Below are 56,032 nucleotides of genomic sequence, written 5' to 3'. Positions count from 1 at the left end.
GCTGGGTGATGCGGGGGCTCCTTCTGCTGCTGGTTCTTCTGGTCCTGCTGGCCGTTGCGCTGCTGGTCTGGGGAGGCGTGCTGGTTCCTCCCTTGCCTGACCTGAAAGGACATTGAACATGACGGAAGGATCAGTCGTCCTGCCCGAAGGGGAGCGTGTCGGGCTGTTTCATTACCGTGTGACGGCGGAGGGCTGGCTGCATCTGTTGCAGCAGAATGTCCGGCTGATGTCCCTGCTGGGTTTCTGGGCGGATGAGGAATGGGCCACGGCCCTGTTCCTGTTACAGGGTGAGCAGCCTTTGCTGCTCAGTACAGCGGTGGTGCAGGGGCGTTATCAGGCAGCCTCGCAGTATTTCCCGGCGGCCCAGTGGGGGGAGCGTATGGCCAGGGACCTCTGGGGTGTGGAGGCCTGGTCTGCGTTGGATGATAGTCCGGCTTTGGATGATGGCAGCTGGTCCCTTGCGGCGCCATTGTCTGCCCGTCCCCTGCCTGTCAGCGAGGGGACGGGGCAGCCTTTGCCACGGTGCAGGATTGCGCCCTTCCGTACGGCCATACCGGGCCTGCTGGGTGTGGATTATGTGCTGGCCGACGGTGTGATGCAGCAGGTGGAGGTGCAGATTGCGGCTGGCCATCGTGGTGTCCTGTCCCGTCTGGTCGGGTTGACACCGCAGGAGGCCATGCCGCTGGTGGCCCGGATTTCAGCAGGTGGGTTTGTGGCCCATCCTCTGGCGTTCGTCCGGGCGCTGGAGCAGGCAGAAAATCGCCAGATAGACCCACGGGAGCGGGACAGACGGCTCATTTTGCTGGAGGTGGAACGGCTGGGGCTGCATCTGTTTGATCTGGCGCAGACGGCCCATCAGGCTGGTGCTGGCCTGATGGCGGGCCTGTGCGACCATGCCCGGGAGCATCTTGCGGGCCTCTGTACGGCGCATGGTCTGTCCCGCCGTCTGACAGACAGCATCAGGCTGGAGGGAAGCAGTGGCGTTGATGCGATGATTCCGTTTGTTCAGGCCGTGGTGCAGGGGGTGGCCCCACGGCTGGAGCAGATCAGACAGCTGGCCCGTCTGTCGGATGGACGGTTGAAGACCATAGCCACCGTGCCGACAGAACTGGCGTGGGATTATGCGCTGGGTGGGGTGATTGGCCGGGCCAGTGGGCGGTATCTGGACATGCGCTACATGGATGAGGGTGTCCGCACGCGGGCGATGGGTGGGGCTGGGCGTCATGAAGGGGATGCCTGGGCACGCAGTCGGCAGCGTCTGGCAGAAAGTCAGGAAGCCCTGAAAATCATGGAGTGTATTGTCGCCGATTATGGTGCGGAGAGTGAGCGCCAGGCCATGCCCCGCACTGATGAAGGGCTGGGCGTGGCCGAGGGAGCCCGAGGAGATGTCTGGTACCATGTCGTGCTGAAGGAGGGACGGTTGGCCAGTGTTCAGATACGGGATCCGCTTGTGCCTCTTCTGGCCGTGCTGGGTTCCGTGCTGGAAGGGCATGAGCCGGAACAGCTGGGGCTTGCGCTGGTATCTCTGGGCCTGTCGCCCGCCGGAGTTGCCTTGTGAGATGGCCTGCCTGAAAAGCTCTGGCATCCGTCATGATGTTATATTATAACATATAAAATATGATTTAAGATTCATCATGCGTTGTGTGAGGGGCTGTGCGGTTTATCAGACAGGGCGTTGCCCTCATGCTGGGTGGAGGGCTGGTCTGCCCGGTCCTGACGGTGCTGCCCGCGCAGGCCCAACCGCCAGTGGCGGAGCCTGAGACGGCCGGGACGGTGAAAACCCCCTCAGCACCAGAACATTCTCGAAACAGGGGCAACGGACCAGCACATCAGGCAGCACAGGCCCGTTTCCAGTCTGTCGAGCAGTTGACGGTCACAGGGTCTTACCTTCAGGGTGGGCGGAAGACATCCCCCAATCCCGTGCAGACCATCACGGGGAAGGAGATACAGCGCAGTGCCGTGACGTCTCTGGGGGACTATCTGCAAAGGATGCCTTCCATCGGCTCATCCGGTTCGCCGAACAGCCTGACCAACGGGGGCAAGGGGGCATCCTGCACGGACCTTCGGAATCTGGGGCAGGGGCGGGTGCTTGTGCTGATTGACGGGCACAGGGCGACCCTCAATGCCGGGTCCGAATGTGTGGACCTCAACACCATTCCGTTGCAGCAGATCGAGAAGGTGGAAATTCTCAAGGATGGCGGGTCCGGCCTGTATGGGGCGGATGCCGTGGCGGGGGTCATCAACATCCATCTGCGGCACGACCTCACGGGCAGCAACATCACCATGCGGGGGAGCATTGCGCAGGCCGGGGATGCCCGGGGTGGCGAGGTCTCCGCCTATCACGGCATGAATTTTGATGAGGGGCGGGGCAACGTCACGCTGGCGGGCAGCTACAGCACGACCGGCCCCATCTATAACCGGGACCGCAGCTGGTCAGCCCTGCCACAGAATGACAATCCGGCCACGGGCAGCCCCAGTTACGGGTCGTCCATCATTCCTTCCGGCGTGCTCATCAATCCGCAGACGGGGCAGAAGATGGTGCCGGACGGGCAGGGCGGCTTCCGCCGCTTCACCAGGGACGATCTGTACAATTTTGCCCGCTATTCCACGATCATGAACCGCCATGATGACGGCACGGCCTCTCTTGATGCCCATGAGCGGTTTTCCCGGTTCGTGACGCTCTATGGCACCATGCGATACAGCCATACGCTCGTGGAACGGACCCAGTCGCCAGCGCCGGTGCAGGGGAGTGTCCCGCCATCCACACTGCCGTCTTCATGGCTGCTGCCGGCGGCCAGTCCGTACAATCCGTGGGGGCGGGATGCGTCCATCATCAAGCGGATGGAAGATGTCGGGCCACGGCGCAATCACATCAACACTGATACATGGACCTTCCTGCCCGGCCTGAAAGGACAGCTGGGAGCCGGGTGGGATTATGACCTCTCCTATACCTACGGGCGCAGCCATCTGTCCTCTCACACGCAGGACATGATCAATTACCGCAACCTGCTGGAAACGACAGGGACGAGACAGCTGGATGTGACGGATTCCCGCAGTCCCGTGGTCTATGACCCGGGCATATGCCAGGCGGCGCAGGGCTGCGTGTTGCAGAATCCTTTTGCGCCCTACAGCCAGCAGGCGAAGGATCATGTCCGGTTCACCCAGAAGGACCGGGCCACCTATCAGCTGCGGGACACGATGCTGCGCCTGCGGAACCCGCATCTCTTTGCCCTGCCGTGGATGTATGGCGGGCCGGTCGGGGTGGCGGCAGGCATGGAACATAGGGGGGAGCAGCTGAGCTATCACCCTGATGCCCTCGTGGCGCAGGGGGCGTCCACAGGGGCGGCGGGGGCCTATACGGGCGGTGGGTTCACCGTTTCGGAGGGTTATGGAGAAATCCAGCTTCCCCTGCTGCGGCGTGCGCCACTGGCCCGGGACCTGACGGTTGACCTTCAGGGCCGTGTCTCTTCATACAGTCATTACGGAACACCGCTGAACTGGAAGACCGGCCTGCACTGGGCACCGGTTCAGGATGTGGCCTTCCGGGGGACGCTGGGCACCTCGTTCCGGCAGCCGGGGCTGTATGATGTCTATGGCGGCCAGACATTGAGCTATGCTTCTGCATCCGATCCCTGCGCCCATGTGGGAAGCTATGGCAGCCGTGTGGGAGCGGTGCAGGCACGGTGCCAGAAGGAAGGAATCAACCCGGCCAGCTTCACCTCTTCATTGGTCGGGCAGCTGCCGACCCTCTCCGGTGGCAATCCTCGGCTGGGGCCGGAATATGGACGTACGGCAACGGTCGGCATGGACATCACGCCCCACTCTCTCAGGGCGTTGCGGCTCTCTGTCGATTACTGGCATTACAGCCTGCGGGACATGATCTCGACCCTCAGCACGCAGACGCTTCTGGATGGATGTTACACGGGCAGCGAGCCGGATTTCTGTGGTGCCATCCTGCCCCGTTCCAGCAGCGGGCAGATCACGGCCATCAAGGCCCTGCCGCAGAATGTCGGTGCCCTGAAGACGGATGGTCTGGATTTCAGCCTGCATTACAGCCTGCCCTTGGGCGACAGGGACCAGCTGAGCCTTCATGAAAACACCCAGTATCTTCTGAATTACAGGCAGAAGCTGACCCGCAACGGGAGCTGGCAGGACTATACAGGTCGTCTGCTCTATCTGAATGGCAGTGGCCGACCACGGGAGCAGCATTACATCAGCACGACATGGCGGCATGACCATGTCAGCCTCATCTGGATGACACGCCTCATCAGCGGGATGAGGATGAATGACGGGCACCGTGATCTTGACCCGGCCACATCCGGGCGAACCCACGTGGGAGGAACGATCCTGCATGACGTGACGGTGTCAGGGACGTGGCACCAGTTCCAGCTGATGGGAGGCATCAGCAACCTGTTCAACCGTCGGCCGCCCTTCGTGCCGGATGGGGCCTTCAATACCGCCTTTTCCCAATATTCAGGCTACATTGCCGGAAGAAGTTTCTTTCTCCAGATGGGGGCTGATTTCTAGCCGGGCAGATGACCGTCAGGGGAGCTGGTGCGCTGGTGATGTGGAGCGGCGTTGTTCCTCTGAAGTCCCCATCACTCTGGGCAGGAACGGGCTGGCTGCCGGGACAGGTGACGGTCCGTCCCCGGATGAAGGAAAAGGCCGGGGTGGTGCAGTCGTTCCGGCAGAGGAAAGCCCATGCCTGCTTCAGCAGGCAGAGCGGGTGCAGCCGGTGCAGCATGAAGACGGAGAAGGCGGCCTCTTCATGGTGGTTGTGGCGGAACAGCCGGAACGGACCGCCATAAAGCCGCCCTTTGGAGATGATGGTGAGGCGGGACTGGTAGCATCGGCCATCCACGTCTGTCTCGAATGCGGGGAAGGGATAGGTGGACAGCAGGCGCAGGGCAGTGACGGCATAGGCGGCCCGGCCGATCCGTTTCTTGAGGGCCGTGGAGAGCTGCTGCACCACCCAGCCATCAGGACCGACCCCGACCATCTGGAGGAACAGGGTTGGGCTGGCCTGTCCTTCTGTGGTGAGCCAGCCCGGCCAGAGCGTGCGGGTCTGCCCGCTGGCGATCAGGGTGGCGTTGCGGGCGTCATGGAAGGGGACGCCCAGCTCCAGTGCCAGCACATTGGCTGATCCGACGGGCCAGAGGGCCAGAGGGCAGGGCTGGCCCAGCATGGCGTGGGCAATTTCGGCGATCGTTCCATCCCCTCCACCGGCAATGATGAGGTCCGCTTCTGGCAGGTGGGTTTTCACGATCTCCGCAGCATGGCCCCGGTAGCGGGTTTCCATGACACGCACGTCCAGCCCGGCCTGTTCCAGATGCTTCACGAAGGCGGCCTGCCGCCGGGGAGAGTGATGCCCCGCTGTCGGGTTGATGATGAGCAGTGCTCTGCGGGGATGGGGGTGCAGTGAGGAGGGTGGTAGGTGCAGGTGCATGGCGGGGGAGGGTACTTCACTCTGGGCCGGGACACTATATAGTGCCCGGCATGAACCTTCTGTTACAGGTTCTGCTGTTTTGTTCCCATTGTGAGGATCACATCTGCCATGCAGTCAGCTCCCCTGACCATGATGCTTGCTTTTCTGGATGTACAGAAATGGCGCCCCCGCCCCGTGAGGCGGCAGGGGCGGCGCATCAGGCTGTTCACGCTGGAGGCGGGAAGCTGCGAAGGCTGTGCGATGGAACTGGTGTCTCTGGGAAGCAGCGCCTACCCGTTGGAAGGGAGCGGGTTTCAGAGGGTCCAGCATCCGGAGGATGCGGACTGGCTCCTTGTCACCGGCTCTGTGACACGCTCCTGCGCAGGCGATCTGGCCAGTGCGTGGGAGGCCATGCCCGCAGGACGCAGCCTCGTGGCTGTGGGAGACTGCGCCCATGATGGTGGATTGTGGAAGAACACATACGCCACGCTGGGTGGCCTCCATGCGCTCAGCCGGGTCTATGGGTCCATCCCTGGCTGCCCGCCGTCGCCCGCATCCATTCTTCAGGCGTTGGTGGAGCTGGCAGAGGGTGGTTCATCTCCCACGGGCTCCCACGCATCTTCTGCCTCACGCCGCAGCCGCCAGTAAGACCGGCGGGAGAGTGGGATCATGACGAGATAGAGGACACCAGCTGCGGCCAGAGCGCCCCATGGTTCTGTTACCAGAATGGCGGCATAGGCACCGACGCCGACCAGCATGGGCAGAATATAGCGTGATGGCACCTTGAAGTTCTTGAAGGACCAGATCGGCAGGGTGGAGACCAGCAGCAGGGCGGTGACGATCAGGCAGCCAGCGGCCAGCCATGGGGAGTGGGCGAAATGCTCGATGCCTGTCAGGTTGTTGCGCTTGGCTTCCAGCCCCAGAAAGACCGGGAACAGCGCAAGCCCTGCCCCTGCCGGTGCGGGCACGCCGGAGAAGAAATTGGCGGCATATTCCGGTGCCGTATCGTCGTCCAGTGCGGAGTTGAAGCGGGCCAGCCGCAGGGCCATGCAGACCGTGAAAAGAATGAACGGGATGAAGGCCAGCCGCTGCGTGGCAGGCAGAGCCCAGAGCATGAGGATGAAGGGCGGCACGACGCCGAAGCAGACAAAGTCCGACAGGCTGTCAAATTCAGCTCCGAAACGGGATGTCCCCTTCAGCAGGCGGGCGATGCGTCCGTCCAGCCCATCCATGCAGGCAGCGATGAGCAGGGCCCCGGCTGCATGGGTAAAATGGCCTGTCATGGAAAATTTGATGGCGCTCAGCCCCGCACAGAGGCCCAGCATCGTCAGGATGTTGGGGACAAGCCGGTTGAAGGAAAGCCCACGGACCCGGCGCCGCTTGCGCCGGTATCTATGCACCATGGCCGTGTCGGAAGATGGCTTCTGCATATGTCTGGCCCTCAGAGCTTCGCTATGACCGTCTCGCCTCCGATCATCGTCTGTCCCTCCAGGACATCGGGGGTGATACCCGGTGGCAGGTAGATGTCCGTGCGGGAGCCAAAGCGGATGAGGCCAAACAGCTCCCCGGCCTGCACCTGTTCGCCTTCTTTCACATCACAGAGAATACGGCGGGCGACCAGCCCGGCGATCTGCACGACGGCCACCTGGCGGCCATCCCGGAGAGTTACGCGCAGTTCGTTGCGTTCATTATGTTCGGAGGCCTTGTCCAGGCTGGCATTGAGGAATTTGCCTGCATGATAGGCAATTTTCGTGACTGTCCCACTGACGGGCATACGGTTTACATGCACATCCAGTACGGAGAGGAAGGTCGAAACACGCCAGACCGGCTCACTGCCCATCTCCAGGGCAGCCGGCGGCGGGACCATGGAAACACCTGTCACACGTCCATCCGCACTGGCGAGGACGAGCCCTTCACCCTGTGGAGACGTCCGCCGTGGGTTGCGGAAGAAATAGAGGCAGAAGCCTGTGAACGCAAAGCCTGCTGTCCCCAGGGCCCGTGTCAGCCGCCATGGCGTGGCCCGCCCGAACACACCAGCCAGAAGGCCGATGCCCAGAAAGGGTGTTGCCGCACGGTGCGGCGGAGCAAGGACGAGTTTGAGAGATTTGATCAGTGACATGGGATTACTCATACGTCACCTGCTGGATGGGTCAAGTATTTCGTGACGGGGATGGGGAGGGCGTGGTCAGGGCTGGGTGTGTGCTTGCAGGGAAAGGTGGCAGGGGCCATCTTGGAGGCATGGCTTCCGTTATCCCGCTGTTTCCTGCGGGATAACCCTGTCTGGAGAGAGGTTTCATGAGTGTGGAGATAAGGCCGGTTCCCGCCTTTCAGGATAATTACATCTGGTTCGTCCGTAAGGAGGGGCACCCCTGGGTGGTGATCGATCCCGGTGAAGCCGGGCCAGCAGAGGCGATGCTGGGGGAAGAGGCTCCGGCTGCCATCCTGCTGACCCATCATCATGGCGATCATGTCGGTGGGGCGGCAGAACTGGCACGGCGCCACGACGTGCCGGTTTATGGTCCAGCGGATGTGGCAGGTGTCGATCACCCGCTGAAGGACGGTGATGAGGTGAAGGTGGCCGGGCTGACATTCCGTGTCATGGCCACACCGGGTCACACGCTGGATCACCTCTGCTATGCGCTGGAGGGTGGAACCCCGGCCCTCTTCAGTGGGGATACGCTGTTCAGTGGTGGGAGTGGCCGCCTGTTCGAGGGGACTGCGGAACAGCTTTTTGCCAGCTTCCGCCAGTTTGATGATCTGCCGGACGGGACACTTCTCTGCCCCGGCCATGAATACACGCAGGGGAACCTGAAATTCATTGCCTCACTGGGCAGAAGCACCCCTGCGCTGGAGGCCCGCAGGGCAGAGGTGGCGCAGCTCCGGGCGGAAGGGCGGCCCTCGGTGCCTGTTCCGCTGGGCGTGGAGCGGCAGACCAACCCGTTCCTCATGGCCCGGACGCCGGAAGAACTGGCCCGCCTGCGGAAGCAGAAAGACCAGTTCTGAGTTGTCAGGCCGTGCGGATGTCCAGCCCGATATCCAGTGCTTTCACGCTGTGGGTCAGCCAGCCGAGGGAGAGGATGTCCACGCCACTTTCGGCAATGCTGCGGGCCGTGTCGGGCGTGATGCCGCCGGAGGCTTCGGCAATGGCCCGGCCTTCGATCATGTTCACGGCCTCACGCAGCATGGCGGGGGTCATGTTGTCCAGCAGGTAGGCATCCGGCCCGTCGGGGCAGTCCAGCGCCTCGGCGAGCTGGGCGAGGGAGTCCACTTCCAGCTCGATCTTCATGAGGTGTCCGGCCCGCTGGCGGGCAGCGGCCAGTGCGGCGGGGATGTTGCTGCCGAAAAGAGCCAGATGATTGTCCTTGAGCATGATGGCATCATCCAGCCTGTGGCGGTGATTGCTGCCACCACCAGCCCGGACGGCATATTTCTGTAGGGCACGCAGGCCGGGGAGCGTCTTGCGGGTGCAGCAGATGCTGACCCCCGTACCTTCCACGGCATCCACGATCTGGCCCGTGGTGGTGGCGATCCCGCTGAGATGGGACAGCAGGTTGAGGGCCACACGTTCCCCGCCCAGCACGGCGCTGGCCGGGCCTTCCACCTCGGCAAGAACGTCGCCACGGGTGATGCGGTCGCCCTCCTGCCTGAAGGGTGTGAAACGGGTCCGGCCATCCAGAAGCGTGAAGGCCAGACGGGCACCGGGCAGTCCGGCCAGCCGTCCATCCTGCCGGGCGACGAAGGAGGCCCGAAGTGTGGGCTGGCCCTGCATGAGAGCCTGCGTGGTGACGTCGCCACCTGTGCCGAAATCTTCCCGCAGGGCGTTGCTGATGACCGGTTCCCAGAGCAGGTCGGGCAGGAAAAGCGTCTCAAGGGCCATGATGATGGGTCTCCTGGTGCTGGATGGAAGGAGGTTACAGGGGCAGGTCGGTCAGCTGCATGTCGATGTGACGGGGCGGCTGAAGACCGGGCGTGTCTTCCCGCCAGTGTGCCCCTCTCTGTTCCGGGCGGTTCAGGGCGGCCCAGCCGATGAGGGAGGCGGTCAGGGCGCAGAGATTCTGGCGGGCCAGTGGCAGGGTACGTTCCAGAAAATTTTCCAGTCCTGTGCGGGTGCGGAGAATGCCGAGATGCTGCTGCATTTCAGCCCGGAAAGGCCAGTCCGTCGTGAAGGTGGGGCGTGCCGGTACCGTGGCGGGAGGGGGAGCTGTTCCATCGTTCCGGCTGGTGTTGACGTCCCGCCCTGCCCATTGCCCGCAGACCAGAGCCTCCAGCAGGGAGTTGCTGGCCAGCCTGTTGGCACCATGAAGGCCGGTACAGGCGACCTCTCCGCAGGCCCACAATCCCTTCAGGGTCGTGCGGCCTGTCTGGTCCACCTTCAGGCCGCCCATGTGGTAGTGCATGGCGGGCTGGACGGGGAGAAGCTGGGTGTCCGGATCAAGACCGGCTTTTCGGCAGGCCTGCGTGATGCCGGGGAAACGTGCGCTGAAGGGGGCACCCGGCAGGGAGCGTCCATCCAGAAAGACGGTGCGTCCTTCCCGCAGCTGGGCAGCGATGGCCCGGCTGACGACATCACGGGGGGCGAGTTCTTCCGTGAAGCGATGGCCGTCATCCAGACGCAGTACGGCTCCGGCTCCCCGCACGGCCTCACTGATGAGGGAGAGGCGGCCCGTCTGGCCCGGTGCGACGAGGGCCGTGGGATGAAACTGCGTGAATTCCATGTCCCGCAGGGTAGCTCCTGCCCATGCGGCCAGAGCCAGTGTCGTACCCCGGTTGGAGAGTGGGCTGGTCGTGTGCTGATACAGCCCGCCGCAGCCGCCGCTGGCCAGAATGCAGTGCCGTGTGGGGATGAACCCGGCGGATGTCCATGCACCCTGCACTGTCCCATCAGGGGCGTGGAACCCTTCCAGCGTGGCCTGTAGCCAGTGGATGGTGTCCTTTTTCCGGGCCTGCTGGAGAACATGCTGAAGGATGACCTGTCCGCTCCGGTCGCCACCGGCAAAGACAATCCGCTCATGGCTGTGGGCGGCCTCCAGATGGAGGGCAAGCTGACCTTTTCCATCATGGGCCAGGGGCACGTCAAGCCGCAGGAGCGTTTCCACGGCACCCGGCCCTGCCTCGGTGATGCGCTGCACGATGGCCGGATCACACAGACCGGCACCGGCCCTGAGCGTATCCTCGGCGTGGCTGGCCGGACTGTCACCGGGACCGACCGCCGCTGCCATGCCGCCCTGGGCCAGGGCGCTGGATGTTCCTTCCCCTGTGAAGGAGGGAGCAAGCAGCACGCAGGGGCCGTCCATCTCCAGAGCCGCCATGAGGCCAGCCAGCCCGGCCCCGATGATGACTGGCCAGCCTGCGTGGCGGGAAAGGGCATGTCCCTGCATGGGACGGTCCTTCACTTGATGGCCAGCATCCGCTCGACGGAGCGGCGGGCCGGTTCCTGAAGGTCAGCCGGGATGGTGACTTCGGTGCTCATGGTTTCCAGAGCCTGACGGATGTTCTTCAGGGTGATGCGCTTCATGTGCGGGCAGAGATTGCAGGGACGGATGAAGTCGGTCTGCGGGTGCATGGCGGCGAGGTTGTCGCTCATGGAACATTCGGTGATGAGCATGACCTTTTCAGGTTTATGCTGGGCGATGTAGTCCATCATGCTGGCCGTGGACCCGGCATGGTCGGCTTCTGCCACGACATCGGGTGAACATTCCGGATGCGCAATGATATGGAGCGGGCCATGCATCCGTCGGTACTGGCGGATTTCCTGCGGGGTGAACCGTTCATGGACTTCGCAGCGGGCTGACCATGTGTGCATCTTGATGCCGGTTTCCCGCTCGATGTTCCGGGCAAGGAATTCATCGGGGATCATGATGACTTCCGGTACGCCAAGGCTTTCCACGACACGGCGTGCATTGCCGGACGTGCAGCAGACGTCTGTCTCGGCCTTTACGGCAGCGGAACTGTTCACATAGGTAACGACCGGCACGCCGGGGTGGCGTTCCCGCAGGGTGCGGACATTTTCCGCCGTGATACCTTCGGCCAGGGAGCAGCCTGCCAGTTCGTCCGGGATAAGGACGGTCTTCGTGGGGTTCAGCAGCTTGACCGTTTCGGCCATGAAATGGACGCCCGCCATGATGATGACATCCTGTTCCAGATTCTGGGCCTCACGGGCCAGAGCCAGACTGTCCCCCCGGATGTCGGACACGCAGTGGAAGATTTCTGGTGTCTGGTAATTATGGGCGAGGATGACGGCATTATGCTTGCGCTTCAGCTCGAGAATGGCCTCGATGTCATCTGCAAAAAGCCGGTCCCAGTCCTGCCGGGCCATGAGGGAGGCCACGGGGCTGTACAGCGCAGCGCGGGACGGAGAAGGGGCAATGCCCTGCATCATGGAGAGGTCCTTACCAAGGTTATACTCACTATGAGCATAATATAGGCCCTGCTGGAGACCATGCCAAGGGGTTTCTGCTCCGGGTGTGTCAGGAGGAAAGATCGTACCGTTCTTTCGGGAGCGTATTCTGGATGGGAGTGACTGGGCAGAGGCTCTCCACAATCAGGGGAAGGTGGCGTCTTCTGGTTGGGGGGTACGGTTACCGGAGATACCCGGAATGGAGCCAGATATGTGGGCGGAAAGGTCAGCCCTTCTCCGGGAACCGGATGGGTAATGGTGGCGGGGGCATCATCGCAGGCTCAGCCTTTGTCTCTTTCTGGCTTTGGAATACGGTAGTGGCTTCGGCTCATTCATGGCAGCCTGTCTGCTTTCGGGCAGATGCAACGGGCGAACATATCGGATTATCGTAGCACGGCCATGCAGGCGGCGGCTTGGTTACCGGATCGATGTCGCAGAAGCTCGTCGGCCTTGCCAAGGGGATGGCGGCGAACTCTGCGGGTCTTCTTGGTGGAGGGCGTTTGCATGATGAGAGCAGTGAAAGCCAGTCTGCTATCAGCGACACCATCACGGTCAATGCGGGGTGTGTCACGGGGTCATACAGTCACGACGTTGCCCATGCCAATGGTGCCCTGACGAACAGGTTTGATGCGCAGAAGCTACAGAACCAGATACAGGCCGGACAGCTTGGCACGCAGCTCGTCGGTGAGATTGTTGGAACGGCCTTCCAGAAGATACAGGATGAGGAAGATAGAAGTCGTGCGAAGCAGGGTTTGCCGCCAGCAGATTCTTCTGGCCTGTTTTCTGGTAGAGAAGTCGTGCGTGATCTTCTGGAAGCTGGCGGGGCGGCCGGTGTTGCAGCTCTGACGGGAGGTAAGCCGGCTGCTGCTGGTCTGGGTACGCTTGCCGGGAAAGTGACGGCAGCGACGACCCGTCCATTGGCGGAGGCCGTGGCGACGGGGCTGACGGGCAGCAGCGACGGTACGCTGCATGACAGTATTGCCAACATGTTCAGCAGTGCTGCCGCAGCGGCTGGTGGGGCTGTTGGAGGACTGGTTGCGGGCAAGGGCAGTGCGTCAGTCAGTGCGCTTACTGGTGCAGCGGCGGCAGCGGCCATCGAGCAGTATAATGATAGTGCCCATCGTGGGAAGGAGGCAGAACAGAAGGAAGAGCAGCAGAAAGAAGAAACGAAGGCGGTCGTGGATGCAGTTCTTGATGGAGCATTAACCGCTGGTTCCATGATCCCAGGCCCACCTGGAACTGCCTTTGGTTATACATTGGCTGGCAGGTTGGAGCAGGAAGGACACCCATATCTTGCTGCTATCCAGGCGGGATCAGCAGGTTTGGATACCTTTGGTATCGATACATCTGTTGTTGTGTCTCCTGCGATTACCGGTTCGCTCTGGCTTGCGAAGAGTGCTGTGGTGGGGGCGATCCTCAAGTTTGGTGGAGATGCTTTCGAAAGGCTTGCTCAGGCCCAGTTTATGGCTGTGACTGGGGAGGAGTTTGGGGCTGCTTTGGCAGGACATGCAGCAGAGGGTGTCGCCAACAATGCTGTGAAAGAGGAAACGGCCGTCGGTCAGGTCATGAAGAGTGTCCGGCAGGATGAAAAGGTGGTCGCTGGAGGTACAGGGAACGGTAATTTAAAATCCGAATCTTCGGTTGTGCGTGATGATGGTTATTTAAATGAAAAACAGGTTCCTAGTAGTGAGTTTGGCAGTAAAAATGAGAATATTTCTTCCTATGAGAGAGGAATGATTCTCGTAGGAATATCACAAGCCTTACTTGGTGAGGTGGATAGTAGTCTGAGATTTGTATCGGTCAATTTTTCCAGAAATGATGTTGAGGTGATAATCGCCTTTGATAAGGAATCAAAGGATTCTATGAAAATGAATTTTAGAGGAGTGTGTATGAGAATAAAAGAGAGTCCTTATACGCAGGAGGCTGGAGATATCAGAGTATTCATAATTCGATCAGATGAACCTTTTAATATTACTGGAAGGTATGGTGTAAAGGTTTATGCTAGGAAAGAATTTTTTGAATAATAATTAATTATCTGTATTTATTAGTTATTCAATAAGACGTCCCGTGAGAAGAGCCACTTTAATACGGGCAGTCTGGAAGCCCACAGCCTTGGGAACAGTTTTGCATGGAAGAGCCAGAGCGTGGGCTTCTAGGTGGGTGTCGGGAGCGACACGCTTTCCGGGTCAATGACGAAGATAATGATCAGCTTCGGCACGGGCATGGCTTAGAACTCCATGAGCATGCTGGGCGGGAACCGTTCGCATGATGAGAGCAGTGAAAGCCAGTCCGCGCCCCCTGAGTGAATATGCCTTGGGGAAGTGTCGGTGGGTGTACCAGCACTTCACGAACTTATGGAAGAAGCAGGACAGGGAAATTGGGACAGTTTTGTGATGTCTTTCCCTAAAGATGGGCCTGTTTCAATGAAGTTCCATCATACGTGATAAAAATCGCTTAAAGAGTCGGCACATCAAGCGGTAAAAATGCCGCTCCCAGATAGCAGGAAGCCATAGCGGCTGGCCGGAAACGGTACAGCCGTGCGGGGCGTCCTACGGTTGGGCGGTCGTAGGTGCCGGTTTCTTCCACAAGCTGCTGATGCAGGACAAGGCGGCGGAAGTTGGGCTTGTGCATGAGGCGGCCAGATACCGTTTCCATCGCCTGTTGCAGCTGTAGAAGAGTGAAAGACGAAGGAAGCAGCTCAAAAACGGCTGGACTGTAGCGGGTGCGGGCACGTAGCCGGGACAGGGCCGTGGCCAGAAGGCGACGGTCATCCCGGTCCGTGTTTTTCTGTTTGGGCGGGCTGCGTGGCACCAGCCCGGATTCCCACAGCAGTTCGTAACGCTCCAGAACACGGGTATCGTCCCACGGCAGGCCATCCAGCCCAAAGGCTGGAGCGATGCGGCTCTGGCGTTCCTCATTGTCGTCGGCCCATTGCCTGATGGCCGTGATGAACTCGGCCAGCTGCTTGTTGCCGCTTTCGTCCCGGCGGTCTTCCCAGGGGAAACGCTGGTAAAGCGAACCGTGACAGCCCCGTGGATGGCTGTGGCTCAGGGCCAGATAGGTGATGTGAATATGGGGCGTCTGTTCCCGTATGGGAAAGGAGCTGAATGTATAGAGCTGCTCCATGTAACCGATGGGGCAGTGTGTCAGGGTTTCCGCCCAATGGCAGAGGCGTTTCTGCAGGGAATGATGGCTTTCCTCCAGGGGGGGAGTGTCCCGGTCATGGCGCAGCAGGGCGACGTGGGGTGCATCATCGCCCAATGTCATGAGAACGGTAATCAGGTCTGTCGGGCAAAGGCTCTGGAAGGTCATTGAGGATGAGGAGCAAGCTGGCGGAAATGGCTGTACAGGGTCTGCAAATGGTCGGATGAAAGCCCCGGGGGAACGCCGTGGTCAAGAGGGATGCTGACCGTCAGGGGATGGGAGGAGAGGGACAGCATCCGGGGGCTGGTCATCATGTCGTTCAGGAGCCCCTGCATGGCGATGGGTACGTTGCGCTGGATCCATGAACTCTGAAGCAGATCATGCAGGGGCTCCTGCCAGTTGGTCAGACTGACGGACAGAATGCCAGAAAAGGCCGGGACATAAAGTTTGCCACCAAGGGAGAGATGCGGCGGTGGCGTATTCTGTTTTCCCGGAGCCACCGGATGGATGGTGGCACTGAGCTCATGAAGCCTGAGCTGTAATGGGATGTCAGGCCAGGAGGATGTGGCATGATCGGTTTCTGGCGGCAATCTGAGGGGTGTCGTGCCGGTGCCGGGTAGCAGGGCAAAAGCAGCATGAACCTGTTCCACCCGAAAATTCTGTAGAAATGAGGAGGGATAGGTCAGCTCTCTGGCCGTGATGGCAGCGGAAAGCAGAGGCCTGTTCTGCAGGGCAGGGTCAGGTTGCGACAGGGACTGCGGTGCAAAACGGATGGTCCCGGCAGGGTGATTCAGCATGAGGCTGTGTGGCAGGCGGGAGGAGGCCAGTTCCAGTTCAGCAATGCGGAAATGTGCCCAGTACAGGGGCAGCGTGCCGTGGTCATGGCATCTGGCATCTGGTGGACAGGGAAGACTTTCCTTGCTGATGCGCAGTTTTGCCTTGCGCAGGCGCAGGGTCAGGCTTTCGCCGTTGCGGACCATGCGGAGGATGGTGCTGTCCGGCAGCTGTAGCGGAAGTTCGGTCCGTGTGGTCAGGGAATGTGCCCAGTCCAGCCAGTTCCCACCCAGGCGGAGCATGGGGGTGGCCCCGACAATATCGGCCCCGTTGAGATGGGTGTGAAAGGACACGCCGTAAAGCCGACGCCAGGCCCCGAAAGGCCATCCTCTGGCAGAGGTTTTCTGTATGGTCAGGGTTGGGGTGGGACCGTCTGAAGGCAGGGACTGGACGGCCAGATGGGCCAGCTGGTTGGAAAGCAGGGCCTGCGTCCGAAGGTACAACCCCCAGCTGCCTGCCAGAAGAGCGAGGAACAGACAGGAGGTGATCAGGATGAAATGGCGGCGGAACAGGCTCAAAATTTGTCCTCCGCTGTGGAAGAAGGACAGAATGACGGGCCTGTTACTTTGTCCCCAGAAGGTTCTTCACCTTTTGTGGAGTAATCACACCAGAATGTTGATACGGGGAAAAAAGGGAGGCCCTCTGCAGGCCTCATGAAATGTGTTGTATTACAGATGGTTAGGCAGATACCCACAGGGCAGCACTTTCATGGTCTATACCTGCGTCCATTCCGTGCGGGACAGGAATTACTGGTTATCCTTCTTCACATCCACAGAGTTTTCCACAGCTTCATGGGGCAGGTCATGTTCCTGGCAGAGTGCCTCCCAGGCGCCGCTGATGGCCGGTATGAGGTCACGCCCCTTCAGGCTGGCGGCGAGAGGCTTCCCGATGGCAACCCGGAGCGTGCCGGGGTATTTCCGCCACGGGGAATGTGGCCAGAACAGGCCGGAATTCGTCACTACGGGAAGGATGGGGCAGGTGGCCTGTCGGGCCAGAGCGATGACGCCATTCTGTAGCGGAACAGCCTGACCGGGTTTCGTGCGTGTGCCCTGCGGGAAGATGATGATCTGTCGCCCGGCTCCCTGTGCCTTTGCCACGGCATCCATCATGCCCCGCAGGGCCTGAGATCCGCCGGAACGATCGACAGGAATCATGCCGCTGAGAATGAGCATGGGACCGACCAACGGAATGGATGTCAGTTCCTTCTTGATGACATAGGCCGGCAGCGGCACGGTATTCATCCAGACAAAACCATCAAAGAAAGACTGATGCTGTGAGGCAATGAGCGCAGGGCCATCAGGCAGGTTCTCCTGCCCGCTGATGACGATGCGGATGCCGCAGAGGCGTTCCAGCCCCCAGAGCACGGCCCTGGACCAGAGCTTGGCATAGCCCAAGGCGGCATCCCGCCGGTTGAGCAGGCGGATGGGAAAGGCGAAGACCCCCATGACGAGGGTCAGAATTAGGAGATACAGGTTGAACAGGCTGCCACGGACGAGACTCATCATAATGCTCCCTGCATGGCGCAGAATCTATCCGAAGAGCAAGGGAAAAAGATGGGCGAGCCAGAAATCAGGCGGGAGGTGTTCCTGAAGCTGGAGGAACAGGGCGGAATCCTTCCTGGGCATGGTCCGGCTGGTGGAGGACCATGAGACGGATGAAGGCCCCGATCAGCTTTCCGTACTGGCTGAACATCAGCAGCATGGTGTGTGGATGAAAGGGGGTGCTCATGGCGGGAGGCTGCACCCAGTAGGGGGTGAACTGAAGCTGCGGGGCAATATCGTGGAACTCCAGCAGGGAGCGGCGCATGTGATACCCCGCCGTGACCAGAACAAGATGATGCAGGTTTTTCTGCTTTGCCCATTGGGCGGTTTCCCATGCATTGCCGATGGTAGTGGCGGCCCGATATCCAAGGCTGATGCGCTGCGTCAGATCCGGTGGCAGCGGGCCGATTCCCGTGGCGGCCAGAATATGGTTCAGCCCCGTATGGGGGGAAACGCCGGAGATCAGGAGCAGTCGCTCCGATTTCTGCTGGAGCAGGGCAATTCCGGCTTCTATGCGGTTTTTGCCGCCCGTCAGCGCAACGATGCCGTCGCAGTCAGCCGGGATGCTGTGCAGGTCCGGTGAGGGGCGCAGGGCATCGGCACAGAAGTAAATGAAACTGGCCAGCATGAGCCATCCTGCGATGGTCACCCCGCCAGAGAAGAGAGACCAGACAGTGGGGCCCGGCCGTTTCATGATGCCTGTTGCCCCTGTCTGGCACAGACCAGATGCACCATGGCCCAGCCCGCCAGTGCCATCAGGACCGGCATCAGGGAAAAGGCCAGCCAGAGCCGGACTGGCAGCAGTGATGGAGAGATGAAGGACGACATGCTTCCCTCTGCGGGTGGCAGGCGCAGCAGAGGGTGCAGAGCAGCGGTGATGAAGCCCAGTGAAGGCAGGAGCAGGACGATGCCTGCAAGGCTGCCCAGAAAGGCCATCAGGGCGACCCGCCGGGCAAAAATACGGTGAAGGACGGACAGCTTTCCGCCCAGTCTCCACAGGACGGCCTGCTGCTGCCGGTTGGCCAGAGCGACGGTTCTGGCTGCCAGATAGAGCAGGGCGGGAACGATCAGAGCTGCTGCCAGCCCAGCCATCAGGGCGACATGGCGTGCAGTCTGCTGGAGGACTGTCATGAGTGGGGTAAGCTTTGTCAGCTGGGGGGGCGGCGGAACGATGATGGCCTCTGGGGCGGTGCTGTGAACAAAGGCGGCCAGTCTGGTCATGTCCCCATGATACGAGAGGGTGAGAATCCTGGGGAGAGGCCCCTCCCACGGGGCGGACCATGCGGCCAGAAGTCGGGAAACCTCCTGCTCTGGCAGGAGGGTGGCGTGGGTTTCGGGGAATGTGGCGGTCAGGGCTTTGGGCAGGCTGTCCGCCAGGGCGGGAGCCTCCTTGCCGATCACAGGCAGAGCGATGACGATCTGGCTGTTCACCTGTCCTTCCCAGCGTTGGACAGCTCCATCCACACCATAGGGCAGGGCCAGAGCCAGCCCGGCCAGCCATGTGACGAGACAGAGGCCAAGCAGCAGGGGCCACAGGGCAGGCCGGTCTGTAGCACGGGACAGGCATGTCATGGGAGCAGCCTTTCATCTCTGGGGGACAGGATCAGCGGGGCTGCCAGATCATTCCCGGAGGCAGAAGAAATGGAGACTTCCGGTGATGGGGGGAGCCGGGGCAGGGTCAGGAGCTGGTCATCAGGGGCTGTCCCTTCTGGCTGGTGCTGCATGGCCAGAAGGGTTGTGGTGCCATTTCTGGCCAGGCCCCGCAGGGTGGAAAGAAGATGATCCCGCAGGACAGGGCAGAGGGTCAGGGCCGGTTCATCTACCAAGACGATGGAAGGCTGGGTGATCAGGGCCCGGGCACAGGCGGCCCGCATTCTCATGGTCTGACTGAGTGAGTGAGGAAGAAGCTGTGCATGGTTCTCCAGCCCGAACCAGCGGATGATGGAGTCGGTTTCCCGTTTCACATCTGCTCTGCGCAGGTGGTTCAGCTCCAGCGGCAGGGCAATATTGTCCGCCAGCGTCAGGCGGTCCATGAAAAGGGGGGCTGCCTCGATGTACCCGATGCGCTGCTGGAGCTGTCTGCGACCCCGTGCGGAAAGACCGGGTCCTGCGGCATGGTTGAGGAGGGTCATCATCCCGCCCGTGGCAGGGCGGCGCAGGGCGATGGTATCCAGCAGGGCTGTCTTGCCCGCTTCGGCAGGGCCTGTCACCCAGAGGGTGCCACCCCGTTCCAGCCGCAGGGACAGGTGCTGCACGCCACCCGGCACGAGAGACGTGCCGACAGGCAGCGGAAGCGTCTCCAGGGCGATCATGCAGGGCTCCGCATGGCTGTGCCTCAGAGCCTCCGGGCCAGCCAGGCCGCCGCCGTGGAGGAGGCTGCTGCCAGAGCCATGAGGAGCAGACCATCCTTTATCAGCCCGTGCGGTGTAAGGGTGTGACCGGCTACCATGAGCTGTTCGGGGATGGTATGGGCGATGTGATTGACGATCTCATGCGTCTGCTGGTCTTCCGTGAGGGACCCGAGATTGGCCGTGGCAACGGTGACAAGGTGCGGCAGCAGGGACCAGCCGACGCCGAGGATGAGCAGGATGGGAGCAAACAGTTCTGTCAGCTGAATGAGAAAGCTGAAAGCGAAATGCGCCACGGCCCATATGAGGTTGAGCAGGACCCGCCCCATGATGGCTCCGCCCTGCTGCTGGCGTGATGGCGTGGCCGAGAGCAGGCGTTCGCCCCGTGCCGGGGAGGAATGGGAGGAAGAGGGCGATGTATCCATGAATGTTTCAGACCTTCCTGCAAGACAGCCGGGCTGGCAATGGCATAGTAATGGCGAGGGAGACGGAAAGCAGGGCGGAGGGGCCTCTGTTCTGTCCTCCTGCTTCTGCACCTAGCTTCAAGAGAGGCGTAATGCAAATCTTACCCACGCTGGATGAAAAAGATGTCCATGTTCTTCTTCTGGATCCAGCCGGTCCTGCTCACAGTCGGGTCCATGAGCTTCTGCGCAGGGAGGGGATGGATGTTGTCTGCCGGCAGAGTGCTGAAATGATGCTGGAAGTGCTGGAGGCCCGCTGTCGTATCAATCAGGTGGACATGGTCATCTGCTGCACTCTCCAGAAAGGCATGAGCGCCGGGCAGTTCGTTCGCCGTGCCAAGGCGACTCCTGCCATGCAGGGCGTACCGGTGCTGATGCTGACGGAGGATGTATCCTCACGGGTTGAGCTGGACTGCTTTGAAAGCGGGGCCGATGCCTACCTTTCCAGCTCTGCCCATTCTGACCTGCTGTTGCTGCGGATACGCACGCTCCTGCATCTGGCGGAAGAAAAGCGCCAGCTTCATCCCCAATGGCACATGCGGCGGGCCAGGGTTGTCATCGTCCGTACCCCTGATGATGAGACCCTGCTGGATTTCTGGAATGACCCCAGCATCATGGATCATGAAAACAGCCGGGACGGCACGGAGGAGGCTGGGCTGGGGGAGCTTCTCTGGCGGGATGGACACACGGTGACCTCTGTCACCCGCTCCAGTGATCTGCTGAATGGCGGCTGGCTGACAGGCCCGGACGGGCCGGACTGCATCGTGCTGGAGGACATACAGGATAACGAGACAGACCTCGCTTTCTGCCGTCTGCTGGACCAGCGCCGCCAGGCCCTGCGGGAGCAGGGGGGTACACCGTTCCGCATTCTCTGCATCATACAGGCAGCCCGCTTCCGGGGTGAATCCTGCGTGGCTTTTCTGGAAGCTGGCCTGGAGGACCTTGTTCCGAGTGACATGACGCCCATGGTGCTGGCTCTGCGCATCCGGGCCATGGTCCGGCGGCGGCGGGAGAATGAGGCGTTTCATCAGCGGGAGATGGAACGCCAGCAGTCGGCTCTGGCGCTGGAGGCTGCACAGGCGCAGGCCTCGCTGGCGGAGGCTCTGGCCAGAGCCAACAAGGAGCTGGCCAAGGCGAATGAGGAGCTGGTGCAAACACAGGCCCGGCTGGTCCAGACGGCCAAGATGGCTTCATTGGGAGAGCTGGTGGCCGGCATTGCCCATGAGATCAATAATCCTCTGGCGTTCACTCTGGGTCATGCCGATACGGTCGAGCGATGCCTGCACTGGATGGATACTGTCGTGCAGGATGAGGATGGTCAGACCCGCATTCGGCGGGCCAGGGACCGTCTGGCTGCGATGAAGACAGGGCTGGGGCGTATCCGGGACCTGGTCGTGCGTCTGCGTCGTTTCTCCCGTCTGGAAGAAGGAGAGTGGCGCATGGTGGATGTGGGCGAGGCGATAGAGACAGGGCTGGCCCTGGTCCGCCATAGGCTTGGCAGGTCCATTGCCGTGGACTGCCAGCTTGAGGCACCCCGGCAGCTGGTCTGCCAGGAAACACTGTTCCATCAGGCTGTCATGAATCTCATTGCCAATGCTGCCGATGCGCTGAATGATATGCGGCGGGAAGGGCAGAAGCATCATGATGGGCTGATACGGATTGCGACCCGTCTTTACGATGATGTTTATGAAATTACGGTAAGTGACAATGGTCCAGGCATAAAAGAGTCGATCCGCCCCTGGATTTTTGACCCGTTCTTCACCACGAAGGCGCAGGGGGAAGGGACAGGGTTGGGCCTTTCCATCGTTCATGGCATCGTGCAGGCCCATGGTGGAACCATCGACGTGACAGATGCCTGTGAGGCTGGAGATGGCTGCCAGAAAGATGGGCAGACCAATGGCGGGCGTGGTGCATATTTCGTGATTCGCCTTCCTGTCCACGAGACGGCAGAAGGCTGGGCTGTGCGGGAGCCTGAACGGCACAGGGCACAGGAGGAAGTAAAAACGGCATGAACGAGCCTTACAGTATCGAGGCCCAACCTTGTGTTCTTCTGGTGGATGATGAGGAAGAGATTCTCGTGGCACTCGGGGATCTGCTGGAGGAAAGCTGCACGGTTCTGACAGCGGCCGAGCCTGGCAGGGCCCTTGCCCTGCTGGCCGCCCATCCGGAGATTTCGGTCATCATTTCAGACCAGAGGATGCCGGGCATGACAGGGGACCAGTTTCTCAGCCGTGCCAGTGCCTGCTCCGACGCCCGGGCTATTCTGCTGACAGGATATGCGGATCTGGATGCCGTTGTGGCAGCCCTGAATCACGGCAGGATCGTTGCCTATGTGCACAAGCCGTGGGAGGCGGACCATGTGCTGTCCCTCGTCCATGAGGCACACAGGACATGGCAGGCCCAGAGGGCCCTGAAGGTGGAGCAGGCCCTGTTGCATGGCCTCATGGAGAGCCTGCCGTTCGGTCTGGTTTTTTCCGATGCGCAAGGCCGTTGTATCCGCAGCAACCGGCATCATCAGGGGACGTGCGAGAGTGACCATTACACGGCCATTCTTCAGCCTGTGATTGCCCGTCTGCGGGAAAAGGTCTGGGAGGACGGGCAGGCAGAGGAGCTTCTGGAGGTCGTGGCGGAAGATGGGCAGAGACGCTGGCACGAGATTGTCCGCCTGGCGCTGAAATGGCCGGAGGATGTCCCGCTGAAAGAGGCCTGGCAGGTCAGCATGGATCGGGACGTGACCCAGCGTGTGATGGTGGAAGACCGGCTGAACCGGGGTGAGCGGCTGGAAGCCCTGGGCCGTCTGGCCGGTGGTGTCGCGCATGATTTCAACAACCTGCTCACCATTCTGGGTAATTGTCTGGAGGCTCTTTCCGGGCAGTTGCAGGGAGATGAAGCGGCCCGTGCCACCCAGAAGAAGTGGTTGGCCCGGGCGTTGGAGACCGTGGAACGGGGGGAGGGGCTGACCCGCCGTCTGCTTCAGTTTGGCCGGGCGGGGCGGAATGGTGGGACGGTGCGCCCGTTTGACATCGTGGCTTTTCTGGAGGAGCGGGCCAGCCTGTTCCGGCATGGTTTTTATGGAGCCGTCCCGGCCATCCGTTTTGTGCTGGACCTCCCGGAAGGGACTGTTCCCCCTGTATTGACCTGCCCGGAACAGCTGGAAATGGCCCTGCTCAACCTGTGTGTGAATGCCCGGGATGCGATGCCTGATGGCGGGACCGTGACTCTTTCTGCCAGCCGGATACGCCACGTCCTGCCTGCTGCCCCATCCAGTTGCGAGCAGGATCATGCGCTGGCCCTTGATGTCCGGGACGAAGGGGAAGGCATGAGTGAAGAGGTCCAGCGCCATATTTTTGAGCCTTTTTTCACCACCAAGCAGGCGGGGAAAGGCACAGGGCTGGGGCTGGCTGGCATTTACAGTTTCGTTCTGGCCCATCATGGGGATGTTGTTGTGCAGAGCCGGCCCGGAGAGGGAACGGTGATGCGTCTTCTGTTACCCTTGCTGAAACAGTGAGCCGAAGACATTTCGGAGGGGAGCGGTTCCCATTTTGGTGCCTCCAGTTATGATGGATCGCACGAACATAAATTGATGAAGGAAGGGGGATGGCATGGCCGATAGGGAAGCCTGTTTTGTTCAGCCGCAGGAAGATGATGCAGCACAGGCCATCACGGCCATCGGGGATGAACTGGCGCTGTTCGATGACTGGATGGAGCGTTATCAGTACATCATCGAGATGGGGAGGAAACTGCCGGACTTTCCGCAGGATTGGCAGGATGACGCTCACCGGGTGCCGGGTTGCCAGAGCCAAGTCTGGCTTGAAGCTGAGGAAAAAAACGGATGTCTGTTTTTTGCTGGTGCGTCTGACGCCGCTATCGTTCAGGGGCTGGTGGCGTTGCTGCTGCGTGTCTATTCCGGTCGTACACGGGATGAGATTCTGGCGACTGACCCGGTTTTTCTGCATGAGCTGGGATTGGTGAAGGCGCTTTCAGCCAATCGGGGCAATGGCGTGGAGGCCATGGCAAAAGCCATCCGGCAAAGAGCCGCCGCAGTCTGAGCCCGTTGGCCGGAACAGAAAATGCCCTCTGGCGGTAAAACCAGAGGGCATTTTCATGCAGGGGCTGTCCCCGTGTCTCAGTGCGTGGCCGGAGCCGCAGCATCGGTGGCAGGCATGTCGGACTTCATCGGGTTGGAGCTGTCCTTCACGCTGTCAGCTGTAGCTTCGGCCTTTTCGGCCGGCTTGGCGCTGGCGGCATCCTGAGTGTTGCACTTGCTGAATTTGCCGTTCTTGTCGCGGCAGGGCTTGGCCTTCGGCTTTTCACACTTTGTGAACTGACCTTTCTCATTGCGGCAGTGGTGAGCCTTGCCATGAGAGGCGGCAAAGGCAACCTGGCTGGTCAGGGCACTGGCAATGAGGGCGAATGTGGCCATGCGACGGAACATCATGGGGGTTTTCCTTCTGTCAGAACAGGGAACGAATAGGCTGGCATTATCCTATACAGGAAATTCTGGCTGGTGATAGTGAAGTCTATGTTATTTTTAAAGAATAACGGCCAGTCATTACCAAATATTATCAATTGAGGTTGGGTGGGGGACAGGGCTCTGGAATTGTCTCCATCGTCCCGGGTTACTGATAGTGCTGCACGGGAAGGATATTGGCTGCTGGCCTGTATGGTCCGGGATCAGCCGCATGATGAAAAAAAGGGGAGGCCCGGCTGGACCTCCCCTTTTCTGTTTTGTGACAACCTGTTTGTCAGGGTCTCACTTCTTCTCGGCCTGTTCCGGCAGAGCATAGGCGATCAGATAATCACCCATCCGGCTCAGGAAGGAGCCATGCCCACCAGCGTAGGTCACGATGTACTGGCGACCGTTGATGCTGTAGGTCATCGGTGCAGACTGTGCCCCGGCAGGGAGACGGTCTTTCCAGATGACATGGCCGGTCGTCAGGTCATAGGCCCGGATGTAGTAGTCCTGCGATGATGTCAGGAAGGCTACATTGCCAGCCGTTGCCAGCGGGCCACCAAGGCTCGGGACACCGATCTTGATGGGTGGCAGCTGGATCGGGAGGGACGAGCCATGCAGGGAGTCACGCAGCGTACCATTGCGGTGCTGCCAGACAACCTTGTTGGTGCGCAGGTCGATCCCGGCGACAGCCCCCCACGGTGGCGTGCGGCACGGCACGAAAAGGCCGAACTTGGCAAACAGCGGGTCCAGGAAGGGATGCAGGTTGACGGCGTACGGGATGCCGTAATTCGGCTGGAGACCCGTCTCACCGCCGCTGCCACCCTTGTCACCATTCGGGTCGGGCCAGCGCGGGTTGCCCGGGCCACGGGGAACCAGAGTGGAGACGAACGGAATGGAGATGGGGTTGGAGAAGGCTACCTGGCGGCGAGGATCAACCGCAAGGCCGCCCCACTCGAACATGCCCAGATCGCCAGGGAAAACCAGCGTCCCCTGCGTGGAAGGCGGCGTATAGGGCCCCTCGTAACGCAGGCTGTGGAAGTAGATGCTGCACACCATCTGGTCAAGGATCGTGGCCCCCCAGATGTCACGGTCGGACAGCGGATCTTTCGGGCGCAGGCTCAGCTCGGAATGGGGCTGGGTCGGGCTTGTATGGTCACCCGTGGCAGCGCCACCCGGGGCAGGAACCTCCGGTGCCGGAACGATCGGCTTGCCGGTGCGGCGGTCCAGAACAAAAATGTCACCACTCTTGGTCGGGATGTAGATGGCCGGAACCAGGCTGCCATCCTTCTGGGTGATGTCCACAAGGTTGGGCTGTGCGGAGGCATCCATGTCCCAGAGGTCATGATGGACGGTCTGGTAGAACCAGACGAGCTTGCCCGTGTCCGCATTCAGCGCAATGACACCCGGCGGATAGCGTTCGGCATCCTTGTCACGGTAGCCACCCCACTGGTCAGGCGTGCCAACCCCCATGGGGATGTACACCATGTTCAGGTTCTTGTCGTAAGACGAGACGGACCAGGAGTTGGGGGAGTTCGGATGGAAATGCGGATGCTCTTCGCTCGGCATTTCATTCGGGTCAGGATTGGCGGCGTCGAATACCCAGACAAGCTTGCCCGTGTAGACGTCATAGGCCCGTGTTGCCCCGGAAGGCTGGTGGACGGAGCCGTTGTCCTTCACTGCACTGTTGACGATGATCAGCTTGTCGGTAACGACGGGCGGTGATGTCGGGGCATACTCCCCAGCCGTCGTGTAAGGCTGGTGGGAGAAGCGCAGATCGACCTGGCCGTTGTCCCCAAAGCCCTGGCAGACCTTGCCTGTCTGTGCGTCGATCTCGACCATGCGGCCGTCATTGACCATGGCAATGATGCGCTTGGTGCAGTCTGTCGTGGTGACAGGCTGGCCGCTGCTGTCGACGGCATTTTCAGGCTTCGTGTGGGCACTGACGCCACGGCATGTCAGATGCTGGAAGCCAGGATTGACGTTCAGCTTGGGGTCGAACACCCATTTCGTCTTCCCGGTCACGGCATCGACGGCAAAGACCTTCTGATGCAGGGAGCAGAAATAGAGTGTGTTGTCGAACTCCAGCGGCGTGGCCTCGTTGGTGGCCTCACCCGGGTCGCGGGACTTGTCCGGCAGGTCACCGGTCCGCATGACCCAGGCAACCTTCAGCTGGTTGACGTTCTGGCTGTTGACCTGTGTCAGAGGGGACCAGTGATTGCCATCCTGCGTGCGTGCGTAGGAGGTCCAGTCACCATCCGGCACGTTGTCCGGGTTTGCCGGGCTGGCATTGACCTGCTCTGTAGGCAGGGAACCACCGATGTCATACGGGTCCATGAAGGCGGAAACCACCAGTGCCAGGGCACTGAGGACCACGCCGATGCCCAGAGGAATGGTGGCCAGCCGGTTGGCGGCCAGCGGACGGCGGATGAAAGGAAGCAGCAGGACGATGCCGATGACGATGACCACATCCAGCCGGGGCACGAGGCTCCAGAGGTTGAGGCCTACGAGGCAGAGAGCCCAGATGAGCGTGCCAAGCAGGACGACCGCATAGACAGCAAGGCCGATCGGCTTCCGTTTATGGACGAAGAACGCGCTGAGCAGCGTGCCCAGCCCGCTGATGAGATAATAGAAGGGACCGCCTTCGCTGATGGCATAGATACCACCGGCAACCAGCAGCAGGCCGACGATCGCCATGAGGATGGCAACCAGCGAGACCCAGATTCCCCCCGTACGGGAAGTGGAGGACATGGATAAGCCTCAGTGTTGTTAAACTCGATCACTCAACCTGGATAAGCGTTGCCCTGACAGGAATGTCCCGTCATGGATGATGATCTCCTGCCTTTAAGCACAGGGAAGGGGCCATGGGTCAAGCATCAGGGGGTAATAATTCGGACTGGATGAGTGCCTCTATCATCATATTCACAACCATGTGATATTTACTTCACAATAGTTAATGCTCACTGCTCAAAAAACATGCCGTTCTGATGCGGTTTTTGCTTGAGGCCGTCCCCCGTTGTCCCTATAAGCGCCAACAGGTCGTGCACGCGCCCGGGCCATATGATGTGGCATGCCCGGCCGTGCGGTTTCCGTTGTCCACTAGGGGAATGGGAACTTCAGAACTGTAAGGAGATGAAAATGCCCAAATTGAAGACGAAGTCTTCGGTCAAGAAGCGGTTCAAGATCACCGCGACTGGCAAGGTGACCTGTGGTCCCGGCAACAAACGCCATGGCCTGATTAACCGTCCGCAGAAGATGAAGCGCAGCAACCGTGGTCCGCAGACAATGACGGACATGGATGCCCGTACCGTCAAACAGTGGGCACCCTACGGGCTGTCATAAGGAGTTAAGAAACCATGGCACGTGTTAAACGGGGTACGACCACCCACGCCCGTCACAAGAAGGTCCTTGATCTGGCCAAAGGCTATCGCGGGCGTTCTTCCACAAACTATCGCATCGCTCTGGAGCGCGTCGAGAAGGCACTGCGTTATGCCTATCGCGACCGCCGCAACAAGAAGCGTGATTTCCGCTCCCTGTGGATCCAGCGCATCAGCGCTGCCGTGCGTGAGCATGGCCTGACCTACAGCCGTTTCATCAACGGTCTGAACAAGGCCGGGATCGAGATCGACCGTAAGGTTCTGGCTGCCATCGCCTATGACGATGCAGCGGCCTTTGCCGAGATCGTACGCAAGGCTCAGGCAGCCCTGTAAGGGGATTCCTCATGCTTCATGGTCTGTTCCTGATGGACCGTGAGGAATGGGACTGATGATTGGCGGGCTGTTCTGGCAACGGAGCAGCCCGTTTTTCTTTGAGGCTGCTTCAGAAACGTTTCAACATCCGGACCTTCAGGGGCCGGGGCAGGAAGCGTTCCTGAAACAGGCTCATGAGATGATGGAAGACAGGCTATGGCCAATGACCTCGACACTCTGAAGGATGAGACACTGGCGGCCCTGAAACAGGCCAGCACCCATGGGGAATGGGATGCTGTCCGTGTGGGGACGCTGGGACGCTCAGGTAAACTGACCGGCCTGCTCCGGCAGCTCGGTTCGTTCCCGCACGAGGAGCGGAAAGAGCGGGGGCAGGCCCTCAACCGCCTGCGTGACGAGCTGACGGCCCTGATCGAGCAGCGTGGCAGGGAGATCGAGGAGCTGGCCCTCCAGCAGCGTCTGGCGGAGGAGACGGTGGACATCACCCAGCCTCCCGCCCCGGCACCGGCCGGTCTCATCCATCCCGTCAGCCGGACGATCGAGGAAATCACGACCATCTTCGGGGCGATGGATTTCCATGTGGCGGAAGGGCCGGACATTGAAAGCCAGTGGCACAATTTTTCCGCCCTGAACACGCCGGAACATCATCCGGCCCGGACAGAGCAGGACACGTTCTACCTTCCGGCAGCCGGAGAAGGCGAGGACCTGCGGGTGCTGCGGACGCAGACATCCGGCGTGCAGGTCCGCACCATGCTGGGTGAGAAGCCCCCCATCCGCATCATCGCACCGGGCCGGACCTACCGGGCCGATCATGACGCCACCCATTCCCCCATGTTCCACCAGTGCGAGGGGCTGGTCATCGAGAAAGGCATCACGCTGGGCCATCTGAAGGGCTGCCTGACCGAATTCCTGCGGGCCTTCTTTGGTCAGCCGGACCTGCCTGTCCGGTTCCGGGCCTCCTACTTCCCCTTTACCGAACCATCCATGGAAATTGACATCGGCTGGTCCCGGGAGACAGGCGTGATCGGTGCCGGGGCGGACTGGCTGGAAGTGCTGGGTGCCGGCATGGTCCATGCCCGGGTGCTGAGCAACTGCGGGCTGGACCCGGCAGAGTGGCAGGGCTTTGCCTTCGGCATGGGGATCGAACGTCTGGCCATGCTGAAGAATGGCATCACGGACCTGCGGTCCTTCTATGAAAGTGACCTGCGCTGGCTGCGTCATTACGGTTTTTCATCACTGTCCCCGGCAACGCTGACGGAGGGTTTCTGACATGAAATTTTCACTCTCATGGCTGCGGGATCACCTCGATTTTACCGCCTCTCTGGACGAGATATGCACGACGCTGAACCGCATCGGCCTTGAGGTCGAAAGCGTGGATGACCCGACGGAACGTCTGGCCGGGTTCCGTACGGCAAAGATTCTGGAGGCTTCCCCCCATCCGGATGCAGACCGCCTTCAGCTCTGCCGTGTCTCAGCCGGTCAGGGCTTCGAGGACGTTCAGGTCGTCTGTGGTGCGCCGAATGCCCGCACGGGGCTGCATGTCATTTTCGCTCCGCCGGGGACCTACATTCCCGGCAGTGACATGACGATCAAGCCCGGCAAGATTCGGGGACAGGCCAGCAACGGGATGCTCTGCTCCCTGCGGGAGCTCGGGATCGGTGAGGAGTCCAATGGCATTGCTGAACTGCCTGATGGTTCTCCGCTGGGTGAGGATTATGTCCGCCATGCCCGGCTGGATGACCCCGTCATCGAGATTGCCATCACGCCCAACCGTGGCGATGCGCTGAGCGTCCGGGGCATTGCCCGTGACCTCGCTGCTGCGGGGCTGGGCACCCTGAAGCCGTGGCTGACGGAGACGGTGGAAGGGCAGGGTGAAAGCCCGATCCAGTGGGAGATCAGCCACCCGGCCTGCCGTTATGTTACGGGGCGGCTGATCCGTGGCGTGAAGAATGGCCCCAGCCCGGCCTGGCTGAAGCGTCGTCTGGAGAGCGTGGGGTTGCGGCCGCAATCCGCCCTGGTGGATGTGACCAACTATCTGATGATGCATGTCGGGCGGCCGCTGCATGTTTTTGATGCCGCCCGCCTGACCGGTGACAGGCTTTCCCTGACATCCGGCACAGGGGAGCATTTCCGTGCGCTGGATGGGCAGGAGCTGGTTTTGGGCACGGATGATCTCGTCATTGCGGATGAGGCCGGGGTGCAGTCGCTGGCGGGCATCATTGGCGGTGAGGCCAGTGCGGTGACCGATGAGACGGTCGATGTCTTCGTGGAATCCGCCCTGTTTGACCCGGTGCGCATCGCCCTGACAGGCCGCCGCCTTGGGGTGCAGACGGATGCCCGTTACCGTTTCGAGCGTGGTGTGGATCAGGCTCTCGTACGTTCCGGTCTGGAAGCCGCCACGGCCCTGATCGTGGAGTTGTGTGGCGGCACGCCAAGTGAGGTGACCGAGGCGGGGGCGGAACCGGCATGGCAGAGAACCGCCAGCCTGCGTTTCGAGCGTCTGGCCTCGCTGGGCGGTCTGGAGATCGAGGCGGACAGGGCCGTGGACATCCTCGAGGCCCTGGGGTTTGAGGTGCAGGAGCGCACGGCAGAGAAGGCCGTGTTCTCCGTGCCGTCATGGCGGAATGACGTGGCGGCAGGGCATGGTCTGGCACAGGCTGTCACGCTCGATGCCGCTGTGGCCGAACGGGCTGCCGCCAGTGTGGAGGTCATGGAAGCCGAGGCCGATCTGGTCGAGGAGGTTCTGCGCATCCGTGGTCTGGATGAAGTTCCGGCCCTGTCCCTGCCCCGTGCCCATATGGTGCCTGCTCCGGCGGTGACACCACAGCAGGCCCGGGTAGCCCTTCTGCGCCGCCTGTGTGCGGGGCGTGGCCTGATGGAGACCGTTGGTTTTTCCTTCGTGTCCGATCAGGATGCGGCCCTGTTTGAAGAAGGACGGGAGCAGGACCGGTTGCTGAACCCGATTGCAACGGACCTGAACCAGCTGCGGCCGACACCAATCATCAACCTGCTGCGTGCCCTTGGGCGGAATCTGGCTCACGGGCAGGGCTTCAGCGGGGATGCCTCCTTCTTCGAGCTTGGCCCCTGCTTCGGGCAGCAGGGCACCCGTATGGTGCTGGCTGGTGTGCGGGGTGGCGTGAATGGCCGAGCTCCGGGTCAGTCTGCCGAGGAACCATCATGGATGGATGCCAAGGCCGATCTCATGGCGGCTCTTGCAGCTCTCGGTGTGGCCGAGGCTTCCCTGAGCAGCACGGCGGATGCGCCGGGCTATTACCATCCGGGGCGTTCCGGTGTCGTGCGGCAGGGGCCCAAGCTGGTGCTGGGCAGCTTCGGTGAGCTGCACCCCCGTGTGGCCCGTCACTTCGGCCTGAGCGGCACGGTGGCGCTCTTTGAGATGACGCTGGACAGGGTTCCGCTGCCCAAGGTGAAACGGAAGGCTGCCCCGACGCTGTCGGTCCTTCAGCCTGTCCGTCGTGACTTTGCCTTCCTGGCTGATGAAAAGGTGCAGATACAGGATGTGCTGAAGGCTGTCCGTATGGCAGACCGCAAGTTGATCACGGATGTGCGTCTTTTCGACATCTTTGAAGGTGGCTCCGTTCCGGCAGGGCATCGCTCTCTGGGAGTGGAGGTGACCCTCCAGCCGCAGAAAGACAGCCTGACGGATACTCAGCTTGATGCGCTGATGACGGCTGTAGAAAGTGCCGTCCAGAAGGCGACGGGGGCAACGCTGCGGCGTTGAGCCCTGCAACGGCGGGAAAGAAGGAGAGGCTGCCATGGTGGATGAGAGTGCCCCTGTAGAGGGTGAGGTTCCCCTTCATCACCATGGCCGGGTGATCTGGATTCTGGCCGGTGAGCCCAGTGGGGACAGTATCGGGGCCCGTCTGATGCAGGCCCTGCACCGCATTGACCCGATGCTGGTCTTTGCTGGTGTTGGCGGAGGGCGGATGGAGGCCCGGGGCCTGCGGAGCCTCTTCCCGATGGAAGACCTGACGGTCATGGGGTTCATGGAAGTCCTGCCCCGGTTGCGCCTTCTGTCACAGAGGCTGCTGGAAGCTGAGCAGGATATTGAGCTGCGCCGTCCTGATATTGTCATCACCATTGATAGCCCGGGTTTTTCGTTCCGGCTTCTGCGGCGCATCCGCAAGCTGAATGTCCGGCGCCTGCATTATGTAGCGCCGCAGACATGGGCCTGGCGGGAGAGTCGGGTCAAAGGGTATCGGGGGTTGTGGGACAGGCTGCTCTGCCTTTTCCCGTTTGAGGAAGCATGGTTTGCTGAACGGGGCCTGCCCGAGGCCCGGTTTGTCGGCCATCCCATCCTGCAATCGGGCGTGGCGCATGGTCAGGCACAGCGTTTCCATAAACGGCATGACATTCGGTCGGACAGCCCTATTCTGATCCTCATGCCGGGCAGCCGGTCCTCCGAGGTCCCAAAGCTGCTGCCTGTTTTTGAGAAGACTCTCGGAATTCTTCATGAACGTTTCCCCGATCTTCAGCCCGTCATTCCGGCCACGTCGGGCATGGCCCCACTCGTGAAGAAGATGGTGCGGCACTGGGCGGTTCACCCCTCCATCCTGACGGATACGGAGGACAAGCACGATGCTATCCGGGCTGCTGACTGTGCCCTGACCAAATCGGGTACATCCATTCTGGAGCTGGCCATAGGGCAGGTACCCATGGTGGTCACCTACAGGGTCAATCCGCTTTCAGCCCTGCTGGGGCGGCTTTTCCTGCGGCTTCCCTTCATTTCCATGATCAATATTCTGGCAGGGCGTGAAGTCGTGCCAGAACTGGTCCAGCATGACTGTACTCCCCAGAAACTGGCGGATGAAATTACTTCTCTCCTGACAGATGGGGCAAAGCGGCAGGCCCAGCAGGAGGCTTTTGCCGATATTCTGGCCATGCTGGAAGCTCCGGGCGGGGAGCTGCCTGCCATGTCAGCGGCCAGAGAGGTATTGGCACTGATGGAAACGCCATTGTCCGAATTGCGGCGCTCATGAAAAAAGCCTGTCCTTGTCAGGGGACAGGCTTTTTTCATGCCGAAGGATGGCAACCTGGGAGTGCTTTCAGCGCAGGAAGCCAACCAGCTTTTCTGCCTCGCTCACAATCGGTTCCGAGACGGCACGGGCCCGTTCGGCTCCCTGGCGCAGGACCTGCATGAGGTGAGCCTTGTCATCCATCAGGCGGCGGGTTTCATCGGCCACGGGGGCCAGTGTTTCGACCAGCAGGTCAGCCAGAGCCTGCTTGAAGGTGCCGAAGCCTTGGCCGGCAAACTGGCCCAGCACGTCAGCCAACGTCCTGTTGGACATGGCAGCGTAGATGGTCAGCAGATTGCGGGCCTCCGGGCGGCCTTCCAACCCGGCTTCCTCGGAGGGCAGAGGTTCGGCATCCGTGCGGGCCTTGCGGATCTTCTGGGCGATATCGTCTGCCGTATCATTCAGGATGATGCGACTCTGGGCAGACGGGTCGGACTTGGACATCTTCTTGCTGCCGTCCCGCAGGCTCATCACACGGGCAGCATGAGGCGGAATGAGCGGTTCAATCAGCGGGAAGAACTCGACACCCATATCGTGGTTGAACTTCTGTGCGATGTCATTGGCCAGCTCAAGATGCTGCCGCTGGTCGTCACCCACGGGCACCCGTGTGGCGTGGAAGGCCAGAATGTCCGCCGCCATGAGGTTGGGATAGACATACAGGCCAGCGGAATGGTTTTCCCGGTTCTTGCCTGCCTTGTCCTTGAACTGTGTCATGCGGTTCAGCCAGCCCAGACGGGACACGCAGTTGAAAATCCAGCCGAGGCGGGCATGGGCACTGACGGCGGACTGGTTGTACAGGCGGGTCGGGTCGATGCCGGAGGCCAGAAGGCAGGCAGTGGAGGCCAGTGTCTGTTCACGCAGGGCCTCCGGGGACCATGGCATGGTCAGGGAGTGCATGTCCACAAGGCAGAACAGGCAGTCATGGTCCTTCTGCAAGGTGACCCAGTTGCGGATGGCTCCGAGATAATTGCCCAGATGGGGAATGCCTGTTGGCTGGATTCCTGAAAAAACACGCTGCATGAACATGGTCCTGACAGAAGGAAAAGACAAAAGCCGCCCCGCTCAGAGGTGAGGGGACGGCGGAAAACCCTGCTGGCTGGGCAGATGGCAGAAGGCTATGCCCTTATTGAAGGGAATTGTCATCCTCGACACCCAGAAGCTGGATCTTGAAGATCAGCGGGCTGTTGGGCGGGATGATCCCCATGGACCGTTTGCCATACCCCAGCTGGGGCGGGACATAGAGCTCCCACGTATCGCCAACACGCATCAGGGGCAGCCCTTCCATCCAGCCGTCGATGACACCATCAAGAGGCATCTCCATGTAGGCGGCGCCGGTGTGCATTTCCGAGGCATCAAAAATGCCCCCGTCTGGCAGGCGGCCCTCATAGATGACCATCATGGTGGCTCCCTTCTGTGGGTGGGGCGCATCCTTGGGGCCAGATTTCAGGACCTTGTAGGCCAGACCATCAGGCAGTTTCTGCACTCCGGGCTGTTTGTAGACCTGATCCATGAACTGCTGGGGTGTCAGGTCCGGTTTCTGGTCGCCAGAGCAGCCTGTCAGGCCGAGCAGACCAGCCAGAGCGCAGACCGGCAGATAACGGAAGAAAGAACGCAGACAACGGGACATGGAAATGCCTCTTTGCAAGCTGGGAGGAAAAGGCGGGCACCACCGGGCCGTCAGACCCGGTGGAGACGGCAGGCTCAGGGCGTGCCGCCGCGGCGTCCCTTGTTGGCACCCAGCCGCAGCCGCAGGGCGTTCAGACGGATGAAGCCCTGTGCATCCACCTGATTGTAGGCACCTTCGTCATCCTCGAAGGTCACGACACGGGCATCATACAGGCTGTCGGGGCTTTCACGGCCCACGCAGATGACATTGCCCTTGTAGAGCTTCAGGCGCACACGGCCATTGACGGATTTCTGGCTGCTGTCGATCAGGGCCTGAAGCATGTGACGCTCCGGGGAGAACCACAGGCCGTTATAGATCAGCTCGGCATAGCGGGGCATGATGCTGTCCTTGAGGTGGGCAGCTTCACGGTCCAGCGTGATGGACTCCATGGAGCGGTGCGCCTGGAGCAGGATGGTACCGCCGGGCGTCTCGTAAATGCCACGGGACTTCATGCCGACGAAGCGGTTCTCCACGATGTCGAGACGGCCGATGCCGTTGGCTTTGCCCAGCTCGTTGAGGCGGGCCAGCAGATTGGCCGGGGAGAGGGCCTCACCATTGATGGCCACCGGGTCACCATGCTTGAAGTCGATGGTGATCTCGGTTGCCTTGTCCGGGGCAGCTTCCGGGGAGATGGTGCGCTGGAAGACGATCTCATCCGGCGGCAGGGAGGGATCCTCCAGAATCTTCCCTTCGGAGGAAGAGTGCAGCAGGTTGGCATCAACGGAGAACGGAGCCTCGCCCCGCTTGTCCTTGGTGACAGGAATCTGGTTCTTCTCGGCAAAGTCCAGCAGCTTGGTGCGGGAGGTCAGGTCCCATTCACGCCATGGGGCGATAACCTTCACGTCCGGTTTCAGGGCGTAATAGGCCAGCTCGAAGCGGACCTGATCGTTCCCCTTGCCTGTCGCACCATGCGCCACGGCGTCCGCACCGACGGCCTCGGCAATCTCGATCTGGCGTTTGGAGATCAGCGGGCGGGCGATGGAGGTGCCCAGCAGGTACTGGCCTTCATAAACCGTGTTGGCACGGAACATCGGGAAGACGTAGTCCTTGACGAAGGTTTCCCGCAGGTCTTCGACAAAGATTTCCTTCACGCCAAGGGATTCAGCCTTGCGGCGTGCGGGTTCCAGCTCTTCCCCCTGACCGAGATCAGCCGTGAAGGTGACAACCTCGCAGCCATAATGCTCCTGAAGCCAGCGGAGAATGACGGACGTATCCAGCCCACCGGAATAGGCCAGAACGACTTTCTTGATGCCTGAGGCTTTGCTCATGATCGTTATATACCTCTGCTGAAAGACAGAACCAGATATCGTTAAGTTATTATGGTCTTGTAACAGCTGTCAGGCCATTGGGCCAGAGGCCCATATCCGCAAGAGAAGGCTCAGGCCTCGTTTTTGCGGGATTCGGCCTGCCGCTTCCGCTCGCTCTGTGTCTTGAGCTGCCCGCAGGCGGCGAGGATATCCTTGCCACGGGGCATGCGGATGGGGGCGGCATAACCGGCATCCATGACGATCTGGGCAAAACTGGCCAGCCGCTCCCGTGTGGAGGGGCGGAAGTCCGATCCCGGCCATGGATTGAAGGGGATGAGATTGACCTTGGCGGGCAGGCCACGGATCAGCCGCACCAGCTCCCGGGCTTCGGCATCACTGTCATTCACGTCCCGGATCATGATGTATTCAAAGGTGATGCGGCGGGAGTTGGAGGCGGCCGGATAGCGGTGGCAGGCGGCCATCAGCTCCTCGATCGGGTATTTCCGGTTCAGCGGTACGAGCTGGTCCCGCAGGTCGTTGCGGACGGCATGGAGGGAAATGGCCAGATTGATGCCCAGCTCGTCACCGCAGCGGTCCATCATGGGCACGACGCCGGAGGTGGAGAGCGTGATCCGGCGGCGGGAGAGGGCGATGCCTTCGCCATCCATGATGATCTTCATGGCCTTGGCGACGTTCTCATAATTGTAGAGCGGCTCTCCCATGCCCATCAGCACGATGGTGGAGAGCAGGCGGGGCGTGTCGCCCTTGGGGCTGGGCCATTCGCCATAGCTGTCCCGTGCTGCCATGAACTGCCCGACAATTTCGGCTGCTCCCAGATTGCGGACGAGCTTCTGCGTTCCTGTATGGCAGAAGGTGCAGGACAGGGTGCAGCCCACCTGGGAGGAGATGCAGACGGCTCCACGGTCTTCCCGCCTGTCTGGAATATAGACAGTCTCTGCCTCCTGCCCGTCCCGGAAGCGGAAGAGGAACTTGCGCGTGTCGTCCTTGGATGTCTGCTGCGTCGTCAGGCTGGGGCGGCCGACGATGAAGTGCTTTTCCAGCTTGGCCTGCAAGGGCTTGGCGATGGTGGACATGCGGGAGAAGTCCGTCACGCCCTGATGATAGATCCAGTGCCAGAGCTGCTTGGCCCGGAAGGGCTTTTCGCCAATCTCGGTCAGGACCCCGGCCAGCTCTTCCCGGGAGAGGCCGACCAGCTCACGGCGTCCATCCTCCGTGACCGGTGTTGGCGGTGCGAACAGGGCTGACTTGGCCTCGATGCGTTTGCGCTCGCTCTCGTTGAGGGCATTCACGGCATCGGAGGAAATGGGAGCTGAAGAAGGCATCGGATGTGTCATGTGGTGGCTATAGCATGGGAACCCGTTTCCGGGTCAGAAAAGTGAGGGGCGAGGGTGGGCTTACCCGATGGCGTCCTTGCGGGCGGCGATGAGGAACTCCCTGTTGCCCTCGGGCCCGGTGATCGGGCTGGGAACCAGGCCAAGGATGGTCCAGCCGGGGAGGCTGGCAAACCAGTCCCGGATTTCCTCGCAGACACGTTCATGCACGGCGGGGTCCCGTACGACCCCCTTGGGGCCGATGTCGGTCCGGCCTGCCTCGAACTGCGGCTTGATGAGGGCCACGGCCCAGGCCCCATTTTTTGCCATGCCAAGGGCCGGAGCCAGAACGGTTTTCAGGCTGATGAAGCTGGCATCGCAGACGACGATGTCCGGGGCCTCGGGTATGTGTTCGGCATTCAGGTGGCGGGCGTTGGTTTTCTCCAGCACCACCACACGGTCATCGGAGCGTATCTTCCAGGCCAGCTGGCCGTGTCCGACATCCACGGCATAGACTTTTGCCGCTCCATTCTGGAGCAGCACGTCGGTAAAGCCGCCCGTTGAGGCTCCGACATCCACGGCGATCTTTCCCTCTGCAGAGAGGGGGAAATGTTCCAGTGCATGGGCCAGTTTCAGCCCGCCACGGGAGACCCAAGGATGGTCCTGCCCTTTCAGGGTCAGGGGCATGTCTTCAGTGAGCTGATCCCCTGCTTTTTTGACGGGCCTGTCACCATGCGGGCCGGCATAGACCAGCCCGGCCATGATGAGGGCCTGTGCCCGGCTGCGTGTCTCCACCAGCCCCCTGTCCACAAGGAGCTGGTCCGCACGGCGTTTGGCCATCAGGCCCCAGCCTTGCCATCAAAGGCCTTGCGGGCCAGATCGGCAATGTGACGGGCTGTCAGGCCCGCTTCTTCGTACTGGGCTGCAGGGGTGTTGTGGTCGATCCACGTATCCGGCAGGGCCATGGGGCGGAAACGGACCTGATCGAGCAGGCCGGTTTCGGCCAGATGCTGCACTACCTGCGTGCTGAACCCACCCGGTGCGCCATCCTCAATGGTGATGAAGACCTTGTGCTGGCGGGCAAGGGATTCGATCAGCGCACCGTCAACTGGCTTGGCGAAGCGGGCATCGGCCACGGTGACGGCAATACCGTCCCTGGCCAGCGTTTCGGCGGCCTTCAGGGCCTCGTGCAGGCGGGGACCGAGAGCAAGGATGGCTACGCCTTCTCCTTCGGAGGAGCGGATGATGCGGCCTTTGCCGATTTCCAGAATTTTCCCTTCATCGGGGAGTTTCTGGCCCAGACCAGCCCCACGGGGATAGCGCAGGGCGATTGGTCCGCTGTCATGCGCCCATGCCGTGGCCGTCATGTGAAGCAGCTCCACCTCATCAGACGGAGCCATGACCGTCATGTTGGGCAGACAGCAGAGATAGTTCAGGTCAAAGGAGCCTGCATGGGTTGCGCCGTCCGCACCGACAAGCCCGGCCCGGTCCACGGCAAAGCGGACAGGCAGGTTCTGGAGGGCCACGTCATGCATGACCTGATCATAGGCCCGCTGGAGGAACGTGGAGTAGATGGCGCAGAAGGGGCGCATCCCTTCGCTGGCGATCCCGGCGGCAAAGGTCACGGCATGCTGCTCGGCAATGCCGACATCAAAATAGCGGTCAGGATGCTGCTGGGCCATTTTGTCCAGCCCGGTGCCGGACGGCATGGCTGCCGTGATGGCAACCACCCTGTCATCCTGGTTGGCCCGGTGGAGCAGCTCGCGGGAGAAGACATCCGTGTAGGTGGGGGGACCAGCAGGCCCTTTTTTCTGCTTGCCGGTTTCCACGTCGAAGCGGGCGACGGCATGATATTTGTCCCCGGCGGCCTCGGCCGGTTTGTAGCCACGGCCCTTTTCCGTGATGACGTGCAGCAGGACGGGTCCCTTGTCCTCGGCATCCCGCAGGTTGCGGAGGATGGGGACGAGCTGGTGCATGTCGTGTCCATCTACCGGGCCGATGTAATAGAAGCCCAGCTCCTCGAACAGCGTGCCGCCGGTGATCATGCCACGGGCATATTCCTCGGCCCGTTTGGCTGTGCGCTCAATGCGGGAGGGCAGCCGTTTGGCCAGCTTGCCCGCCATGTCCCGCAGGGTGAGGAAGCGGCGGGAGGACATCAGGCGGCTGAGATAGTTGGACATGGCCCCGACAGGCGGCGCAATGGACATCTCATTGTCATTCAGGATGACGATGAGCCGTTCCGCTCCCTTGCCACCCATGGCCCCGGCATTGTTCATGGCCTCATAGGCCATGCCGGCGGAGATGGACCCGTCCCCGATGACGGAGATGACATTCCGTTCCCGGTAGGAAGGATGGTCCTCCGCATAGAGGTGATGGGCAACGGCCATGCCCAGTCCAGCAGAGATGGACGTGGAGGAATGGGCCGCACCGAAGGGGTCGTAGGGGCTTTCCGACCGGCGGGTGAAGCCGGAGAGACCGCCCGGCTGGCGCAGCGTGCGGATCTGCTCACGGCGGCCGGTCAGGATCTTGTGCGGATAGGCCTGGTGGCCGACATCCCAGATCACCCGGTCATCCGGTGTGTTGAACACTGCATGGAGGGCGACCGTCAGCTCGACCACGCCGAGGGAGGCACCCAGATGCCCACCCGTGGTGGAAACCGCATTGATGGTCTCCGAGCGGAGTTCTTCGGCCAGGGTGGTGAGCTGCTCGATGGACAGGTTTTTCATGTCCGCCGGTACGCTTACCCGATCCAGAAGAGGATAACGGCCCAGAGTAGGGATGGAGGAAGACGTGCTCATGAACAATCAGTTCCTGCGTTCAACGAAATAATCAGCGAGGGCACGGAGCGTATCCGCACGGGGGCCGAAAGAGGAAAGGGACTGGCGGGCCTGCTCGCTCAGGCGCAGGGCCTCCTTGCGGGCCCCTTCGATGCCAAGCAGCGAGACGTAGTTGGACTTGCAGGCATCTTCATCTTTCCCTGCCGTTTTACCCAGTTCTTCGGTGCTGGCGGTAGTGTCCAGAATGTCATCAGCCACCTGGAAGGCCGTGCCGAGGTCGGTTCCGTAGCGGACGATGGCTTGGCGGCGTGGGTCATCGGCCTTGAGCCCTGCCAGAATGGCCCCGGCTTCTGCTGCATAGCGGATGAGGGCACCTGTTTTCATGGCATGAAGGCGTTTGACCTTCTCGAGAGGAAGAGCCTTGCCTTCCCCGCGGATGTCGATGACCTGACCGCCCACCATGCCTGCACTGCCGGAGGCACGGGCCAGTGCCAGCGCCAGCTCGGCCCGGATGGTGGGGTCTGCACTTGTGGCGTCTTCCAGCAGGACTTCGAAGGCACTGGTCTGGAGGGCATCACCAGCGAGGATGGCGAAGGCCTCATTGAATTTCTTGTGGGTGGAAGGCTGGCCCCGGCGGAGGTCATCATCATCCATGGCAGGCAGGTCATCATGGACGAGAGAATAGGCGTGCAGGAACTCGACGGAGGCAGCCACACGCAGGGCGGCTTCACGGGATGCCCCGAAAAGGGCTGCGATCTCCAGCACGAGGAATCCTCGCAGCCGTTTGCCGCCATTCAGGGCGGCATAGCGCATGGCGTCGATCAGCAGGGATTCATCACCCGGCACTGGCGGCAGGAGAGCATCAATGCTGGCCTCGATCTCACGACAGGCCTGGCGGAGGGCATCCTTGAGGGGAAGGGCGTGGCTGTCGGTCATCGGGAAGTCTCCTTGCGGAAGGTGGCTGTCGTAAGTGTGTGCAGGCAATGATTCATCAGAATGGAATCTCATCATCCAGATGAGGCGGCGGGGAAGACCAGCCTTCCCTTGGGGCGGGTGATGGCCTCCTGGGGCTGGCGTTGGCCCTTCTGCGTGGGGCAGGCTGTTCTGCCTTCTCCAGAGGTTCTTCCGACAGGGAGCCATCAGCCTTCTGGACGATGGCCTTCACACGCATTTCTGCCTCTCCCAGCTTTTCCTCACAATGGCGGCGCAGGGCAGCACCGCGTTCATAAGCGGAGATTGCGTCTTCCAGCTTCATCTGGCCGCTTTCCAGCCCGCGGACGATCTGCTCAAGTTCGGCCAGGGCGTTTTCAAAAGAAAGCTGGTGCAGCGGTGTTGTCTGTGTCGTCGTAGGGTCGGGCATGAACTATCCAGCCGGGGTTCAGATCATGAAACTTACAGGGCATTACAGGGATGGAGAGATTTTTTCCAGCCCTCATCCTGCCCGTCGGGGAACATCACGGAGCGCCGTGATGTTTTTCCGGGAGAGTGGCAACCCTGTTTTAACGTTTTTTATCGAGGAACATCAGGGCTTTTGTCTTACAGTTTCATTAAAACCGCCCCTGCAGAATCATGTAACAGAGAAAAGTTATATCAAGACAAATTATGACAGGTGTAACTTTTCGAAATGCCCGTCTGATGAGTAGCATGGCCGTGTAGAGCAGCATTCCGCAGGCAAGGGCCAGCATGAAACTGCCCGTAACGACCGTCAGCAGAACCATGCAGAGGGGTGGGAAGGACTCTTCCAGATTGTCGGGCAGTTCGGTCAGGTTGCTGAGCATGATGATTCCGACAAAGACCAGTACAGGGGCCGTTGCCAGAGCGGGGATGGCTGTTATCAGGGGCCAGAAGAAACAGGAGAGGGCAAACAGCAGGGCGACCACAAGGGCGCTGAGGCCTGTACGGCCACCGGCTTCGGCGCCTGTCAGGCTTTCCAGATAGGCGGAAACGGTACAGGTTCCAAGCAGGGCCCCGATGATGCTGGCTGCTCCGTCCGCTGCAAAGGCGCGGGGAGGCAGGTCGGGTTGTTCTCTGGTGCCGCAGAGCCCAGCCTGTCGTGTCACTGTCAGCATCGTGCCTGTGGCATCGAAGAAATCGCTGAGCAGGATATAGAGCGTGATGGGCAGCAGCAGCCCGAGATGCTGAAAGAATTCATGGAAGTCGAAGGGCGCAAGCATGTTGACCGGATAATGGGGCCAGTCAATCAGGTGGCCGGGAAGCTGGGTCAGGGGCTGCCCATCAGGGCCGGGGACGACAAGGCCGGCAAGGGTCAGGACCATGATGGTGACAAGCAGCCCTGCGGGAATACGGAGAAGCTGGAGCAGCAGGCAGAACATCACCCCAGCCAGGGCAAGGATCACGGCCGGGTGCGAGAGGGAGGCAAAACCAAGCCCGCCTGCGGATGGGACGGCGATTCCGGCGGAGATGAGACCGATCCGGGCGATGAAAGCGCCAATGGCTGTCTGGATGCCCAGTATGATGCAGGGTGGAAAGCTCTGTATGATTTTCAGGCGAAGCCGTGTGAGCGAGAGGAGCGTGAAACACATCCCGCTGAAGAGGACGACCGTGAAGGCCGTGGAGGGTGAGACATGGGCCTGCTGAACGACCACCTGGGCAAACAGGACATTGCTGCTCATGGCGGGGGCCAGGGCTATGGGCAGCCGTGCCCATAGGGCCATGAGCAGTGTTCCGGCTACGGCACCGGCGATGGTGGTCATGATCATGTCATGGCGGGCCAGTCCGGCACCTGCCAGAACAGCCGGATTGACGGCCATGATATAGGCCATGGAGCCAAAAATGGTCAGTCCGGCACTGATTTCACGGGGGATTGTTGAGTGACGCCGGGTGATCTGGAAGAAATGGTCAAGGGAAGAGCGGATCACGGCGTCATGTTTCATGAAAGAGGGGATGTCTAGCGGGGCCAGTCGTGGAAGAGCCGGTAGAGCAGGGGGGTAAAGAGTGTACGGGCCTCCTGCTCTGGCAGCTGGGCATAGAGAGCCCCGATGACGGATGGTGAGAGCCACCGGCCCTGCCGTATGGCTTCATGGAGTCCAGCGGCTGAAAAACCATGGAGTGTAAAGTGCTGGAGAGCGTTTTCCACGGGGTCCAGCTTGGAGAATGAGGAGATCTCTGCGGGGACGAGGGTTACGGGGGCGTCATCGGGGAAAGCCAACGCTGTCGGGCGGAGCGAGAGCCTGACAGCTCCGTCATCCTGTTGGAGATGGAGGGGCAGGCAGTCCAGCAGGGTCGGGAAACAGGTGGAGGCAGGGGCTGCTGCGGGCAGGTATGGGAGGCCAGACGGACGGTCTGCATACAGCCATGCCCGATTTTCCATTCCCGGTACGGGGTTTTCCGGTTTGATGAGGCAGAGCGGTATCAGCGTGGGATTGTCCCGGAGTTCCTCAAGGGGGTGGAAGCCTGTCATGCGGCTGTCCCTGTTCAGGGCAAGCCGCTGTCCGTCGCGGTGCAGATGGAACCGGTTGAAGCGGCAGGCGGTCTCGGGGGGAGGTGCCCCAGTGGAGGAGGTAGGGGCCTGTCCATTCTGTATGGCGTAACAGGCACCGAGGATCAGGCCCTGAAGGAGATGGGCGCTGATATCCAGCGTCTGGGGCAGGAGAGCCTGCCCTTTGTCGTAGAACTGTTCGCTGCGGTCGAAGTGGCGGCGCATCTGCGGTGTGTGGCTGCTGGTGGCAGCATCATGCAGGATGCGGGCAGCGGACCAGTCCGGCGCTGCATGGATATGGGCAAACGGGTCTGGCAGGCCCTGTCTGCTGGAAGGACGGAAAAAAGACCGTGTGACCCGGCTGTCCGGGAAATTGCTGTCGGCGTGGGTCTGAAAGAGGGCCCGTGGATGGGGCATCTGCCCATCAAGGGTTTTGTGGGCCCATTGGCCAAGGCCGGTCAGGCACCAGTTGACAGGGAGATGACTGGTTTTCTGGAAGGTCTCTGCCCCCAGTTCTGCCTCCATCCCGGTCAGGAACGCCTTCACGGAGCCGCCATCAGGTGTGAAATATTCATCCACGGCCAGCTGGATGATCCAGTCGAAATGGTCGCCCTCCTGCTGGAGCATGGTCAGCAGGGCATCCTGATGGCGGTGCAGGCTGTCTGTTTCCTGGCGGTCCGTTGTCAGCAGGCGGATGTCGTAGTTGCGTGCTGCCTGGGTCAGGATGTCCTGTGTACCATCGGTGGAATGGTCGTCACAGATGAGCAGGGCCGAAAAACCCGCCGCCATATGGTGGGCGATCCACCAGCCAAGCCTGTTGGCTTCATTGTGGACGCAGAGAAGGGCGGCGGTCCGGGGCATGGGTCAGTCCATCTTCAAGGCGGCGAGGAAGGCGCTCTGCGGAATTTCGACCTTGCCGAACTGCCGCATGCGTTTTTTGCCCTCTTTCTGCTTTTCCAGCAGCTTGCGTTTACGGGAGATGTCACCACCATAACATTTGGCCGTGACATCCTTGGAGAGAGCCCCCAGCGTCTCACGGGCGATCACCTTGGAGCCGATGGAGGCCTGGATGGCGATCTTGAAGAGCTGGCGGGGGATGAGGTCTTTCAGCTTGGCGCAGATGGCCCGGCCCCGTGTCTCGGCCACGGTACGGTGGGCGATGAAAGCCAGGGCATCCACTGGCTCGTGATTGACGAGGATGGAGATGCGGACCAGATCGCTCTCCTCGTAACCATCCATCTGATACTCGAAGGAGGCATAACCCCGCGTGAGGGATTTCAGACGGTCATAGAAGTCGAACACCACCTCGTTGAGGGGCAGGCGGTACACGACCATGGCCCGGTCTCCAACATAGGTCAGGTCGATCTGGACGCCACGACGTTCCGTGCAGAGGGTGAGGACGGACCCCAGATACTCGTCCCGCACGAGGATGGAGGCCTTGATCCACGGCTCTTCGATATAGTCGATCTTGCTGATCTCCGGCATGTCGGCCGGGTTGTGCAGCTCTTCGACCTCGCCGTTGTTCATGTGCATCTTGTACACGACGGAGGGAGCGGTGGCGATGAGGTCCAGATTGAACTCACGGGAGAGACGCTCCTGGATGATCTCCAGATGCAGCAGCCCGAGGAACCCGCAGCGGAACCCGAAGCCGAGGGCAGCCGATGTTTCCGCTTCGAAGTGGAAGGAGGCGTCATTGAGCCGCAGCTTGCCGAGGCTGGTGCGCAGCTTGTCGAAATCGTCGGCATCGACAGGGAAGAGACCACACCAGACGACCGGTATGGAGGGCTTGAAGCCGGGCAGGGCCTTTTCCGCCGGGCGGTTGTCCAGCGTGATGGTGTCACCGACATTGCAGTCCGCCACGGTCTTGATGGCGGCATTGATGTAGCCCATTTCCCCCGGGCCAAGGGAATCGACCGGCTGCATCTTGGGCAGGAACACGCCGACCTGATCGACATGATAGGTTGCCCCGGTCTGCATCATGCGGATCTTGTCGCCCCGCTTCAGGCGGCCTTCCTTGATGCGGACAAGGATGATGACGCCGAGATAGCTGTCGTACCAGCTGTCCACCAGCAGCCCCTGGAGGGGAGCCTCGGCATCACCCTTGGGGGCAGGCAGGCGCTGGACGAGGGCTTCCAGCACGCCTTCGATGTTCAGGCCCGTCTTGGCACTGATCTCCACGGCATCATCTGCCGGGATGCCGACCACTTCCTCGATCTGGGCACGGACACGTTCCGGCTCAGCAGCCGGGAGGTCAATCTTGTTGAGAACGGGGACGATCTCATGGTTGGCGTCAATTGCCTGATAGACGTTGGCCAGAGTCTGCGCCTCGACGCCCTGTGAGGCATCCACGACCAGAAGGGACCCTTCGCAGGCGGCGAGGGAACGGCTGACCTCGTAGGCGAAGTCCACATGGCCGGGCGTGTCCATGAGGTTGAGCGTATAGACGTTGCCATCCTTGGCGGGATAGGTCAGCCGGACAGTCTGGGCCTTGATGGTGATGCCCCGCTCCTGCTCCAGCTCCATGGAATCGAGAACCTGCCCCTTCATTTCACGGGCAGTCAGGGCGCCGCAGGCTTCGATCAGCCGGTCGGCCAGGGTGGATTTGCCATGGTCGATATGGGCGATGATGGAAAAATTGCGGATGAGGTGAAGCGGTGTGTCGGTCATGACGCCCTAATTAGGTGATTCTGAAAGTTCTGTCAGCATGTGTGGTGGCGGGGAGGCCCCCGCCACGGGTGAAGGGGGCTAGCGGTCTGTCAGGCGGAACTCGATCCGTCGGTTGCGGGCCAGAGCTTCCGGGCTTGAGCCATTGTCCAGTGGCTGATAGCCGGAGAATGCCGTGGCAGCAATGTGATGCGGGTCCACCCCATTGGTGATCAGTGTTTTGACGACCGTAATGGCACGGGCGGATGACAGCTCCCAGTTGCTTGGGAAAGTGGAGCGGATCGGCTTGCGGTCCGCATGGCCATCAACACGGAGAATCCATGGGACATCAGACGGAATGGTGGCCGCCACCTCACGGAACGTACGGGCCAGGGTGAGGAGCTGTTTCTGGCCTGTCGGGGTGAGAGTTGCGCTGCCACTGGGGAAGAGAATCTCGGACTGGAAGACAAAGCGGTCGCCCACAATGGAGATTCCCGGCTGATTTTTGAGAATGTCCCTCAGTCTGCCAAAGAACTCGGAACGGTAACGCTGAAGCTGGTTGACCTTGTCAGCGAGGGCGATGTTGAGCTTCTGCCCCAGCTCGGCGATGCGGGCATCCTTGTCCACCTCGTTCTTCTTTTCAATCTCCAGGGCACTGGAGACGGCCTGGAGCTGCCGGGTCAGCTCGGTGATCTGCGATGAGAGATCGGCAATGCTGCCAAGCTGGGCGCTTTCGACCTCTTTTGAGTGGGTCTGCATGTCGTCCAGCTGATGCTGTCGCTCATCAAGCTGGCTCTTCAGCGTGGCGACCATGGCACGCTGTTCCTGCTCGGCACTGCTCAGCGTTTTGACCTTTGCCTCACTGAGGGAGAGCATGCCACTGAGATGGGTGAGCTCCTGCTTCAGGTTTTCCAGAGCGTGTTCTCTCTGGGTGATGGTCGCAGAGAGGAATTCCTGCCCGAGGACGAAGACGAGCAGGACGAACGTGACCACCATCAGCAGGGAGGAGAGGGCGTCCACATAGCCCGGCCAGGCATTGATGGAGCCGGAGCGGTGACGGCGGCGGGCCATGGTCAGCCCTCCCCACGCCGGGAGATGAAGGGGCTTTTCTCACTTCTGGCAAGGGAAACGATATCGGTACGCAGGCCGAGCAGCTGCCTTTCCATGTCCTGAAGCAGCTGGGTGACGGCCGGATCCTCGAAGTGACGCTGGCTGACGCTGCTGCTCAGGGCCTTCATGGTCCGCAGTGTGGCCTGGTTCCCTTCTTCGATCTGCTGAAGGATCTGCTGGAGCTGCGAGAGGTCCTGCGGAGGGGCGGCAGGGGGTGCCTGATGGCTGCGGAGGGTCTCGTTGATTTCTGTCAGCTTCTCAATGATGTGCGTCTGTCCAGCCCGGATGGCCTCATCATGCTGATGGGATGTGGTTTCACGTTCATGAGGCAGGGCTTCACGGATCTCCGCCAGCTTCTCGATGATGGCGGCCTGCCCTTCACGGAGGACTTTATCATGAGGCTGAGCGGCTGCTTCACGATGATGCAGGAGATTCTCGCTGATGCGCGTCAGTCTCTCAATGAGAGACCCTTGATTTTCACGGGATGGGGAGGATGTGTCATGTTGCGTCGCTGGAGCTCCCTTGCGGAAGGTCTCATTCATGCTGGTCAGCTGGCCGAGAATGGCGGACTGGTCCTTGTGGAAGGCACCATCGGCATAGAGCTTGTGCATGGTTTCGTTCAGGGTGCGCAGGCCAAGAATGATCTTGGCGTTGTCCTCTCCGTCCACCTCCAGGATGCGGCGCAGGATGGTGATGTTCTGCTGGAGCAGGGCCACATTTTCCGTCGTGAGCCGCATGAAGTCCTGCACACGTGGCAGCCAGGCTTCCATGGTGGCCAGCCTGTCTTCTGCGGGGCTGTCAGGTCCTGTTTCCGGGTTTTCGAGAAAGGTCTGGTCAGCCAGCCATTCCTCGATCTCATTGGCAAAACGGTTCTGCGCCTGTCCTGATGTCAGGTCGAGGAAGCCGAGAATGAGCGACCCCGCCAGACCGAACATGGAGGCAGAGAAGGCCGTGGACATGCCACCGAGCGGTTTGACCAGTCCTGTTTTGACGTGCTCGAACATGGTGGATATGTCCGCCCCGCCGGAAGGCATGGCGCTGATGACATCTGCCACGGAACGTACGGTGAGAATCAGCCCATAGAACGTGCCCAGCAGCCCGAGAAAGACCAGAAGCTGCGTGATGTAGCGGGAAATCTCCCGGCCTTCATCCATGCGGGCTTCCAGGCTTTCCAGCATGGCCCGTGTGGTCTGGGTGGAGAGGGAGAGACCGGGATTCTCATCCCGCCGTGCCCGCAGGACACGGGCCATGGGGGAGAGAAGCCGGGGCGGCTCCGGCACTTTCAGCCCGGCTCGTGGCTGGCGCAGGATGTTGACCCAGCGGACTTCAGGAAAGAGCCGGATGGTCAGATGGAGGTTCCAGAGAATGCCCAGCATCAGGATGGCGATGATGACACCGTCCAGTCCCGGATTGACCATGAAAGCATGGACCAGCACATCCCGCAGGGCAAAGGCCAGCCCCATGATGATTAGCAGAAAAACAACGATACGGACGAGATAACGGGTCGGGCGCGTCATGGTGCCGTGTTTCCTTTTTCAGGACTGTCTGAAGGAGAGGGGTTGGCTTCGGGGAGGATGTCCAGCCTGTCCGCAGGGGCGGTGTCGGTACTGTCTGGCCGCCCTTGGGCGATGGGGTAGATGCGTGTCGTGGCAATGCCGCTCCGTACCAGCAGGCCACGCACGGCCAGGGCACGGGAGAGGGCCAGACGGCGGGGTGCAGAGATGTCGCTGCCGGGCACCGTGGCATAACTGCGGAGTACGAAGCGTGTGTCTGCTTTCGGGGCCATGGTCTCCGCATAATGGCGGATGGACTCGATGGTTGTGGCGTTCAGGCCGGTGCTGCCGGTGTCGAACAGGATGCGCAGGGCGTCCGCCTCCTGCGGCTCGGTATGGCTGTGGCTGCTTCCGTCGGGCTGGATGTCCGCTGCGGGAACGGCAGGGTGCAGGATGACAGGGAATTCTGGTGGGGTGATGACTGTCGGTTTGGGAGCCTCAGCAGCAATGCTGGGAACCCGGGTATATCCCGGCGGTACGGGCGGGGCCTGCGGTACGGGGGCAGGATGGGTCACCGTGCGATTTTCCTGCCGGGCGGATTGCCGGGGTGTCTGGGTTGCTGGTGCAGCCTCGGGGAGGGCATCCAGATTCGTGGAAACCTGGGCCCGCACCGCCGGGGCGCACAGAAGCCCCGCCACGAGAGGCGTGCAAAGCAGAGGGAAGAGGGAAGCCAGCCGGTTTTTCATGCCTGCATCCTATGCGGAGGAGCCGCATCCTGCAATCTTTATGGCGGTACCATAGCAGAGAACACGGCTCCATCCCCGGTCATGGTGGAATGATGTTTCAGTCCTGCGTGAGGGCGTTGTGCACCAGTTCACGCAGGGGGGCATGGAAGTGCTGGTTGCCAGCGACGACATGGACATCATCATCAAGGGTACCGAGGTCGTTGCCCTCAACATCCGTGGCATGGCCACCGGCCTCCCGGACAATCAGCAGCCCTGCGGCACAGTCCCACGGCTTCAGGCCCAGCTCCCAGTAACCTTCATAGCGGCCGGCAGCCAGCCAGGCGAGGTCCAGGGCGGCAGCGCCGCAGCGGCGGATGCCAGCGACCTTGGGCATCAGGCTGCTCAGCACGCGGCCAAAAGGCATGCGGTACTGGGCTGGTACCTTGGCGAAAGGAATCCCCGTGGCAAACATGGCTTCCGAAAGCTTGCGCCGGGCAGAGACACGGATGCGCCGGTCATTGAGGAAGGCACCAATGCCTTTCTCGGCCCAGAACATCTCATGAGAGGCCGGGTTGTAAACGACGGCGGCCACCAGCTCGACGTCCCCATTCGGATGGCGACGCTGGAGGGCGATGGAAATGGCCCAGTGCGGAATGCCATGGAGGAAGTTGGAGGTGCCGTCCAGCGGGTCGACAATCCAGCGCCATGTCCAGTTGTCACCGCCAGAGGCCCCGCTCTCTTCCATAAGGAAGGCATAGCCGGGACGGGCACGGGCCAGTTCTTCACGGATGGTCTTCTCGGCCCGCATGTCGGCCTGGGAGACAAAGTCTCCCGGACCCTTGATGCTGACCTGGAGCTGCTCGACCTCGGCAAAGTCACGCAGGAGAGACCGCGCCGCTTTCTGCGCGGTGTTCTGCATGACAGCCATATGGGGAGAAAGACGCATGATCAGTCCTTGGCACGCTCGACGTAGGTGGCGTCTTCCGTGCGGACGACAATGCGCTCACCGGCCTCGATGAAAGGAGGCACCATCACCTTCACGCCGTTGGAGAGTACGGCAGGCTTGTAGGAGGAGCTGGCCGTCTGGCCCTTGACGACCGGGTCGGCCTCGGCAATCTCCAGCGTGACCTGCGGCGGCAGGGTGACGGCCACCGGGTCGCCCTCGACCAGCTTGACGCTGATGGTCATGTTGTCCTGAAGGAAGGGGAGCTGATCGCCAAGGATGTCCTTCGGCAGCATGGTCTGCTCGAACGTCTCGGGGTCCATGAGGACGATGTTGTCGCCATCCATGTAGGAATAGATGTAGTCGTTGTCCTCTGTGACGAGACGCTCGACGGTGTCGGCCGTACGCCACCGCTCGTTGCTCTTGTTGCCGCTGGCGAGGTCGCGCATCTCCACCTGGATGAAGGCACCGCCCTTGCCGGGGGTCAGAATCTGCTGCTTGAGGACGGTCCAGCGGCGGCCGTTATGTTCGATGACCTGCCCGGCCCGGATGAGGTTGGCTTGCTGTTTCATGTCAGCTCCTGATGTACATGCAAAAGATCGGGTATTGCTCAAGGCTTCTGGCCATGCAGGCAGGGCAGAAGCGGAAACTCTCTGATGAACTTCAGGGAGACTTCTAGCCGCGTCGGTGGGGCGGGCGCAAGCTCCCTCTGTACACTCTAGGTAAAAGGGTAAGGCTTTCCATCCGGTCCCCGTGCCTGCGAGGAGCCGGAGCTTTCATCGGCCGGGGTGGAGACGAGATAATCCGGCCCGAGTGGAACCTTGCCTTTCCCGCCCGGTATGTCCACGACATAGGTCGGCCAGACCAGCCCGGAGACCCGGCCCCGCAGGCTTTCCAGCAGGGCACGGCCTTCCTCCACCGGCACATGGAAATGCGCCGTGCCGGGGGCGGAATCGAGGTGATGCAGGTAGTAGGGCTTGATGCGGGCGGCGATCAGGGCACGGAGGAGGGCCTCCAGCGATTCCGTGGTGTCATTCACGCCCCGCAGCAGGACGGACTGGGACAGGACGGGGATACCCCGGCCCAGCATCTGCCGGACAGCCACACGGGCCTCGTCCGTCAGCTCCCGGGCATGGTTGATGTGGGCAACCATCCAGAGGGCACGGTCAGTCTCCATGGCGTCGAGAAGCGCCGTGGTCAGGCGTTCCGGGGCGGCGACGGGAACACGGCTGTGGATGCGGATGATGTCGATGTGACTGATGGAGGACAGGCGCTGGATGATGTGTTGCATCCGGCGGGGGGAGAGCATCAGCGGGTCGCCCCCGGTCAGGATGATTTCCCGTATCTGCGGATGTGCCTCTATCCAGTGGAAGGCGGTTTCCAGAGCCTCTTCCCCCAGCAGGCCGCCATCGGGCCCTACATGCTCCCGCCGGAAGCAGAAGCGGCAGTAGAGCGGGCAGACCAGCAGGGGCTTGAGCAGGGCCCTGTCTTCATAGCGATGCACGATGCCGGGAACGGGGGAGAGGGCCTCATCACCGATCGGGTCTTCGCTTTCATGGGGCATGGTCCGCAGCTCCCGGGCATCGGGAATGACCTGCCGGGCGATCGGGTCATCCGGGCTGGTGATGAGCCGCTGGAAGGCGGGGGGAATGGCCGTGGCATAATGCCTGGCCACCTCCTCCAGTGCCGGGGCCTGTTCCGGCGTGATGAGCTTCGCCTCGAGAAGCGATTGTGTGCTGCGGAGGGTTCTGCCTGACGGGGAGGATGAGGCGGTATCGTGCATGAGGTTGCTCTAGCGAAAGGCCGCGTCGTCCTGCAAGAAAACTCTGCCTATGGTGCCGTGCGGGGCCTCTGGCCTATAGGGAGGGGACGGCATCGCCGGATGAGGGTGGAAGGAAACGGTCATGGAGAGTTCCAGCGCAACACAGACGACAGCCCGGATACAGGAGCGCCTGCCCCTGCTGCGCCGGCGTGCCCGGATGGTGCAGGCCGTGCGGGCCTTCTTTGAGGGCAGGGGGTATCTGGAGGTCGAGACACCCTATGCCGTTCCGGCACCGGGGGAAGAGGTGCATCTGCGCTGTTTCCGCACGGTTCTGGAACGTCCTGATGGCACGGACGAGGTCCGTTACCTCCATACCAGTCCTGAATTTGCCATGAAGCGTCTGGTGGCGGCCACGGGGCAGCCCCTGTTCCAGCTGGCCCGTGTCTGGCGCAACGGGGAGCGGAGTGCGACCCACATGCCGGAATTCACCATGCTGGAATGGTATCGTCCCGGTGCCGGGCTGTCGTCCCTCATGGATGAGACGGAGGACCTGCTGCGTCGTGTCCTGCCGCCCCGTCTCTCTCATGGGGATATCATGCTGGAGCTGGACCGGCCTTTTGAACGCCTGACGATGCAGGAGGCTTTTGCCCGCCATGTCGGGGTGGACCTGCTGGCCAGTGCCGGGGATGCCGACCGTCTGGCCCGTGAGGCCGGGGTGGTGCTGCGGGAGGGAGAAAGCTGGGAGGACCTGTTCTTTCGCCTGCTTCTGGAAAGGATCGAGCCGCATATAGGGCGGGAGCGACCGACCTTTCTGACGCATTGGCCTGCCGAACAGGCGGCTCTGGCAAAGCGTGATCCGGCTGATCCTCGGGTGGCCCTGCGTTTCGAGCTGTATGCTGCCGGGCTGGAGCTGGCCAATGCCTTCGAGGAGCTGACGGACCCGCAGGAGCAGCGCCAGCGTTTTGAAACGGACCGGGCACGGCGGATGCAGATCACACCAGAGCAGGACTGGCCGCTGGATGAAGCTTTTCTTGAGGCATTGGCCGACATGCCGCCGACTTCTGGCATTGCACTGGGCTTCGACAGGCTCGTGATGCTGGCAACGGGTGCCCCTCGTCTTGAGGAGATTCTTTGGTTAAGCTGAGGCGGAGCGGAATTTTCTGTTTTCAGGGTGCAGGCGTGCGGAACAGGGGGAGGAATATGGAACGAGATGTGAATGGTGCGGGAAAGCGCCGGGCATGGCTGGTCCTTGGGGCTGTCATGCTGCTGGGCGGGTGTACGGTCCCGGCCCTTCAGCGGCCAAAGGTTCTGGATTCCATGGTTGGTCAGTCAACCGTTGAACTGCTGCGGCGGTTTGGGGTTCCGGCCCGTACCTACGATGTACAGGGGCACAATTTCCTCTCTTATATCGAGACACAGACGCAGGTTTCGCCGGGCTATTCCAGCTGGGATTGGGGCTGGGGCGGTGGATACGGGTACGGCTATGGTGGCGGCTGGGGGGGCATCAACATTCCCCCGAGCTATTACAGCGCTACCTGTCAGACGACATTTGAGGTTGTGGGAGACAAGGTTGTGGGATGGAAGCTGTATGGGGGAGGATGTTGAGCCTGATGCGTAGCTCTTTTGGAGGACAGGCTCTGTCCGTGAGGCTGGGTCTGTCCTGTATGGTTCTTGCCGTTCTGGCGGGTTGTTCTGGCCATCGGGTGATCCGGCAGGATCCTGTTGACGTACATGGCTCAACCCATGCGGAGGCCTTGCCCGAGGCGAAAAGCATTCAGGCGACATACCGGCCTGCCGCACCGGATGCGCCTCCCAATCCGCAGGTCCGGTACCACATGCCGCCTGCTTTCTCTTTTGAGGACAGGCCGTTGAGCGACAATCTGGCCAGTGCCATTGAGCTGGCCGATTTTGAGGCTGCCGTCATAAGGGCGGGATACTGGTCCATTCTTGAGGGAGAGAAGGATCATACCGTGCTGGCTGTTCCCAATGGGCCGTTTGAAGCCTTCAAGCATGAGGTCAGGCCGGACCTCATGAGGGCAACGGGGCATGGTTATCTGACGGGCTTCATTGGCCAGATGATTCTTGTGGGGCACTGGGACATGCCGACAATCCGGCGCAAGGCGGCGAAGAGGGGCGGGAGCATACAGGTGCGGACATTGGCCGGCCCCGGCTATGACGTGATCCTGAAGCCCACGGCCTTCGGGAATGTGGAGGTCATCGGCAAAGATGGCACCGTGACATTGGCCGGTGATGGCTATCCGCAGTCCAACGGGGTTCTGTATATGGTGGATTCAATCCTTCCCTACCAGTAACAGGGTTTCGTCAGGGGATGGCTGCACTTATGGCCGTGAAATGGTCCAGGCCATTCTCTGCCGGGTCCAGCGTGATGGCCAGAAAGTCAGCTCCGGCCTGGGTGGCCGCCAAGGCTTCTTCCATGGTGCAGACATGCTCGGCCACGACAGGCAGTTCCGCAAACAGGCTCCACTGCTTCAGGGCTGTCAGCCCGATGGCGGGCAGGCTGACATAATCGGCTCCCTGTTCCCCGGCCAGCATGGCGTCATCCAGTGTCAGGCAATGGCAGCCGATCTGGAACGCTTCCGGTCTGTCTCTGCGTCCGGCAAAGGTTTTGACATCTTTCGGGCTGGAAAGATGGACGCCATCGCTCTCCTTGAGGGAGAGACCATGGAGCAGATCAAGGTTGGCGGGAGCCAGAATCAGGGCGATATCTCTTTCCCAGGCCATCTGACGAACGGCATCCAGCTGTTTCCGCTCTGGTGGCCTGTCGAAGCAGAGCCGCAGAGCCGTGACGGCCTCTTGCGCCAGCAGGGGAGGAAGCTGCGCCTGAAGCTGTGTCAGGGCGGGAAGTGAGGGGATGACAGGGTAGAGGTCACAGTGATTCATGAGGGTCAGATGTGACAGATTGTTGGCTGGTTGACCAGCATTTCGTCTCCTGGAAGAGAGGCAGGTCCAGCATGACGTCACCTTCTGGGCGGCTGGAGAAAAGGCGATGTTTCATGTCGTCGGGGAGTCCAGCACGGAAATCGCGGCAAACGACTCCGTCAATCCCTTCATGCAGGGCGCTGATGGCCAGTGAGGCGCTGGCACCGCAATCAAGAATGGAAGGGGCTTCAGCTCCTCTGGTGAGGTGGAGCCACCAGTCTACGCCCAGGCTTGCCCCGGCATGGAGGGGCGAGAGGATGGTGAAGGGCCGTGTGGCGAAATGTTGATGAGCCTTCAGGAGGGCAGGGCGGGTGGAAATGGTGATGAAGGGGCGTGGAAAGGGTGGAAAGGTGCTTGACGCACTGTAAAGATCGGTCATTCTGGCTTCATCTGGGAAATCAGCTGGATGGTCATGTTGGGAGTGCAGGGGAATCCTGCCATGGCAGACGTGCATCATAGGCCATGAAGGTGGGGGTGTCAGTGCAGGAGAACAGGCAGTTGAGTGTCATGCAGAAAAATCCGGATCTTGAACGGTTGGAAATTGCCCTTGTCCAGCTTGGTTTTGCTCTGGAGCAGCAGGAAATCCAGGCCGAAGCCGAGCGTACGGAACAGA

51 protein-coding genes and 1 pseudogene (2 of these 52 running past the window's edge) are annotated in these 56,032 nt (G+C 61.2%); 18 read left to right on the top strand and 34 right to left on the bottom strand.

What is annotated here, in order from left to right; all coding sequences use genetic code 11:
* From DTQ13_RS01670 to DTQ13_RS01660, 3 genes are all read left to right on the top strand, one after another.
* A protein-coding gene (locus DTQ13_RS01670) for a hypothetical protein (RefSeq protein WP_248460953.1) crosses the window boundary here: on the top strand, window positions 1-116 show its 3' portion. 1,090 nt of this gene lie to the left of the window's left edge; only the last 116 of its 1,206 coding nucleotides appear in the window; its start codon lies off the left edge, out of view; the stop codon is at window positions 114-116.
* A 2-nt stretch (window positions 117-118) separates the two neighbouring features.
* A complete protein-coding gene (locus tag DTQ13_RS01665) occupies window positions 119-1,558 on the top strand; it encodes a hypothetical protein (RefSeq protein ID WP_248460951.1) in 1,440 nt (479 codons plus the stop codon).
* A 95-nt stretch (window positions 1,559-1,653) separates the two neighbouring features.
* Entirely contained in the window at window positions 1,654-4,527 is a 2,874-nt protein-coding gene (locus tag DTQ13_RS01660) for a TonB-dependent receptor domain-containing protein (protein WP_248460949.1), read from the top strand.
* Here the strand turns inward: DTQ13_RS01660 and DTQ13_RS01655 are convergent.
* The gene (locus tag DTQ13_RS01655) at window positions 4,451-5,446 is read right to left on the bottom strand and encodes a diacylglycerol kinase family protein (RefSeq protein WP_248460946.1); all 996 of its coding nucleotides are present in this window, start codon (window positions 5,444-5,446) and stop codon (window positions 4,451-4,453) included. The genes DTQ13_RS01660 and DTQ13_RS01655 overlap by 77 nt on opposite strands.
* 108 nt (window positions 5,447-5,554) lie before the next feature.
* On the opposite strand from DTQ13_RS01655, the gene DTQ13_RS01650 reads away from it, so the two are divergent.
* Window positions 5,555-6,073 carry an NADH-quinone oxidoreductase subunit B family protein gene (locus DTQ13_RS01650; RefSeq protein WP_043557909.1) on the top strand — a complete coding sequence of 173 codons (519 nt, stop codon included), beginning with the start codon at window positions 5,555-5,557 and terminating at the stop codon, window positions 6,071-6,073.
* Here DTQ13_RS01650 and DTQ13_RS01645 read toward each other — a convergent pair.
* Window positions 5,989-6,855, bottom strand: coding sequence for a phosphatidylcholine/phosphatidylserine synthase (locus DTQ13_RS01645; protein WP_081562888.1), 867 nt, complete (start codon window positions 6,853-6,855; stop codon window positions 5,989-5,991). The two genes, DTQ13_RS01650 and DTQ13_RS01645, sit on opposite strands and share 85 nt — an antisense overlap.
* Window positions 6,856-6,866: 11 nt before the next feature.
* Complete coding sequence (locus DTQ13_RS01640; protein WP_043558376.1) at window positions 6,867-7,544, bottom strand: phosphatidylserine decarboxylase; 678 nt, start codon at window positions 7,542-7,544, stop codon at window positions 6,867-6,869.
* A gap of 176 nt (window positions 7,545-7,720) precedes the next feature.
* Between DTQ13_RS01640 and gloB the strand changes: the two genes are divergently transcribed.
* Window positions 7,721-8,428 carry a hydroxyacylglutathione hydrolase gene (gloB, locus tag DTQ13_RS01635; protein WP_227449669.1) on the top strand — a complete coding sequence of 236 codons (708 nt, stop codon included), beginning with the start codon at window positions 7,721-7,723 and terminating at the stop codon, window positions 8,426-8,428.
* Window positions 8,429-8,432: 4 nt separating this feature from the next.
* Here the strand turns inward: gloB and nadC are convergent, their stop codons facing one another.
* Genes nadC through nadA form a run of 3 tightly spaced genes read right to left on the bottom strand, consistent with a single transcriptional unit; the run spans window position 8,433 to window position 11,801 of the window.
* Window positions 8,433-9,302, bottom strand: a complete 870-nt coding sequence (gene nadC, locus DTQ13_RS01630; protein ID WP_043557912.1) for a carboxylating nicotinate-nucleotide diphosphorylase — start codon at window positions 9,300-9,302, stop codon at window positions 8,433-8,435.
* A gap of 34 nt (window positions 9,303-9,336) precedes the next feature.
* Complete coding sequence (locus DTQ13_RS01625; RefSeq protein ID WP_248460945.1) at window positions 9,337-10,803, bottom strand: L-aspartate oxidase; 1,467 nt, start codon at window positions 10,801-10,803, stop codon at window positions 9,337-9,339.
* Window positions 10,804-10,814: 11 nt separating this feature from the next.
* Window positions 10,815-11,801, bottom strand: coding sequence for a quinolinate synthase NadA (gene nadA, locus DTQ13_RS01620; protein ID WP_081563426.1), 987 nt, complete (start codon window positions 11,799-11,801; stop codon window positions 10,815-10,817).
* A 521-nt stretch (window positions 11,802-12,322) separates the two neighbouring features.
* Here nadA and DTQ13_RS01615 point away from each other — a divergent pair.
* Window positions 12,323-13,846: a hypothetical protein gene (locus tag DTQ13_RS01615; protein ID WP_248460938.1), complete on the top strand. Its 1,524-nt coding sequence runs from the start codon at window positions 12,323-12,325 to the stop codon at window positions 13,844-13,846.
* A gap of 430 nt (window positions 13,847-14,276) precedes the next feature.
* On the opposite strand, the gene DTQ13_RS01610 is transcribed toward DTQ13_RS01615, so the two are convergent.
* The 7 genes from DTQ13_RS01610 to DTQ13_RS01580 form a co-directional block, all read right to left on the bottom strand.
* Window positions 14,277-15,134 (bottom strand): NrtR DNA-binding winged helix domain-containing protein, encoded by an 858-nt coding sequence (locus tag DTQ13_RS01610; RefSeq protein WP_248460936.1) that lies wholly within the window; start codon window positions 15,132-15,134, stop codon window positions 14,277-14,279.
* Window positions 15,131-16,318, bottom strand: a complete 1,188-nt coding sequence (locus DTQ13_RS01605) for a hypothetical protein (protein WP_248460934.1) — start codon at window positions 16,316-16,318, stop codon at window positions 15,131-15,133. The genes DTQ13_RS01610 and DTQ13_RS01605 overlap by 4 nt, the downstream gene beginning before the upstream one ends.
* Window positions 16,319-16,546: 228 nt before the next feature.
* Window positions 16,547-17,302: a 1-acyl-sn-glycerol-3-phosphate acyltransferase gene (locus tag DTQ13_RS01600; protein ID WP_103765189.1), complete on the bottom strand. Its 756-nt coding sequence runs from the start codon at window positions 17,300-17,302 to the stop codon at window positions 16,547-16,549.
* A gap of 67 nt (window positions 17,303-17,369) precedes the next feature.
* The gene (locus DTQ13_RS01595) at window positions 17,370-18,035 is read right to left on the bottom strand and encodes a YdcF family protein (RefSeq protein ID WP_248460932.1); all 666 of its coding nucleotides are present in this window, start codon (window positions 18,033-18,035) and stop codon (window positions 17,370-17,372) included.
* Window positions 18,032-18,913 (bottom strand): hypothetical protein, encoded by an 882-nt coding sequence (locus DTQ13_RS01590; protein WP_248460930.1) that lies wholly within the window; start codon window positions 18,911-18,913, stop codon window positions 18,032-18,034. The genes DTQ13_RS01595 and DTQ13_RS01590 overlap by 4 nt, the downstream gene beginning before the upstream one ends.
* Window positions 18,910-19,653, bottom strand: coding sequence for an ATP-binding cassette domain-containing protein (locus tag DTQ13_RS01585; protein ID WP_248460928.1), 744 nt, complete (start codon window positions 19,651-19,653; stop codon window positions 18,910-18,912). Before DTQ13_RS01585 ends, DTQ13_RS01590 begins: the two co-directional genes overlap by 4 nt.
* Before the next feature lie 23 nt (window positions 19,654-19,676).
* Entirely contained in the window at window positions 19,677-20,114 is a 438-nt protein-coding gene (locus DTQ13_RS01580) for a hypothetical protein (RefSeq protein WP_154981270.1), read from the bottom strand.
* Window positions 20,115-20,245: 131 nt separating this feature from the next.
* On the opposite strand from DTQ13_RS01580, the gene DTQ13_RS01575 reads away from it, so the two are divergent.
* The 3 genes from DTQ13_RS01575 to DTQ13_RS01565 all read left to right on the top strand — a co-directional run bounded on the left by DTQ13_RS01575 (window position 20,246) and on the right by DTQ13_RS01565 (window position 24,199).
* Window positions 20,246-22,162 carry a hybrid sensor histidine kinase/response regulator gene (locus tag DTQ13_RS01575; RefSeq protein WP_248460926.1) on the top strand — a complete coding sequence of 639 codons (1,917 nt, stop codon included), beginning with the start codon at window positions 20,246-20,248 and terminating at the stop codon, window positions 22,160-22,162.
* Window positions 22,159-23,658: an ATP-binding protein gene (locus DTQ13_RS01570; RefSeq protein WP_086431231.1), complete on the top strand. Its 1,500-nt coding sequence runs from the start codon at window positions 22,159-22,161 to the stop codon at window positions 23,656-23,658. The genes DTQ13_RS01575 and DTQ13_RS01570 overlap by 4 nt, the downstream gene beginning before the upstream one ends.
* A 94-nt stretch (window positions 23,659-23,752) precedes the next feature.
* Window positions 23,753-24,199 (top strand): SufE family protein, encoded by a 447-nt coding sequence (locus DTQ13_RS01565; RefSeq protein ID WP_043557920.1) that lies wholly within the window; start codon window positions 23,753-23,755, stop codon window positions 24,197-24,199.
* 77 nt (window positions 24,200-24,276) lie between these two features.
* Here DTQ13_RS01565 and DTQ13_RS01560 read toward each other — a convergent pair whose 3' ends face one another.
* Window positions 24,277-24,588 (bottom strand): hypothetical protein, encoded by a 312-nt coding sequence (locus DTQ13_RS01560; RefSeq protein ID WP_197981626.1) that lies wholly within the window; start codon window positions 24,586-24,588, stop codon window positions 24,277-24,279.
* 315 nt (window positions 24,589-24,903) lie between these two features.
* Window positions 24,904-27,354: a membrane-bound PQQ-dependent dehydrogenase, glucose/quinate/shikimate family gene (locus tag DTQ13_RS01555; protein ID WP_043557921.1), complete on the bottom strand. Its 2,451-nt coding sequence runs from the start codon at window positions 27,352-27,354 to the stop codon at window positions 24,904-24,906.
* Between the two features lie 387 nt (window positions 27,355-27,741).
* Between DTQ13_RS01555 and rpmI the strand changes: the two genes are divergently transcribed.
* The 5 genes from rpmI (at window position 27,742) to lpxB (ending at window position 33,307) form a co-directional block, all read left to right on the top strand.
* Complete coding sequence (rpmI, locus tag DTQ13_RS01550) at window positions 27,742-27,945, top strand: 50S ribosomal protein L35 (protein WP_043557923.1); 204 nt, start codon at window positions 27,742-27,744, stop codon at window positions 27,943-27,945.
* 14 nt (window positions 27,946-27,959) lie between these two features.
* The gene (rplT, locus tag DTQ13_RS01545; protein WP_043557924.1) at window positions 27,960-28,313 is read left to right on the top strand and encodes a 50S ribosomal protein L20; all 354 of its coding nucleotides are present in this window, start codon (window positions 27,960-27,962) and stop codon (window positions 28,311-28,313) included.
* A 195-nt stretch (window positions 28,314-28,508) separates the two neighbouring features.
* On the top strand, window positions 28,509-29,579 hold the full coding sequence (pheS, locus tag DTQ13_RS01540) for a phenylalanine--tRNA ligase subunit alpha (protein ID WP_043557925.1): 1,071 nt from the start codon (window positions 28,509-28,511) through the stop codon (window positions 29,577-29,579).
* Window position 29,580: 1 nt separating this feature from the next.
* Window positions 29,581-32,049: a phenylalanine--tRNA ligase subunit beta gene (gene pheT, locus DTQ13_RS01535; RefSeq protein ID WP_248460920.1), complete on the top strand. Its 2,469-nt coding sequence runs from the start codon at window positions 29,581-29,583 to the stop codon at window positions 32,047-32,049.
* 34 nt (window positions 32,050-32,083) lie between these two features.
* Window positions 32,084-33,307, top strand: coding sequence for a lipid-A-disaccharide synthase (gene lpxB / locus DTQ13_RS01530; protein ID WP_081563289.1), 1,224 nt, complete (start codon window positions 32,084-32,086; stop codon window positions 33,305-33,307).
* 66 nt (window positions 33,308-33,373) lie between these two features.
* Here lpxB and trpS read toward each other — a convergent pair whose 3' ends face one another.
* The 17 genes and pseudogenes from trpS to DTQ13_RS01445 form a co-directional block, all read right to left on the bottom strand.
* Window positions 33,374-34,363 (bottom strand): tryptophan--tRNA ligase, encoded by a 990-nt coding sequence (trpS, locus tag DTQ13_RS01525; RefSeq protein WP_086431348.1) that lies wholly within the window; start codon window positions 34,361-34,363, stop codon window positions 33,374-33,376.
* 103 nt (window positions 34,364-34,466) lie between these two features.
* Window positions 34,467-34,958, bottom strand: a complete 492-nt coding sequence (locus tag DTQ13_RS01520) for an FKBP-type peptidyl-prolyl cis-trans isomerase (protein WP_043558393.1) — start codon at window positions 34,956-34,958, stop codon at window positions 34,467-34,469.
* A gap of 86 nt (window positions 34,959-35,044) precedes the next feature.
* On the bottom strand, window positions 35,045-36,277 hold the full coding sequence (locus DTQ13_RS01515; protein ID WP_043557929.1) for an argininosuccinate synthase: 1,233 nt from the start codon (window positions 36,275-36,277) through the stop codon (window positions 35,045-35,047).
* Window positions 36,278-36,387: 110 nt separating this feature from the next.
* Window positions 36,388-37,599 (bottom strand): 23S rRNA (adenine(2503)-C(2))-methyltransferase RlmN, encoded by a 1,212-nt coding sequence (gene rlmN / locus DTQ13_RS01510; protein ID WP_373364578.1) that lies wholly within the window; start codon window positions 37,597-37,599, stop codon window positions 36,388-36,390.
* 72 nt (window positions 37,600-37,671) lie between these two features.
* The gene (locus tag DTQ13_RS01505) at window positions 37,672-38,427 is read right to left on the bottom strand and encodes a TlyA family RNA methyltransferase (RefSeq protein WP_248460918.1); all 756 of its coding nucleotides are present in this window, start codon (window positions 38,425-38,427) and stop codon (window positions 37,672-37,674) included.
* Complete coding sequence (gene dxs / locus DTQ13_RS01500; protein ID WP_248460916.1) at window positions 38,427-40,385, bottom strand: 1-deoxy-D-xylulose-5-phosphate synthase; 1,959 nt, start codon at window positions 40,383-40,385, stop codon at window positions 38,427-38,429. Before dxs ends, DTQ13_RS01505 begins: the two co-directional genes overlap by 1 nt.
* Before the next feature lie 6 nt (window positions 40,386-40,391).
* A complete protein-coding gene (locus DTQ13_RS01495) occupies window positions 40,392-41,300 on the bottom strand; it encodes a polyprenyl synthetase family protein (RefSeq protein WP_043557935.1) in 909 nt (302 codons plus the stop codon).
* 178 nt (window positions 41,301-41,478) lie between these two features.
* A pseudogene (locus tag DTQ13_RS01490) lies at window positions 41,479-41,724 on the bottom strand (exodeoxyribonuclease VII small subunit); the annotation flags it as partial.
* Between the two features lie 187 nt (window positions 41,725-41,911).
* Complete coding sequence (locus tag DTQ13_RS01485; protein ID WP_248460915.1) at window positions 41,912-43,258, bottom strand: NCS2 family permease; 1,347 nt, start codon at window positions 43,256-43,258, stop codon at window positions 41,912-41,914.
* Window positions 43,259-43,272: 14 nt separating this feature from the next.
* Entirely contained in the window at window positions 43,273-44,664 is a 1,392-nt protein-coding gene (locus tag DTQ13_RS01480) for a glycosyltransferase family 2 protein (RefSeq protein WP_248460913.1), read from the bottom strand.
* A 3-nt stretch (window positions 44,665-44,667) separates the two neighbouring features.
* Window positions 44,668-46,470 carry a translation elongation factor 4 gene (gene lepA / locus DTQ13_RS01475; protein ID WP_043557939.1) on the bottom strand — a complete coding sequence of 601 codons (1,803 nt, stop codon included), beginning with the start codon at window positions 46,468-46,470 and terminating at the stop codon, window positions 44,668-44,670.
* Between the two features lie 78 nt (window positions 46,471-46,548).
* On the bottom strand, window positions 46,549-47,517 hold the full coding sequence (locus DTQ13_RS01470; protein WP_086441993.1) for a peptidoglycan -binding protein: 969 nt from the start codon (window positions 47,515-47,517) through the stop codon (window positions 46,549-46,551).
* Between the two features lie 2 nt (window positions 47,518-47,519).
* Window positions 47,520-49,073, bottom strand: coding sequence for a MotA/TolQ/ExbB proton channel family protein (locus DTQ13_RS01465; RefSeq protein WP_248460910.1), 1,554 nt, complete (start codon window positions 49,071-49,073; stop codon window positions 47,520-47,522).
* Window positions 49,070-49,795 carry an OmpA family protein gene (locus tag DTQ13_RS01460; RefSeq protein ID WP_248460905.1) on the bottom strand — a complete coding sequence of 242 codons (726 nt, stop codon included), beginning with the start codon at window positions 49,793-49,795 and terminating at the stop codon, window positions 49,070-49,072. The genes DTQ13_RS01465 and DTQ13_RS01460 overlap by 4 nt, the downstream gene beginning before the upstream one ends.
* A 97-nt stretch (window positions 49,796-49,892) precedes the next feature.
* Complete coding sequence (locus DTQ13_RS01455; protein WP_086431222.1) at window positions 49,893-50,720, bottom strand: inositol monophosphatase family protein; 828 nt, start codon at window positions 50,718-50,720, stop codon at window positions 49,893-49,895.
* Window positions 50,721-50,722: 2 nt separating this feature from the next.
* Window positions 50,723-51,289 carry an elongation factor P gene (gene efp, locus DTQ13_RS01450; RefSeq protein WP_043557943.1) on the bottom strand — a complete coding sequence of 189 codons (567 nt, stop codon included), beginning with the start codon at window positions 51,287-51,289 and terminating at the stop codon, window positions 50,723-50,725.
* Between the two features lie 146 nt (window positions 51,290-51,435).
* Window positions 51,436-52,500, bottom strand: coding sequence for a lysine-2,3-aminomutase-like protein (locus DTQ13_RS01445; RefSeq protein ID WP_086431221.1), 1,065 nt, complete (start codon window positions 52,498-52,500; stop codon window positions 51,436-51,438).
* 121 nt (window positions 52,501-52,621) lie between these two features.
* Between DTQ13_RS01445 and epmA the strand changes: the two genes are divergently transcribed.
* The 3 genes from epmA to DTQ13_RS01430 are packed head-to-tail and all read left to right on the top strand — an operon-like array spanning window position 52,622 to window position 54,791.
* The gene (epmA, locus tag DTQ13_RS01440) at window positions 52,622-53,623 is read left to right on the top strand and encodes an EF-P lysine aminoacylase EpmA (RefSeq protein ID WP_248460903.1); all 1,002 of its coding nucleotides are present in this window, start codon (window positions 52,622-52,624) and stop codon (window positions 53,621-53,623) included.
* Between the two features lie 56 nt (window positions 53,624-53,679).
* Entirely contained in the window at window positions 53,680-54,084 is a 405-nt protein-coding gene (locus DTQ13_RS01435; protein WP_086431220.1) for a hypothetical protein, read from the top strand.
* Window positions 54,085-54,089: 5 nt separating this feature from the next.
* Complete coding sequence (locus tag DTQ13_RS01430) at window positions 54,090-54,791, top strand: hypothetical protein (protein WP_248460901.1); 702 nt, start codon at window positions 54,090-54,092, stop codon at window positions 54,789-54,791.
* Between the two features lie 10 nt (window positions 54,792-54,801).
* On the opposite strand, the gene DTQ13_RS01425 is transcribed toward DTQ13_RS01430, so the two are convergent.
* On the bottom strand, window positions 54,802-55,380 hold the full coding sequence (locus DTQ13_RS01425) for a thiamine phosphate synthase (RefSeq protein WP_248460899.1): 579 nt from the start codon (window positions 55,378-55,380) through the stop codon (window positions 54,802-54,804).
* On the bottom strand, window positions 55,367-55,798 hold the full coding sequence (locus tag DTQ13_RS01420) for a hypothetical protein (RefSeq protein ID WP_248460891.1): 432 nt from the start codon (window positions 55,796-55,798) through the stop codon (window positions 55,367-55,369). Before DTQ13_RS01420 ends, DTQ13_RS01425 begins: the two co-directional genes overlap by 14 nt.
* Window positions 55,799-55,926: 128 nt before the next feature.
* On the opposite strand from DTQ13_RS01420, the gene DTQ13_RS01415 reads away from it, so the two are divergent.
* A protein-coding gene (locus DTQ13_RS01415; protein WP_103765175.1) for a hypothetical protein crosses the window boundary here: on the top strand, window positions 55,927-56,032 show its beginning. Its footprint extends 128 nt past the window's final position; the window shows 106 of its 234 coding nt (coding positions 1-106); it begins with the start codon at window positions 55,927-55,929; its stop codon lies beyond the right edge, outside the window.

Source organism: Parasaccharibacter sp. TMW 2.1888 (genome assembly GCF_023167265.1).
Lineage (GTDB): Bacteria > Pseudomonadota > Alphaproteobacteria > Acetobacterales > Acetobacteraceae > Bombella > Bombella apis.
Note: the sequence above shows the minus strand (reverse complement) of the source record. Positions and strands in the feature narration are given on the sequence as shown.

What these genes read in the sequence shown, in the direction of transcription:
- DTQ13_RS01665 (WP_248460951.1), top strand. Translation starts at nt 119, where the DNA reads ATGACGGAAGGATCAGTCGTCCTGCCCGAAGGGGAGCGTGTCGGGCTG.
- DTQ13_RS01655 (WP_248460946.1), bottom strand. Translation starts at nt 5,446, where the DNA reads ATGCACCTGCACCTACCACCCTCCTCACTGCACCCCCATCCCCGCAGA.
- DTQ13_RS01650 (WP_043557909.1), top strand. Translation starts at nt 5,555, where the DNA reads ATGCAGTCAGCTCCCCTGACCATGATGCTTGCTTTTCTGGATGTACAG.
- DTQ13_RS01645 (WP_081562888.1), bottom strand. Translation starts at nt 6,855, where the DNA reads ATGCAGAAGCCATCTTCCGACACGGCCATGGTGCATAGATACCGGCGC.
- DTQ13_RS01640 (WP_043558376.1), bottom strand. Translation starts at nt 7,544, where the DNA reads ATGTCACTGATCAAATCTCTCAAACTCGTCCTTGCTCCGCCGCACCGT.
- gloB (WP_227449669.1), top strand. Translation starts at nt 7,721, where the DNA reads ATGAGTGTGGAGATAAGGCCGGTTCCCGCCTTTCAGGATAATTACATC.
- nadC (WP_043557912.1), bottom strand. Translation starts at nt 9,302, where the DNA reads ATGGCCCTTGAGACGCTTTTCCTGCCCGACCTGCTCTGGGAACCGGTC.
- DTQ13_RS01625 (WP_248460945.1), bottom strand. Translation starts at nt 10,803, where the DNA reads ATGCAGGGACATGCCCTTTCCCGCCACGCAGGCTGGCCAGTCATCATC.
- nadA (WP_081563426.1), bottom strand. Translation starts at nt 11,801, where the DNA reads ATGCAGGGCATTGCCCCTTCTCCGTCCCGCGCTGCGCTGTACAGCCCC.
- DTQ13_RS01610 (WP_248460936.1), bottom strand. Translation starts at nt 15,134, where the DNA reads ATGACCTTCCAGAGCCTTTGCCCGACAGACCTGATTACCGTTCTCATG.
- DTQ13_RS01600 (WP_103765189.1), bottom strand. Translation starts at nt 17,302, where the DNA reads ATGAGTCTCGTCCGTGGCAGCCTGTTCAACCTGTATCTCCTAATTCTG.
- DTQ13_RS01595 (WP_248460932.1), bottom strand. Translation starts at nt 18,035, where the DNA reads ATGAAACGGCCGGGCCCCACTGTCTGGTCTCTCTTCTCTGGCGGGGTG.
- DTQ13_RS01590 (WP_248460930.1), bottom strand. Translation starts at nt 18,913, where the DNA reads ATGACATGCCTGTCCCGTGCTACAGACCGGCCTGCCCTGTGGCCCCTG.
- DTQ13_RS01585 (WP_248460928.1), bottom strand. Translation starts at nt 19,653, where the DNA reads ATGATCGCCCTGGAGACGCTTCCGCTGCCTGTCGGCACGTCTCTCGTG.
- DTQ13_RS01580 (WP_154981270.1), bottom strand. Translation starts at nt 20,114, where the DNA reads ATGGATACATCGCCCTCTTCCTCCCATTCCTCCCCGGCACGGGGCGAA.
- DTQ13_RS01575 (WP_248460926.1), top strand. Translation starts at nt 20,246, where the DNA reads ATGCAAATCTTACCCACGCTGGATGAAAAAGATGTCCATGTTCTTCTT.
- DTQ13_RS01570 (WP_086431231.1), top strand. Translation starts at nt 22,159, where the DNA reads ATGAACGAGCCTTACAGTATCGAGGCCCAACCTTGTGTTCTTCTGGTG.
- DTQ13_RS01565 (WP_043557920.1), top strand. Translation starts at nt 23,753, where the DNA reads ATGGCCGATAGGGAAGCCTGTTTTGTTCAGCCGCAGGAAGATGATGCA.
- DTQ13_RS01560 (WP_197981626.1), bottom strand. Translation starts at nt 24,588, where the DNA reads ATGATGTTCCGTCGCATGGCCACATTCGCCCTCATTGCCAGTGCCCTG.
- DTQ13_RS01555 (WP_043557921.1), bottom strand. Translation starts at nt 27,354, where the DNA reads ATGTCCTCCACTTCCCGTACGGGGGGAATCTGGGTCTCGCTGGTTGCC.
- rpmI (WP_043557923.1), top strand. Translation starts at nt 27,742, where the DNA reads ATGCCCAAATTGAAGACGAAGTCTTCGGTCAAGAAGCGGTTCAAGATC.
- rplT (WP_043557924.1), top strand. Translation starts at nt 27,960, where the DNA reads ATGGCACGTGTTAAACGGGGTACGACCACCCACGCCCGTCACAAGAAG.
- pheS (WP_043557925.1), top strand. Translation starts at nt 28,509, where the DNA reads ATGGCCAATGACCTCGACACTCTGAAGGATGAGACACTGGCGGCCCTG.
- pheT (WP_248460920.1), top strand. Translation starts at nt 29,581, where the DNA reads ATGAAATTTTCACTCTCATGGCTGCGGGATCACCTCGATTTTACCGCC.
- lpxB (WP_081563289.1), top strand. Translation starts at nt 32,084, where the DNA reads ATGGTGGATGAGAGTGCCCCTGTAGAGGGTGAGGTTCCCCTTCATCAC.
- trpS (WP_086431348.1), bottom strand. Translation starts at nt 34,363, where the DNA reads ATGCAGCGTGTTTTTTCAGGAATCCAGCCAACAGGCATTCCCCATCTG.
- DTQ13_RS01515 (WP_043557929.1), bottom strand. Translation starts at nt 36,277, where the DNA reads ATGAGCAAAGCCTCAGGCATCAAGAAAGTCGTTCTGGCCTATTCCGGT.
- rlmN (WP_373364578.1), bottom strand. Translation starts at nt 37,599, where the DNA reads ATGCCTTCTTCAGCTCCCATTTCCTCCGATGCCGTGAATGCCCTCAAC.
- DTQ13_RS01505 (WP_248460918.1), bottom strand. Translation starts at nt 38,427, where the DNA reads ATGGCCAAACGCCGTGCGGACCAGCTCCTTGTGGACAGGGGGCTGGTG.
- dxs (WP_248460916.1), bottom strand. Translation starts at nt 40,385, where the DNA reads ATGAGCACGTCTTCCTCCATCCCTACTCTGGGCCGTTATCCTCTTCTG.
- DTQ13_RS01495 (WP_043557935.1), bottom strand. Translation starts at nt 41,300, where the DNA reads ATGACCGACAGCCACGCCCTTCCCCTCAAGGATGCCCTCCGCCAGGCC.
- DTQ13_RS01485 (WP_248460915.1), bottom strand. Translation starts at nt 43,258, where the DNA reads ATGAAACATGACGCCGTGATCCGCTCTTCCCTTGACCATTTCTTCCAG.
- DTQ13_RS01480 (WP_248460913.1), bottom strand. Translation starts at nt 44,664, where the DNA reads ATGCCCCGGACCGCCGCCCTTCTCTGCGTCCACAATGAAGCCAACAGG.
- lepA (WP_043557939.1), bottom strand. Translation starts at nt 46,470, where the DNA reads ATGACCGACACACCGCTTCACCTCATCCGCAATTTTTCCATCATCGCC.
- DTQ13_RS01470 (WP_086441993.1), bottom strand. Translation starts at nt 47,517, where the DNA reads ATGGCCCGCCGCCGTCACCGCTCCGGCTCCATCAATGCCTGGCCGGGC.
- DTQ13_RS01465 (WP_248460910.1), bottom strand. Translation starts at nt 49,073, where the DNA reads ATGACGCGCCCGACCCGTTATCTCGTCCGTATCGTTGTTTTTCTGCTA.
- DTQ13_RS01460 (WP_248460905.1), bottom strand. Translation starts at nt 49,795, where the DNA reads ATGAAAAACCGGCTGGCTTCCCTCTTCCCTCTGCTTTGCACGCCTCTC.
- DTQ13_RS01455 (WP_086431222.1), bottom strand. Translation starts at nt 50,720, where the DNA reads ATGCGTCTTTCTCCCCATATGGCTGTCATGCAGAACACCGCGCAGAAA.
- efp (WP_043557943.1), bottom strand. Translation starts at nt 51,289, where the DNA reads ATGAAACAGCAAGCCAACCTCATCCGGGCCGGGCAGGTCATCGAACAT.
- DTQ13_RS01445 (WP_086431221.1), bottom strand. Translation starts at nt 52,500, where the DNA reads ATGCACGATACCGCCTCATCCTCCCCGTCAGGCAGAACCCTCCGCAGC.
- epmA (WP_248460903.1), top strand. Translation starts at nt 52,622, where the DNA reads ATGGAGAGTTCCAGCGCAACACAGACGACAGCCCGGATACAGGAGCGC.
- DTQ13_RS01435 (WP_086431220.1), top strand. Translation starts at nt 53,680, where the DNA reads ATGGAACGAGATGTGAATGGTGCGGGAAAGCGCCGGGCATGGCTGGTC.
- DTQ13_RS01430 (WP_248460901.1), top strand. Translation starts at nt 54,090, where the DNA reads ATGCGTAGCTCTTTTGGAGGACAGGCTCTGTCCGTGAGGCTGGGTCTG.
- DTQ13_RS01425 (WP_248460899.1), bottom strand. Translation starts at nt 55,380, where the DNA reads ATGAATCACTGTGACCTCTACCCTGTCATCCCCTCACTTCCCGCCCTG.
- DTQ13_RS01420 (WP_248460891.1), bottom strand. Translation starts at nt 55,798, where the DNA reads ATGACCGATCTTTACAGTGCGTCAAGCACCTTTCCACCCTTTCCACGC.